Raw genomic sequence first — 40,699 nt, 5'->3', positions numbered from 1 at the left:
CATAAAGGCGGGCAAAACGTTACCACTACACACTTAAGCGATGTTTAACTGCTGAATTTTTTTCTCGCGACGGATTTTACGTTCTTCGAAGACGGCCACGATAGCCATCAGGCAGATACAAGCGATAGCGGCGGTGTCCAGCGCGGCGAAGGTGCCCGCCCAGCCGGTCAGGCCGAAGACTGGCGTCCCATCGGCAATCATCCCCAGACCCAGCTTAGCGAAGCTGTCACCGATCAGATACGCGAATGTGCCTTTAATCCCATCGGCCGCGCCGATCGCTTTTTTCGGCACAAAACCGACTGCCGCCACGCCGATCAACAGCTGCGGACCAAACACCAGGAAGCCGAGGGCAAACAGGGAAGCCAGGTAAACGTACTGGTTGCTGGCGTGCTGATAAACACCGAGCGTGGCGATAATTAATGCCAGCGCGACACAGGCTACCAGTGCGCGACGACCGTTCGCCAGATCCGACAGCCAGCCCCACAGCAGCGTGCCGACCAGCGCGCCCACTTCAAACAGGGTGAACCCCTGAATTGCCACCTCTTTAGAGAGTTTCAGCTCCTGGAAGGCATACACGGTAGACCACTGGTCGATACCGATACGCACCACGTACAGGAAGATGTTGGAGAAGCACAGCAGCCAGATCACTTTGTTTTTCAGCACGTACTCAACAAAGATCTGCCATTTGGTCATTTCGTTTTCTTCGGTCTCTTTGTCCTCTTCGCTGATCTCTTCGCCAAACAGTTCTTCTGCTTTACCGAGACCATAAGATTCCGGAGAGTCGCTACCAAAGCGCAGGCCGATAAAGCCCACGATCAGCGCGATAATCGACGGGAAGATAAACATCCCAATGACGTGGCCGTCGAACAGCACGTTAGCACCGAACAGCGCCACGCCTGCCGCACCCGCACCGCCGAGGTTATGGGAGATGTTCCACATACCGAGGTAGGAACCACGTTTACGGCGCGGCGTCCATTTGGTGATGGTCGAATAGCTGCACGAGCCGCCGGTACTCTGGAAGAAACCGCTCAGCGCGTAGAAGGCGATCATCAGGTACAAGCTGGTTGTGCCCGGCCCCATGCTGGCGCTAAAGCCGAGCATACAGATGGCCGAGAGGATCAACATCAGCGGCAGGAACTGCTTAGTGTTTTTGCCGTCAGCGTAGTAGGAGACCAGCGTTTTACCCACGCCATAGGTGATGGAGAAGCCCAGGCCAATCATCCCCAGCTGCGTCATGCTCAGCCCGTAGGTGGTGATCATGTCGTTCTGCGCGATGTTGAAGTTTTTGCGGATCAGGTACATGGTCAGGTAGCCGATGAAAACCACCAGGTAAGACTGCATGAACGGCTTGAACCACATTTTGCGCCGCACATCGAGCGGCAAATCCAGGGTCGGCTTGCGCACCTGGTTTAGAAAGGCCAGCATAGGACACTCCCGAGCTAATTTTTATACCTGCGAATAGCAGGCATTGTAAAAATCAGTCGGCAGAGACGCCTGAGACAGCGTCCAGGCGGAACCGGGAAAATTTCTTAGTTTTTCCCCACTCAGGGCAAAAAGGTGAGGTGCATCACGCTTCGCTGACGTTGCGCGGCGCCTGAGCGTTTAAAAACGGCAACAACAGCAGGGCGGAAATACCCGCAGCAATGGCGATCACCACGAAGAACCCGGTCCAGTGCCAGACTTCCATCACCTTTGCCAGCGGCCAGCCGGAGAGCGATGCGCCGAGATAAGCGAACAGCCCAACAAACCCGGTTGCCGCGCCCGCCGCCTCTTTGTGCGAGCACTCCGCCGCCGCCATGCCGATCAACATCTGCGGGCCAAAGACAAAGAATCCGGTGGTGAAGAAGCACGCCGCCTGCATCACATAGCTGGCAAACGGCATCAGCCATAGTGAGCCGACTGAGAGCAAAATCCCGGCGGCAAAAATCAGGTTCATCGGTCCACGGTTGCCGTTAAACAGTTTGTCCGATCCCCAACCCGCCACCAGTGCCCCAATGAACCCACCGAGTTCAAACATGGTGACCGCCGTATTAGCGGTGACCAAATCAACGCCCAGCGTCTCCGACATGTACAGATTGCCCCAGTCGTTGATCGCCGCACGCACCACGTACACCAGCACATAGCACAGCGACAGCAGCCAAATATACGGGTTCAGCAGCACGTATTTAGTGAGGTTCTCTTTGCGGGTCAGCCCCGCCCCTTCCTGCTGTTGGGCGATTTCCAGCTCGTCGTGCCGCCAGTCGCCAACCGGCGGTAAGCCGATAGCCTGTGGGCGGTCACGCAGTCGCCAGCAGAGGAAAATGCCAACCACAATCGCCATCGTCCCGGCAATCATCATCCCGGCACGCCAGCCGTAGTGCAGCGCAGCGGCGGCCATCACCATCGGAATTAACGCCCCACCAACATTATGCGCGGTGTTCCACAGCGCCCACCAGCCGCCGCGTTCAGTACGCGAGTACCAGGCCGTCAACAGACGGGCGCACACCGGCGACCCCCAGCCCTGGAAGAAGGCATTCAGCGCCCACAGTACGGCGAACGCCCACAGCGAAGTGGAAAAGCCAAACAGGATGTTTACCACCCCGGTGGCTATCAGCCCGATGCCCATAAAATAGCGGGCGTTGGAGCGGTCGCTGACGATACCGGAGACAAACTTCGACAAGCCATAGGTGATGTAAAACAGCGTTGCCAGCAGGCCAATATCGTTGCGGGTGAGTACGCCGCTGGCAAGGATATCGGGCACCGCGGCGTTGAAGCTTTTACGCGTGAAGTAAAACAGCGCATAGCCAAGCCAAATGGTCAGCAGGATATGACGCCGCCAATAGCGGTAACTGGCGTCGACCTCGTGTTTATCAGTGATAAGCGGCGCATTCGCCGGGGCTTTAAAAAACGTCAGCATCAATACTCCTTACACGTAGCGCTGAGGCAACGACACGCTGACGCGCGTGCCATGCGTGCAGGAAATCGAGAGCGATCCGCCAAGAGCCGTAATGCGCTCACGCATGCCGGTCAGGCCAAATCCTTGTTGATTCGAGCCCGGCGGCAGACCGCAGCCGTCATCTTCAATCACCAACATTAACCACTCGCCCTGTTGCCAGGCCTGAAGCGTCACCGCGCTGGCGTTGGCGTGTTTCACAATGTTGTTCAGCCCTTCCTGACAGACGCGAAACAGCGTCACCCGCTGGCTTTCACTGAGTGCCGACTCGTCGATGTGCCAGTCGAGATGGCTGACGATGCCGCGGCTTTCCAGTTCCATTTCGCGCAGCAGCGAGCGAATAGCCTGTTCCAGCGTCAGATCGTCGAGCTGGCGTGGGCGTAACCGCCCAAGCAGGCGACGCACCGAATCGTAGACGCCCAACGAAAGCTGCTCGATATGCGCCCCGCTTTGCTTCACGCCCGCATTCTCCGGGGCCAGCCGCTGGACAATGCCCGCCTGGGTGCGAATGGCGGTGATGGTTTGGCCGATATCGTCATGCAGTTCGCGCGCCACATCGCGGCGCACGCTCTCTTCGGTTTCCAGCAAGCGTTCTGCCAGCCGATGATTACGCGCCAGCTCGTTTTGCAGCGACTGGTTGAGTTCTCGCAGACGCTGAATCCCCGCACCGAGCAGCAGCCCGGTCAGGCTTTGCGCCAGCAGCGAGAGCAGTAAATCAACGGGATGATCGTGCCAGGTCTGGCTGGCAATCAGCGCGATGGCGTTCATCAGCGTGGCAATCAGCGCGCCCTGCCAGCCATAATGCCAGGCCAGTGCGATGATCGGCAGCGCCAGGCAAAACGGTGTAAAGCGCGAAAGCTCGTCCGGCAAACCTAACTGCAACCACAGGCTGACGCTGAACAGCAGCAGGTACCACACCAGGTGCCGCCCACGCCAGTTCACCGGCTGGGAGACCACCGCCGGGCCGAGCGGTAGCCAGGTAGTGCTGGTCAGGTAGTGCCAGAACACCAGACAGATAGGGGCCAGCGTCAGTCCACCGGTCAGGGTCAGCAGCAGTGCAGTCCACGCGACTTCGCCCTGCCCCAGCCACGGCAGCGACTGTAACAGCGCCGCGGCAATCAGCGCCGCCCCCTGCAACAACAAGGCACGCCAGTCGCGCTGATGGCGATAGCGCCAGATCAACGTCACAGGCAGCAGTGTCAGCAGGCTACCGGCCATCAACAGGGGGAAGTGCGCCAGCGCCACTTCCTGCGCCAGCCAGAAAATCAGCAGCCATTCCGCGCCCAGCAGCACCGGCCAGTAGCCACGTGGACATTGCAGCATCAACCCCAGCCGCAGGCCAAACGGGAACAGCAGTACCGCCAGCTCCGGGCGTTCCACCAGATGCAAGCTAATGCTCCACAGGCAGAACCAGGCGGCGGAGAAGATAAAGAAGCAGGCGACAACGGTGATTAAGCGAGAGAAAAAGGTGTTCATTGCCAGCCGTCAAACATCCGTCGAGCCAGCTCAACGTCGTTACTGACGTTCAGTTTTTCCATCAGATTAGCGCGGTGCACATGCACCGTTTTTGGCGACAGGCCCAACTCGGCGGCAATCTCTTTCACCGCCATGCCCTGCGCCAGTTTTTCCGCCACCTGACGCTCGCGCTTGGTTAACGGATCCTGACGCCCTGCCGCCAGTTTGACGGCGATATCCGGCGTGAGATAGCAGCCGCCGGTCGCTACAGTGTGTACTGCTGCAATCAGCTCATCGGGGCTACAGCGTTTGGAGAGGAAGCCGCGCGCCCCGGCGTTTAGCGCCTGTTCCACCAGCGCCGGGCTGTCGTGCACGGAGAGCATAATCGTCGCCATCCCTTTGGGGAGCTGGCTTAACAGCTCCAGCCCGGAGATATCCGGCATCGAAATATCGCAAATGCACACCTGCACGCCGCGGCCAGGCAATCCCGCCAACGCCTCAGCGCCTGAACCAAACTCAGCCACAACCTGCAAATCGGGTTCAAGCCCCAGCAGCTGCGCAAAGCCGGAGCGGACGATAAGGTGATCGTCTATCAGTGCAATGGTTGTCATGAATGTTGTCCTGGCGTGTGGGATGCCTGATGACGCTACGCTTATCAGGCCTACGGGCGGGAGCCGTGGTAGGCCGGATAAGGCGTTTACGCCGCCCTCCGGCAAAGGCGCTTACCTTAACGATATACACTTCATCGTTCAAGCCTTGAACGGATTACTCGAAGAACACGCTTATCTTGTTAAACATCGACGGGTCGGACTGGTTGCGCGCTACTTTCACCACATCTTCCAGTTTATCAATCTGGCTGATCATCTGTTCCAGACGTTGGTCATCGTTGACCAGTAACCAGATACGGCTCTGGTCGCTGTCCTGAATCGGTAGACAGAGAATGCCTTCCACGTTAAACGCGCGACGGGCGAACAGGCCACAAACGTGAGTCATTACGCCGGGGTGGTTACGCACGGTGAGTTCAAGTATTACGTTGTCATGAGTCTGCTGTTGCATAGCTTATTCCCCCACCATCTCTGTATTTGCCGCGCCCGGCGGCACCATCGGATACACTTTTTCTTCCGCATCGATACGCACGTGGATCAGCGCCGGTCCCGGACGATCGATAATCGCCTGCAATGCCGCCTGCGGGTCGGCTTCGTGGTTTAAATCGCAGGTTTCGAGACCGAAACCTGCGGCAATCTGCATAAAGTTAATCATCCCCGGATAGGTGGCAGCAAACACGCCCTGTTTGTAGAACAGGCTTTGTTGCTGATACACCAGCCCCAGCGCTTCGTTATTCATCAGGATGATTTTAATATCCAACTGATTCTCACTGGCGGTGGCCATTTCCTGAATATTCATCATCAGGCTGCCGTCGCCGGAGAAGCACAGCACTTTTTTATCCGGGTTCGCCAGCGCCGCGCCAATTGCCGCAGGCAGGCCAAACCCCATGGTGCCAAGGCCGCCGGAAGTCAGCCACTGGCGCGGACGGTTCAGCGGGTAAGCCTGCGCCGCCCACATCTGATGCTGACCGACGTCGGTGGTGATGATCGCGCTGTCGTCCACACAGGCAGCAACCGCGTTAATCAGCCCATAATGGCTGAGCGGATTTTTTTCCTGTGGGATGGTGCACGGAAATTCTTGCTGCAGGTCGGACACCTGCTGATGCCAGGCTTCACGCGGTTGCACTTCAATCAGCGGGATTAACTGTGCCAACACCTCATCTACATCCGCCTGAATCGCCACATGCGCCTGTTTGATTTTACCCAGCTCCGCGCGGTCGATATCCACGTGGATGATTTTTGCATTCGGGCAGAACTGCTCAGTTTTACCGATCGCCCGGTCATCAAAACGGGCTCCCAGAACGATCAATAAATCCGCTTCTTGCAGAATAAAGTTGGTGCTGCGCGCGCCGTGCATCCCCAGCATACCTAACGACAGCGGATGCGCTTTTGGCAGCATGCCGAGCGCCATTAAGGTCATGGTGGTGGGCAACGTCGCTTTTTCTGCCAGCTCACGCACCCGCTCAGGGGCGTTAATGACTCCGCCGCCAAGATACAGCACCGGGCGTTTGGCCGCGTTAATCATCGCAGCGGCATCGCGGATGCTCTCCGTGCTAAAGGCTGGCGCGGGTGCTTTTTCAGCCGGTGCGGGCAACGATTCAATCTCAAACACGGCGGTTTGGATATCTTTAGGAATGTCTATCCACACCGGGCCCGGACGGCCTGACTGCGCAATGCGGAAGGCATCGCTCATAACCTGGGGTAATTCATTGATATGGCGGACCAGATAGTTGTGCTTGGTGATGGGAATCGCAATGCCGTAGGTGTCGACTTCCTGGAATGCGTCGGTGCCAATCATCGAGGCCGGAACCTGGCCGGTGATACACACCAGCGGGATGGAATCCAGTCGCGCATCGGCAATGGCGGTCACCAGGTTGGTGGCCCCCGGCCCGCTACAGGCCATACACACGGCAGGTTTGCCATCGGTTCGCGCCATGCCCTGGGCGATAAACCCCGCGCCCTGTTCGTGACGCGCCAGGATATGACGGATTTGCGTACTTTGGCTTAAAGCGTCGTAGACGGGGAGAATCGAGCCGCCCGGAATACCGGTGACCACCGTAATGCCCTGGCGCTCCAGGAAATGAACGATGAATTCTGCGCCCGTAAAGCGCGTACGCTTGGATGTTATGCCCGAACTTGCCATGCTCCAGTCCTTTTATTCTGGGCCTGCGTATCCGGGTGGGTCTCTTAAACGAAAAACCCCGCCCGGTTTGCGCCGGCGGGGTTTTGGAATCGTGTGTTCCGGACCCTACGGCGCATTGCCGACGACCACCACCACACGCACGACGACCACTGCGCGAGATGGCGCAGTTTTTAGTAGAGTCGCTGTCAGCATGGAAGGGTTCATTAGGGGCCTTGTCTGTTTGTTGGTTAACAGGATTTATACAAACACAGGTTTTTCAGCGTGACAATGGAAAAATTTTCATCTGCGTAAAAATGCGTCAACGATCACGTTTCATTGTATGTTGTGCAAAAACAAAAAACCCCGCCGGAGCGAGGTTTTCATCAGCGTTGTGCGGTTGGTTTCCGCTGGGCACACTGTGTTATGTCAACGCAAAAAGTATACGCGTTCTGCGAAGAACACGCAATTTCGGCACGAATTTTGACGTTTTTTAGTATGATTCAGTCATAGCATTACGCCCATAAAATACTGTTCATTTATACAGTATTTATCTATAATGTCACCGTACGCAATGTGTTATGCGGGGGCCGCAGAGTAAACCGGCGCAAAAAAGTCCTGGCTGAAACGGGTGGTGCCGTCAGCGCCTTAACCCCCGTGTGAGCACACTGTGTTATGTCAACAAAGGTGCTGGCAACAGGCAGCGGCGAGGTACGTCAGCACCGTGCTCCTTGTACCAAAAGGAGAGCGTATGAGCCTCGTGGATATCACCATTCTTATCCTGAAACTCATTGTTGCTGCACTGCAACTGCTTGATGCTGTTCTGAAGTACATTAAATAACTCAGATTCAAGTCGCACTAAAGGGGAGTGGGTAACCACTCCCCTTTCACCGTTACCCAGGTGCGCGTAGCTCGACAATATGTTACGTTTTTATGACGCTATCAGGGACGAATACCGCTATGACGCTTTCTGTTTTCTGCATTTTGCTGTTCGCCGCACTGCTCCATGCCAGCTGGAATGCTATCGTAAAAGCAGGAAACGACAAGTTGTACTCCGCCATTAGCGTCAGCGGATCGGCTGCAGTCATGGCCTTGATTTTGCTGCCTTTTGCACCTCATCCCTCAGCAGCCAGCCTGCCGTACTTAGCGGTCTCAACCGCATTACAGGTGGTGTATACCGTGCTGGTCGCCAAGACCTATCAGGTCTCGGACATGAGCCAGACCTATCCCTTAATGCGCGGTACTGCCCCGCTGCTGGTCGCGATCATCAGCGTTCTGTTTCTCGGCGATAGTCTGTCAATGCTCGCCTGGGTGGGTATCGCCACCATCTGTATGGCGATCCTCGGCATGGCGTTTAACGGGGGCAGCAGCTCACAGCAGGGAATTGTTTTGGCGTTAATTAATGCCTGCTTTATTGCTGGCTATACGCTGGTGGATGGCACCGGGGTACGACTCTCAGAGACCGCGTTGGGCTATACGCTGTGGACCTTCTTTCTCAACGGATCTTGTCTGCTCACCTGGGCGATGATCGCCCGACGCCGGGAGGCATCACGCTATCTGGCGCAGCAATGGAAGAAAGGCATTTTGGGCGGTATCGGCACCATGGGATCTTACGGTCTGGCACTGTGGGCAATGACGCAGGCCCCGCTGGCAGTGGTCGCCGCGTTACGGGAAACGTCAATCCTGTTTGGTGCCCTGCTCGCCTGGCTGCTGCTTAAAGAAAAAGTCGCCGGTATACGCATTTTTGCTGCTGCCGGGATTGCCGCCGGGGCGATTTTGCTCCGTTTGTCGTGATCGCGCCTTCTCCATCCTCCAGAATGGTCGGATGCATTCCGGCAACATTTATTGCCGCTATTTGTTTACATTTCCTGCCGCTTCCCTTTCCGCCTTTGTAGTGATCAATATGGTCTTCTTTTTTTAATGTGGTAGATTCCACGCGCATTTAGCGGAATGTTCAGCACCTTATTCTTCTTTTTTCTCTTTTTTAAAAGTAATCAGCGAAATGAAAAGGCATAGAAGCGTCAATTTGTTGTTGATGTTGGTACTCCTGGTGGCGGTAGGCCAGATGGCTCAAACCATTTATATCCCCGCCATTGCCGATATGGCGCGTGAACTCAACGTTCGCGAAGGGGCGGTGCAAAGTGTAATGGCGGCTTACCTGCTGACCTACGGCTTGTCGCAGCTGGTTTACGGCCCCCTTTCCGACCGAGTAGGGCGCCGTCCGGTGATCCTCACCGGAATGTCTATTTTTATGCTGGCTACGCTGGTCGCCATTACTACCCATAGCCTGACGGTACTGATTATCGCCAGCGCCATTCAGGGAATGGGAACGGGCGTCGGCGGCGTAATGGCGCGAACCTTACCGCGCGATCTGTATGAAGGTACCCAGCTACGTCATGCTAACAGTTTGTTAAACATGGGTATTCTTGTCAGCCCGCTGTTAGCGCCGCTGATTGGCGGCGTGCTGGACACGATGTGGAACTGGCGTGCCTGCTATATTTTCCTGTTGATTCTGTGCGCAGGCGTAACGTTTAGCATGGCGCGTTGGATGCCGGAAACGCGTCCTGCAGGTGCGCCGCGCCCACGGCTTATCGCCAGCTACAAAACCCTGTTTGGCAACGGCGCATTCACCTGTTATGTACTGATGCTCATCGGCGGACTGGCGGGTGTTGCCGTCTTCGAAGCCTGCTCCGGGGTATTGCTGGGCGCAGGATTAGGCTTGAGCAGCATGGCGGTCAGTATTCTGTTTATTCTGCCGATCCCGGCGGCGTTTTTCGGTGCGTGGTTCGCTGGTCGCCCGAACAAGCGCTTCTCAACGTTGATGTGGCAGTCGGTTATCTGCTGCCTGGTGGCTGGTTTGATGATGTGGATCCCGGGCCTGCTTGACGTGATGAACGTCTGGACGTTACTGATCCCCGCCGCGCTGTTCTTCTTTGGTGCCGGGATGCTGTTCCCGCTCGCCACCAGCGGCGCGATGGAACCCTTCCCGTTCCTGGCTGGTACCGCCGGGGCGCTGGTAGGTGGTTTACAAAATATTGGTTCCGGCGTGCTGGCGTGGCTTTCCGCGATGATGCCTCAGACCGGACAGGCTAGCCTGGGTCTGCTGATGACCCTTATGGGTGTGCTGATTCTGGTGTGCTGGTTGCCGCTGGCGTCACGCGTGTCTCATCAGGAGCAGGCGGTTTAAGCGTGTGATGGCCCGGTTTCTCGCCGGGCTTTTCACATTCAGGCGCAATCATCGTATTCAGCAACGGTTCCAGCGCCGGACGCCAGGCCCCTTCCTCGCCATCATAAAACTGCGTATCTGCATTGATAGCATAGGGAATTTTTGCTTTTTTCAGCTCACAGGCCATAAAGCGGGCAAACGCCATCTGCGAGGCCGAAGGCACATTTTTGATCGTCTCTCCCGGCGCCCATCCCCCGACCCAACTGACATGACCGGTCTTCTGCTGCCAGTGAACGGCGCTGTTAATGCGGGCGCGAATCGCCGTCTTTTCTGCCGCTGTACCCGACGTCCACGGATACTTACCGTTGTTTTTTAGCGGCCCCCACGGGAAGACATGCCACTCGGCCAGCACGGTGCTCTGACTTTGCGGCGGTAGCTTCAGACTCGACAATTCTTCCGGCGCGGCGCGCAGACGGGGTGCGACAAAAATCATACGCTGGGGATCGATAGCGTGAATCATACGAATCGTTTTGTCATACACCCGATTGAGCGACGCCTGATTGTGATTGAGCTTATCAGCAGGTTCGTAGATCAGGTCAAAACCCAGTAACGGCGAGCCTTGACCAAAGTAATGCGCGACGGCCACCCACCAGTTAATCACCTCTTTTTCATTGCTGATGCTGGGGTCTTTTTTATACTCGTCCGCCTGATAAGCAATAATCGGGATCACGCCATAGTGTTCGCAGGCTTCCACCAGTTTTCGCAGATGAATAAGCCGGGCCTCAGTGGGTTCTCCGGCCACGCGAATACGCACATGGGCGAGCCCCTTCGCCTGGAAATCTCTTACCACCAGCGGGTCAAACTCGCGGATGCCCCGTTCGGTGCGCGCCCAATCCACGTCCATCCCCACACCCAGTTGTTGGGCGTAGTGTGCTGCCGTCAGCGGAGGTTGTGCCGCATAGACAGTGGCGCTGGCGAGCAGCAACAGAGAAGCAAGCGGCTTTAACACGGTGATCCTCAGGTAAATCATCAGGTGTGATTCACGTATTTAGCATGATTTCTGACGCCGGGTGTAGAGAGAAAGCGTAAAAATATTCGAGGCTCACCTCGATTATTTTACCTGCTCCTGCAGCCAGCCAATAAACGCCTCGATTTTCGGCCACTGCCGGCCAGGTAGCGTAGTGATGTAATAATGCTGATGGCATTTCAGCGCCATATCACCAAAGGGAGCGACCAGTTCTCCACTATCGAGGCGTTTTTGTACCAACCGCTTGCGCCCCATCGCCACGCCGATGTGGTTCATGGCGGCAATCACCGCTAAATCGGAACGATCGAAGCCAATGCCCGATGATGTCGGCAAATTCACTGCAAAATGCTGCGCCCAGCTGTGCCACTCATCGGTCCCTGAATCATTACTCCACGCCTGCCTGTCATGCAGCAACGTGCAGTGCGACAGGTTCACCCGCGCGTCGGTAAGATCATGGCGGCGGGCATAATCCGGGCTGCACACCGGCAAGATCGCTTCGTCCATCAGGAAATGATGCGTGAGCTGCGCAGAAGGCGCATCATCAAAATAGATGGCCAGGTCAATACCTGCACGCTGCATATTGACGTTGTCATTCCCGGTCAGCATGGTCAGTGAAATCGACGGATAGCGACGGGTAAAGTCGCCGAGCGCGGGAACCAGCCAGCACTGGGCGATGGAGGGCCGCGAGTAGACGGTAAGCGTCCCGGACAGCTCCTGGTTTTTGATATCGAGAATTTCCTGATTAAGCGTATCCAGAGAAGATTTCAGCGCCCAGAACACCCGCTTGCCTTCGTGCGTGAGTTCGACTTTGCGATGTGAACGGACAAACAGCTGGATGCCCAGTTCCTCTTCCAGTTGATTAATACGGTGACTGACGGCGCTGGGACTTAACGACAGTTCGTCTGCTGCCAGCGCAAACGACTGATGCCTGGCCGCCACTTCAAAGGTATAAAGCTTTGACAGTTGCCAGCCATTGAGCAGCCGATTTCTGACCTCGCGTACGGGATCCATACTCACCTCTTTCATCCTGAATCTTTCCCCGAAGTGTAAAAAAAACCGCTGTAAAAATCAGCGCAAAGATGAATCAGAGTGAACCATATCGCATTATTAGGCCATTATTAGAGGTAAATCACCCATTTGATTCAATCTGACTCATGTGAAAGAGGATTTTTATCGTTTGTCAGCGAGTGCCTTATTTTTGTCCAATAGACCCAGGCTATAAAGTCAGGTTAATCACAGGGCAAGGTGAGATATGCACTCTCAAATCTGGGTTGTGAGCACGTTGTTGATAAGCATCGTGTTGATCGTTTTGACCATCGTGAAGTTCAAATTCCACCCGTTTCTGGCGCTGCTGTTAGCCAGCTTCTTTGTGGGAACGATGATGGGTATGGGTCCACTGGATATGGTTAATGCCATTGAGAGTGGTATCGGCGGTACGCTGGGCTTCCTCGCCGCGGTTATCGGTCTGGGGACTATTCTCGGAAAAATGATGGAAGTGTCCGGCGCGGCAGAACGCATCGGCCTGACGCTACAGCGCTGCCGCTGGCTTTCCGCTGACGTCATTATGGTGCTGGTCGGTCTGATTTGCGGGATCACGCTGTTTGTTGAAGTCGGCGTGGTGCTGTTGATTCCGCTGGCGTTTTCTATCGCCAAAAAAACCAATACCTCGCTGCTGAAGCTGGCGATCCCGTTGTGTACAGCACTGATGGCAGTGCACTGCGTCGTCCCACCACATCCGGCGGCCCTGTTCGTGGCGAACAAGTTGGGTGCCGATATTGGTACAGTGATCGTTTACGGTTTACTGGTGGGTCTGATGGCGTCGCTGATCGGCGGGCCGCTGTACCTGAAATTCCTCGGCAATCGTCTGCCGTTTAAACCGGTACCGGCTGAGTTTTCCGACCTGAAGGTACGCGACGAAAACACGCTACCGTCGCTGGGTGCCACGCTGTTTACCGTGCTGCTGCCGATTGGCCTGATGCTGATGAAAACCGTCGCTGAACTGAATATGGAGAAAGGCAGCGCGGTGTATACGCTGCTGGAGTTTATCGGCAACCCGATCACCGCCATGTTTATCGCCGTGTTTGTGGCCTATTACATTCTCGGTCTGCGCCAGCATATCGGCATGGGCGCACTGTTGACCCATACTGAAAATGGCTTTGGATCCATTGCCAACATCCTGCTGATTATCGGTGCGGGTGGCGCGTTCAACGCCATTCTGAAGAGCAGCGGACTGGCGGATACGCTGGCGCTGATTCTTTCAAACATGCATATGCACCCGATTCTGCTGGCCTGGCTGGTGGCGCTGATCCTGCACGCTGCGGTGGGTTCTGCCACGGTGGCGATGATGGGCGCAACGGCAATTGTGGCACCCATGCTGCCGCTCTATCCCAACGTCAGCCCGGAGATCATTGCCATTGCCATCGGTTCCGGCGCGATTGGCTGCACAATCGTCACCGATTCCCTCTTCTGGCTGGTGAAGCAGTACTGCGGCGCTACCCTGAATGAGACATTTAAATACTATACGACCGCGACATTTATCGCGTCGGTGATTGCACTCGCGTGCACATTCCTGCTTTCCTTTATCATCTAAGCGCAAAGAGACGCCCTATGGAAAACATGCAAAAACTCATCGCCCAGTATCCGTTAGTGGAGGATCTGGTCGCACTGAAAGAAACGACCTGGTTTAACCCGGGCACCACCTCTCTTGCGGAAGGTTTACCCTATGTTGGCCTGACGGAAGACGACGTTCAGGATGCTCACGCCCGTCTGGCGCGCTTTGCGCCGTACCTGGCAAAAGCTTTCCCGGAAACCGCGGCCACCGGCGGTATTATCGAATCTGAGCTGGCCGCCATTCCCGCCATGAAGAAACGGCTGGAAAAAGAGTTTGGCCAGAATATCAGTGGCGAAATTCTGTTGAAGAAGGACAGCCACCTGCCGATTTCCGGCTCGATTAAAGCCCGTGGCGGTATTTATGAAGTACTGACTCACGCCGAAAAACTGGCGCTGGAAGCCGGTCTGCTGACCACCGATGATGATTACAGCGTGCTGCTTTCACCTGAGTTCAAGCAGTTCTTCAGCCAGTACAGCATCGCGGTAGGCTCGACCGGTAACCTCGGGATGTCGATCGGCATCATGAGCGCCCGCATTGGCTTTAAGGTGACGGTGCATATGTCTGCTGACGCCCGCGCCTGGAAAAAAGCCAAACTGCGCAGCCACGGCGTGACGGTAGTGGAGTATGAAGAAGATTACGGCGTGGCGGTTGAACAGGGCCGCAAGGCGGCGGAGTCTGACCCGAACTGCTTCTTTATCGACGACGAAAATTCCCGCACGCTGTTCTTAGGCTATGCGGTTGCCGGGCAGCGTTTGAAGGCGCAGTTCACGCAGCAGGGCCGCGTGGTAGATGCCGACCATCCGTTGTTTGTTTATCTGCCATGCGGCGTCGGCGGCGGCCCTGGCGGCGTGGCATTTGGCCTGAAGTTGGCGTTCGGCGATAACGTACACTGCTTCTTTGCGGAGCCGACCCATTCACCGTGCATGCTGCTCGGGGTTTACACCGGGCTGCACGATGACATCTCTGTACAGGAGATTGGCATTGATAATCTGACCGCAGCCGATGGCCTGGCGGTGGGTCGGGCTTCTGGTTTTGTGGGGCGTGCGATGGAGCGTCTACTCGACGGCTTGTACACCCTTGATGACCAGACCATGTACGACATGCTGGGCTGGCTGGCGCAGGAGGAAGGGATTCGCCTTGAGCCGTCGGCACTGGCGGGGATGGCCGGTCCGCAGCGCGTTTGCGCGTCAACTGACTATCAACAAATGCACGGTTTCAGTGCTGAGCAACTTAATAACGCCACGCACCTGGTGTGGGCCACCGGCGGTGGCATGGTGCCGGAAGCCGAAATGGCACAGTACCTGGCGAAAGGGCGCTAAACGCCGTTGACCTTAACGCAGCATCGCCATCAGTTCCATCGGTGAGCGATGCTGCTTCAGCAGGTCGCGCATAACGCGCATATGCGGAGCCGTGTGGTCAAAGAAAGCTTGATAGCCTGCACACAGTCCACCCTTGCCGCTATCATCACAAAATGCAGGGCAATCGCCACGATAGAATTGCAACAGGGAACATGACTGACAGCGCACGCTCATCTGTGAAATCGTCTGTCGATTAGTTTGTCCCGTTCGACCACACCACCGATTCAACGTTTCATCAAAAAGCGGAATAGATATTCGCGTAATATCCTCACGAACCCAGATATCAAATACCGTATTTAAAAAATGTCCCCAGTCTTCCGCTGTAACGGAACCCGCGGTCAGACACCCTTTTTCATCGCGTTCAACTAAGGGAACAAACTGCACCGAACGAACGCCTGATTTTTGTATATTGCGATATAAATCAATAGGTTGATTGCATTTCAGCCGATCTACCACCACCTTAATCATTCCCTCACTAACATCCATGTGCTCACACTCCGTCATACAAAATTCCCGAGATATACGATAAGTTGGCGAACGTGTGTTACAGCAAACAGTATTGCGAGAGATAACACCGCGAGGGAGATCATAAATTTGTCACGCACCGCGCGAGATTCAGAAAAATCACTATGCGTGACGTCCATCAGGTTACGGCTCCGGGTATAGCGCCAAAGAATTATCGCCACAATTGCCAGTACCCCAATTGACACCCAAAACAGAAAGCCGGCCTGATGCCAGTTATGTTTCAGCGCCAGCGCTATTAACGCGCCATAACCCAGCAGGGTGCGAAACCAGGCCAGCGAGGTACGTTCAGGTTGCAGCCCCGGATCGGCAATACGTCGCGATTTACGGCTATCCGGCATACAGCACCAGGCCCATCACAATGACCGCAACAATCATCAAAATCAGACTGATTATCAACAGGCTATGCGTGTATGGCAGGTCCTCTTTCAGGCGCATGGCCTTTTCATTCCGCAACCAGCGCAGGTAGCCATAAATCGCCAGACCGCCGGCAAACAGGCACAGCAGCAGCGCCAGCAGTTCGCGAATGACCGGCGTGGCGAAATCCGGTGCCAGTTGATCAAGACCCACACCGGCGGCCAGAAACCCCAGCGCGGTGCGGATCCACGCCAAAAACGTACGCTCATTTGCCAGCGAGAAGCGGTAATCCGGCGCTTCTCCGAGGCGGGAAATCTTCATTATGGCTCCTTTTAACTATCGCGGTTCAGCCGTTTTTCCTGCCCACTTTCAGAATTTCAAACGCCAGATTGCTGATATTCTTCACGCTATCCAGCACCGGGAGGTCAAATGGACATCATATCGCAAAACAAATGTAGCTCATTAGGAATGCTTTTCGGCGCCATTGCCTTGATTTTTGGTATTTTTCATTTCTCTTTCGGTCCATTTTACGCCCCACAGGCTCGACTTGAGAACGTGGTGGCAGAGAAGGTTTCAGCCGTCAAAAAAGGTATTATTGCTGGGCTGAAGGGTGAGAAGCCGCTTGTTACTGACAAAGAAGAAACCATCAATATTGATAAGGTGCTGAATAACAGTAGTATCGCTCTTGCCGTCATTGCTCTGGTTTGTGCTTTTATCGGTGGCATGCGCAGAGAAAATCGTTGGGGTATCTATGGCGCCATTATCTTCGGCGGAGGAACACTAGTCTTTCATGCCTTGCTCTTTGGCGTCGCGCTGATATTCACCATCATTCTGATTATAATGATATTTTCATTTCTCAGCGGCGGTTCGCCGATTTAATCGTTTTATCAAAATACAGTCACATTATTTGGCTAGAAATGATGCAATCAGAGTATCGCTGGAGGGTAATGGAGAATTGCGTCTTATCCGGCCTACAGACCAGGCAGGCCGGATAAGTCAGTGTTAACCCATCCCCCAGAAGATCACCGCCAGCAGTTGGGGGGTGATAATGCGCAGGAACATCACCAGTGGGTAGACAGTGGCATAGGAAAGCGCCGCCGCACCGCTGGTAGCGTGCAGGTTGTTGGCAAAAGCCAATGCCGGTGGGTCAGTCATCGAACCGGCCAGCATTCCGCACAGCGTGAGGTAGTTCATTTTGGTGAGCAGCCGCGCCAGCAAACCAACGGTGATCAGCGGAACGGCGGTAATGAAAATACCGTAACCCACCCAGCTTAAGCCATCGCCCTGGGTTAATGTATCGACAAAATCACCACCCGATTTCAGGCCAACCACCGCGAGAAAGAGCACAATCCCCAGTTCGCGCAACGCCAGGTTAGCGCTCGGCGGCATAAACCAGTACAGCTTGCCGATGCTGCCAATACGCCCAAGTATCAGCGCCATAATCAGCGGCCCACCGGCCAGGCCCAACTTTAACGCCACCGGGAAGCCAGGAATAAACAGCGGAATAGAACCCAGTAAAACCCCAAGTCCGATACCGATAAACACTGGCAGCATCTGTACCTGCTGCAGTTTTTGCTGCGCGTTGCCGACAACATTAGCGACGGCATCGATGGACGAGGGCCGCCCCACCAAATTGAGGATATCACCAAACTGCAGGCTGGCGTCGCTGCTAGCGACCAGCTCAACGCCTGCGCGGTTCAGGCGCGAGATAACAACGTCATAGCGTTCTTTGAAATGCAGATCGCGGATCCGTTTACCCAGCACCTGTTCGTTGGTCACCACCACACGCTCGACGCGCAAATCCGTGCCTCGCGTCGACAGCGAGGTATCAACTTCCTGACCGATCACTACCAGCGCGTTGTGCAGGTCATCGGGCTGCCCGACCAGGTGGAGCAGGTCGCCCATCTGGATAATGGTTCCCGGCGACGGCACCATCAGTGTCTCATCCCGCTTCAGACGCGAGCAGATAATTTTATCGCTGTTCAGAATGGGGACGTCCTGAATCGCCATATTATTCAGGTTCGGGTTTTCAACGCGGATGTTCATGGTCTGAATCAGCGCCTGACCGTTGGTCCGCGTTGATTCGTGCTGCTGTGCTTCTGCCTCGACGTTAACGCGGAAGATAAGGCGCATTAACCACATCGTGAGCAAGATACCGCAAATACCAAAAGGATAAGCCATGGCGTAGCTCATCCCCATCTGGTCCACGACATCCATGGGCGTACCCAGATCGCGCAGGATTTGCTGTCCAGCACCCAGCGCCGGAGTATTAGTGACGGCACCGGAGAATATGCCCAGCACCACGGGAAGAGGTATAGCAAAAATTTTATGCAGGAGAGCGGTAACCAGCCCCCCCATAATGACAATCAGCACGGCGAACAAATTCAGGCGCAGGCCCGAAACGCGCAGCGAAGCAAAGAAACCCGGCCCCACCTGGATACCGATGGTGTACACGAAGAGTATCAGGCCGAACTCCTGAATAAAATGCAGCATATCGCCGCTCAGGGTCATCCCTGCCTGATCGACAAAATGTCCGACGATAATACCGCCAAACAGCACGCCTCCGATGCCAAAACCCACACCCCGGACTTTAATGTTGCCGATCCATAACCCGACAACCGCCACCAATGCCAGAACGCTGACCGTCAATGCTATATCACTCATTCTTCTGTTCCCTGTGAATAACATCATTAAGTAGATGGATTCTGGCAGAGTACAGTCGCAATGTATGGGTGGTAAAGCACAAAAAAGCCCCGTCATTTCTGGCGGGGCAAAGGCAAGGAGCTCATTAGCTATTTAATGCGGGACGTTCGCTGATGGTGATCCGCTGCGGTGGGACCGTTTCAGGTTCGTTGCGAATTAAATCGATGTGCAGCAAACCATTGGTGAAGCTCGCGCCGGAGACTTCCATATTTTCAGCCAGGGTAAAGCTCAGGCTGAAGGATTGTGTCACCAGCCCCTGATGCAGCCACTTGGTCTCTTTTTCCGGCTGCTCAGGCGTACCTTTCACGGTCAGACGCGTACCTTCCAGCTGAATATCCAGATCTTCCTGACGGAAACCGGCTAACGCAAGCGTAATGCGATAGTGGTTATCGTCGCTCTTTTCGATGTTATAGGGTGGGAAGCTCTGGCTTTCACCGGTGTTTTGCAGTGCATTGGCCAGTTTGTCAAAACCGATCCATTGACGCAGCAGCGGGGATAAATCGTAGTTACGCATATTCATTTCTCCTTCTAAGAAGCGAGTAAATACCTTTCAGCTCCCTGACGGCAAGCTGATTGCTTAGCAGGGCCGCCTGACGCGGCCCACTGAATTAGTTGATTTCGATACGGCGCGGTTTGTTCGCTTCCGGAATCACGCGCTCAAGCTCGATATACAGCAGACCATTCACCAGGTTTGCGCCACGAACATGAATGTTCTCCGCCAACTGGAACTTGCGTTCAAAGTTGCGCTCGGCAATACCCTGATACAGGTAAGTACGTTCTTTTTGCTCGTCTGCATGAGCGCCTTTCACCACCAGCAAATTGTCCTGGGCGGTAATTTCCAGCTCGCTTTCAGCAAAGCCCGCAACGGCAATCGCAATACGGTAATGGTTTTCGTCTACCAGCTCGACGTTATACGGAGGGTAGCCGCCATTACTCTGGCTCTGATTGCTTTCCAGCAGGTTAAACAGACGATCAAAACCAATTGCAGAACGGTATAACGGGGATAAGTCAAAGTTACGCATAATCAATAGCTCCTGAAATCAGCGAGAATGTTAGACCTTCCATCATGGACAGGTCAGGTAGCCAGAACACCCATCAGGCGTGCCCTTCATTTGCCTACATCCTAAAAATGGGTCTTGATACAAACTTTTCAAGCGTATTCATCCGACTTTTTTTGCAGTTTGTTGTCTATTGCATACACTGGGGGAACAGTTGTTATCGTTAGAGTGCGATAGCCACCACAGTGCGACAGAATGGTGATGTTATTTTTCGCAACGGATCGCTATAACTCACCATGCAAACACCGATGTTTAACAGATGAAAAAATGATGATTAGAAAAATGTTGTTAACACTGATGATGTGCAGCGGAATGGTTGTTGTGAGCGGGTGCTCCAGCGTCATGTCGCACACCGGTGGCAAAGAGGGAACGTATCCTGGCACGCGTGCCAGCGCCACGATGATTAGCGAGAGCGATACAAACTGGGGAACCAAGTCACTGGCGATTCTTGATATGCCATTTACCGCCGTGCTGGATACGCTACTGCTCCCGTGGGATTTCTTCCGTACCGATAGCTCGGTAAGATCGCGCGTTGAAAGAAGCGAGGAGAGCACGCAAGCCATTAACGACGTGATCCCCCCGGCAACAATGCCAGCCCCTTAAGTTAACGCCCGGTTTCTGTCACCCATAGCTGGCGGAAACCCTCGACGTCCTCCATCCACGCAACTTGCTGCCCATCAGGCGAGAAAACGATCGCATCAGCAGACGGAGGGGCTTCGTGACTTTTCGTTAAAAAATCAATCTCTCCCGTCTGTGCATCACAGCAGGCAATTCTATTTTCCAGCACGAATCCCAACCATTGCCCCGACGGATGCCAGTTAAAGGCGGACTGAATATCACTCGAACAGTGAGTTAACTGGCGCGGTGCACCGCCCTGAGGTGAAATCAACCAGAGCTGCACCACGCCATGATCATCACGCATCAAAAACGCAATCTCTGATGCCAAGGGATGACTGCGCACCCAGTGACGCGGCTGATTCACCAGTCCAGGGAAAGCGCGGTCGTGAGTAAACGTCAGGCGGCGCTGAACCACGCCAGCCGGCGGGGCTGGCATTGTTGATTCGCTGCCTTCAAGCGGTGCATCGCCCGGTTGCTTCCAGCCACTTTCATCCTGCGGTAAATCGACAATAAACAGTTCAGGTACTTTCTCACCATTGACTGACAACGTATCACCGATAAACGCCAGCGCGTGGTTCCCCACCCAGCCCTCTTCATAGGCACGGTTAATCTGATCGCTACCCGGCTGTGGCGCAGGCGTAGTCTGGCTTACCAGTACGCACCAGTGACTTCCGCTGTACTCGCGCGGATGCTGAACGGAAACCGTCACCGGACCGTACGGCGAAGCCACGCCAACGTTACGTAAATCCAGCGCCGGGGAACGCTCACGCAACACATGGTCGTTATAGGTGAAGCTGACAAACTCGCCGTTCGGGCTAAAAACATGTACATGGCTGCCGCCGCGCAGTGCGCCAGGGGTAAACGGGACAGTAATATCCATCGCGTCCAGATTCGTCACATCACCCTGCCCGGCAATGACTCCGCGACGGTGATGAAAGTCGTAATGCCATATTTCATCAGGATTTTCAGGCCCGTGAATGAACACGTATTTTTCAGACTTCGGATGAACGGTCACCACGCCAACGTGTGCCTGCTGCGTCGCACGATAAATCACTTCCACCTCGCCAGTGTGAATATTGACGCGTTCAATGGTCTCGCCGGTAAACGATGCGCCGGAGGGTCGCACATCAAAAACCAGCCACTGGCTGTCCGGGGTCCAGGTATTGATATTGGTCAGTTGGTGATGACGCGGCGTAAAGGTGACTTGCTTCATGGGATGCCCTGATACGAGACAATTTCAGCAATCATACTTCACAAGGACTTCACTTTCAGGCTTTAGCGTATGCTCATCTCACTTACTATGGGCAGAAAGATGGAACATTTTGACGTGGCGATTATCGGTTTAGGCCCGGCAGGTGCGGCGCTGGCGCGGCAGTTGAGCGGAAAAATGCGCGTGATTGCTCTGGATAAAAAGCGCCAGTGCGGGACTGAAGGGTTCACCAAACCCTGCGGAGGCCTACTGGCTCCTGACGCCCAACGTTCATTTATCCGCGACGGGATCACGCTCCCCGTTGATGTTATTGCCAATCCGCAGATATTCAGCGTTAAAACGGTCGATGTGGCCGCCTCTCTGACCCGAAACTACCAGCGTAGTTATATCAATATCGATCGCCATGCTTTTGATTTATGGATGAAATCACTCATCCCTGACGATGTGCAGGTTTACCATGACAGCCTGTGTCGTAAAGTCTGGCGCGAGGGCGATAAATGGCATGTGATATTCCGTGCAGACGGCTGGGAACAGCAGATTACGGCTCGCTATCTGATCGGTGCCGACGGGGCGAATTCGCTGGTGCGCCGTCATCTCTATCCACAACACCAGATCCGTAAATATGTTGCTATCCAACAGTGGTTTACGGAACAACACCCTGTCCCGTTCTACTCGTGTATTTTTGATAACGATGCTACGGACTGTTATTCCTGGAGTATCAGCAAAGACGGCTTTTTTATCTTCGGGGGGGCTTACCCAATGAAGGACGGTCAGGCACGTTTTGACATGCTGAAAACCAGGATGGAAGCGTTCCATTTCCAGTTTGGCAAACCGGTGAAAAGCGAAAAATGTACAGTCCTGTTCCCGTCACGCTGGAAGGATTTCGTCTGCGGCGAGGAGAACGCCTTTCTGATTGGCGAAGCCGCCGGATTTATTAGCGCCAGTTCACTGGAAGGTATTAGCTATGCGCTGGACAGCGCGGAAATCCTTAAATCCGTACTGTTGCAGGACGTGGTAGACAAAAATAAAGCCTATCGCAAAGCAACCCGCAAGCTGCGTATCAAGCTGTATGGAAAAATCCTCAAGAGCCGGGCGCTAACGTCCGCATTTTCCCGTAAATGGATAATGCGCAGCGGCGTGGCGCATATTCCGCAGGCCGAATACCCTGAATCAAAAACGACAACGGATGAAAAAGACGTTGGGCAAATGCGGCAAGGCATTTGCCCATAGCGGACTTAATTCAGCGCAAATTTCTCAATGGCATACGCAACGCCGTCTTCAAGATTAGATTTGGTGACGAAGTTGGCGATTTCTTTTACCGAGGGAATTGCGTTATCCATGGCTACGCCCATACCGGCATATTCGATCATCGCGATGTCGTTTTCCTGATCGCCAATCGCCATAACCTCTTCGGCTTTAATGCCCAGCGCATCGGCCAGCGATTTCACACCGGTGCCTTTATTGACGCGTTTATCCAGGATTTCGAGGAAGTACGGCGCACTTTTCAGCACTGTATATTTCTCTTTCACCTCTGCCGGAATGCGTGAGATGGCTTTATCGAGGATTTCTGGTTCATCAATCATCATCACTTTCAGGAACTGAGTCGCCGGGTCCATCTTCTCGGCTTCACAGAACACCAGCGGAATGGTCGCGATAAACGATTCATGCACCGTGTAGTAGCTGATATCTCGGTTAGCGGTATACAGCGTGTTGCGATCGAGGGCGTGGAAGTGTGAACCGACTTCCCGGGAGAGTTGTTCCAGGTAACGATAATCGTCATAGCTCAACGCCGTTTGGGCAACGGTGCTGCCATCCCCTGCTTTCTGCACCAGCGCCCCGTTGTAGGTAATGCAGTAGTCGCCAGGTTGTTCCATATGAAGTTCTTTCAAGTAGCTGTGGACGCCGGCATACGGACGGCCAGTGGTCAGCACCACGTTTATCCCGCGCGCGCGCGCCGCAGCAATTGCATTTTTGACCGCAGGTGAAATGGTGTGATCGGGCAGCAGAAGTGTGCCATCCATGTCGATAGCAATAAGTTTGATAGCCATGAGTTCCCCGGATTAAATGAGTCCGTCCTCATGCTAACGCGATTCCGCTCAAAAAACAGCTACGAAAAGGGGGATAGGAAGGGGAACCGGGATCCCCCTTTTGACAATCGATGGTAGGCCGGATAAGGCCTAAGCCGCCATCCGGCAAAAACTGACGAACTGCCTGATGGCGTTGCGCTTATCAGGCCTACAGGAGCAGGCCTGAGTTACACATTAGATATCGATATTTGCCGCTTTCAGGGCGTTCTCTTCGATAAACGCACGACGCGGTTCAACGGCGTCGCCCATCAGCGTAGTGAACAACTGGTCGGCAGCAATCGCGTCTTTCACCGTCACACGCAGCATACGACGGCTTTCCGGATCCATGGTGGTTTCCCACAGCTGATCCGGGTTCATTTCGCCCAGACCTTTATAACGCTGAATAGACAGACCACGGCGGGACTCTTTCACCAGCCAGTCCAGCGCCTGCTCGAAGCTGGTAACCGGCTGACGACGCTCACCACGTTCAATAAACGCATCGTCTTCGATCAGGCCACGCAGTTTCTCACCCAGCGTGCAGAGACGACGGTATTCACCTCCGGTCACAAACTCATGCTCCAGAGGATAGTCGGTATCGACCCCGTGGGTACGCACGCGGATAACCGGTTCAAACAGGTTCAGCTCGGCGTCTTTACGTACAAAGCTATTCCAGGTGCTACCGTGCATTTCGTTTTCATTCAGCACGTTCACCAGCTGGGAAACCCAGGCCGTGACTTTCTCTTCATCAGCCAAATCGGCTTCGGCCAGCGTCGGTTGATAAACCAGTTCTTTCAGCAACGAGCGCGGGAAGCGGCGCTCCATACGACCAATCATTTTCTGCGTGGCATTGTATTCAGATACCAGTTTTTCCAGCGCTTCACCCGCCAGCGCCGGAGCGTGGGCATTGGTGTGCAGCGTGGCGCCATCAAGAGCAATAGAGATCTGGTACTGATCCATCGCTTCATCGTCTTTGATGTACTGTTCCTGCTTGCCTTTCTTCACTTTGTACAGCGGTGGCTGTGCAATGTAGACGTGACCGCGTTCAACGATTTCCGGCATCTGACGATAGAAGAAGGTCAACAGCAACGTACGAATGTGCGAGCCGTCGACGTCCGCATCGGTCATGATGATGATGCTGTGATAACGCAGTTTATCCGGGTTGTATTCGTCGCGACCGATACCGCAGCCGAGCGCGGTAATCAGCGTTGCCACTTCCTGAGAAGAGAGCATCTTGTCGAAGCGCGCCTTCTCAACGTTAAGGATTTTACCCTTCAGCGGCAGAATCGCCTGGTTCTTACGGTTACGTCCCTGCTTCGCAGAGCCGCCCGCTGAGTCCCCTTCCACCAGGTACAGTTCAGAGTGGGCCGGGTCGCGTTCCTGACAGTCCGCCAGTTTGCCCGGCAGGCCAGCTAAGTCCAGCGCACCCTTACGACGGGTCATTTCACGTGCACGACGTGCTGCTTCACGGGCACGTGCCGCATCAATAATTTTACCGACGACGATTTTCGCGTCAGACGGGTTTTCCAGCAGGTATTCGCTCAGCAGTTCGTTCATCTGCTGTTCTACTGCGGTTTTCACCTCGGAGGAGACCAGCTTGTCTTTGGTCTGGGAGGAGAATTTCGGATCCGGTACTTTCACGGAAACGACAGCAATCAGGCCTTCACGGGCATCGTCACCGGTGGCGCTGACTTTCGCTTTTTTGCTGTAGCCTTCTTTGTCCATGTAGGCGTTCAGGGTACGGGTCATCGCCGCACGGAAGCCTGCAAGGTGAGTACCGCCATCACGCTGTGGAATGTTGTTGGTGAAGCAGTAGATGTTTTCCTGGAAACCATCGTTCCACTGCAGCGCAACTTCGACGCCAATACCGTCTTTTTCGGTGGAGAAGTAGAAGATATTCGGGTGGATCGGCGTTTTGTTTTTGTTGAGGTATTCAACAAACGCCTTGATGCCACCTTCGTAGTGGAAATGATCTTCTTTGCCGTCGCGCTTATCGCGCAGGCGGATGGATACGCCGGAGTTCAGGAATGACAGCTCGCGCAGGCGTTTCGCCAGAATCTCATATTCAAACTCAACGACATTGGTAAAGGTTTCATGGCTTGGCCAGAAACGCACCTGGGTACCGGTCGCTTCAGTCTCGCCAGTCACGGCCAGTGGTGCCTGCGGTACGCCGTGCACGTAAGTTTGCTGATGCACTTTACCTTCGCGGCGAATCACCAGCTCCAGTTTCTGCGACAGGGCGTTAACCACGGAAACACCTACGCCGTGCAGACCGCCGGAGACTTTATAGGAGTTATCATCGAATTTACCGCCTGCGTGCAGGACGGTCATGATCACTTCGGCCGCCGAAACGCCCTCTTCCGGGTGGATACCGGTTGGGATACCACGACCATCATCGGTAACGGACACGGAGTTGTCAGCGTGGATTGTCACCACGATATCTTTACAGTGACCCGCGAGCGCTTCGTCGATAGCGTTATCTACCACCTCGAATACCATGTGGTGTAGACCGGTGCCGTCATCCGTGTCGCCGATATACATACCCGGGCGCTTACGCACCGCATCCAGTCCTTTCAGGACTTTGATACTGGAGGAGTCATAAGAATTCGACATCAACGTTTCTCGCTCATTTTATCTTGGGTTAATCCGTTATTTTACCCTTTTCCACGGTGAACATCTTCGAATTTTTGTCCGACATGTCCATAACGTGTTCAGCGCTAATTGCGCTGACAAAGACTTGAGATTGCGTGGCTTTTAAGCGGCTGGCTAGCAGTCCGCGACGCGCATCATCCAGTTCAGAGGCAAAATCATCTATCAGGTACAGGCAGCGCCGTCCGCTTTCACGAGTCAGGAACTCCCCTTGCGCCAGACGTAAGGCGCACATCAGCAGTTTTAACTGCCCACGCGACAACGTATCTTCCACCGGTGCGCCGTCGGCACGTATGCGGAAATCCGCTTTGTGCGGGCCGTACGCGGTGTAGGTCAACATGCGATCGCGTTCAAAACTGCGTTCCAGCACCTCAGCGTAATCGGTCTCTTTCTCCCAGCCACGCTGGAAAGAGAAAGAGAGTGAAAACTCGGGAAGAAACAGCTGGCAGGTATCCGCCATATCCTGCGCGATACCGGCGCTGTACTCCGCGCGCCAGGTGCTGATTTGTTCCGCCAGCGGGATCAACTCTCGATCCCACGGGCGCAGTTGCTCATAACGACTCACCTGGCGCAGCGCCGCATTGCGCTGCTTTAGCAATCGCTTAAGGTTGCTCCAGGCGGTAAAGAATCCGGCTTCATTGTGAAAGCATCCCCAGTCAAGGAATGCTCTTCTGTATTTGGGGCCGCCATTGAGTAAAGTAAACCCCTCAGGCGTTATCAGCTGCATCGGCATCAGGTGCGCCAGTTCGGCAACCTTATGACCGTCAGTGCCGTCAATGCGCACTTTGCTGTCACCCAGCTTGTCTTTGGTCAGGCCAATCGAGGTTTCACGCTCAGCGCCCTGCAAACGCCCGTGGAGTACAAACGACTCCTGCTCGTGGCGAATGACGCGGCCAATCTGCACACTGCGAAACGCCCGACCGTGACCGAGCGTATAAATAGCTTCCAGCACACTGGTTTTACCGCTGCCGTTAGCGCCGACCAGGAAGTTAAAGCCGGGAGATAAAGTGAGATCCGCATTTTCAATATTGCGGAAGTCTTTGATGAGCAAGCGCGTCAGTGACATATCAGCGTTCTTTGGGCCAGGGCGTTATCGGCGCAGCCAGTTTCAACGCGGACTGCGCGCAGACCCTGGAGCGTACACGCAGTACGTGACAGGGGCGAGCACAGCCCAGGTTGAAAATGGCAAGTAAGATAGCCCGATATTTTCCACTACAGTCTCATTGGCATAACAACGTAGGCTGCGGATTGTGACGCTGCATCTTCAATCTGTACGCTCGATACGGAATCGGTCAGCATAATACGGACGTTTTCGCACTTCAGCGCGTTCAGTACGTCCAGCACGTAGCTAACATTGAAGCCGATTTCCATTTCAGTCCCAGGATAGGTGACATCGAGGATCTCTTCCGCTTCTTCCTGCTCTGGGTTGTTGGCCGTAATTTTGAGCTGGTTTTCGCTGACGTACAGACGCACACCGCGGAATTTCTCATTGGAGAGTATGGCCGCACGGGCAAACGCCTGCTTAAGGATATCGCAGCCCGCCTCCAGATGTTTGTCTGGATTCTTCGGCAGTACGCGACGGTAATCCGGGAAACGTCCATCTACCAGCTTGGAGGTAAAGATGAAATCGCCAACATGCGCACGGATGTTGTTGCTGCCAATCTGCACGCGCAGCGGGTTGTCGCCGCCGTCGAGCATACGCATCAGTTCAATCACGCCTTTACGCGGCACGATCACCGAATGACTGGGCAGCGATTGACCCACCGGCATAGAGCACACCGCCAGGCGGTGACCGTCGGTCGCCACGGTACGCAGTTCTTCACCTTCGGTTTCAAACAGCATGCCGTTTAAGTAATAGCGCACATCCTGATGAGCCATCGAAAACTGCGTGGCTTCAATCAGACGCTTCATCGTCGCCTGCGGCAGCGTGAATTCAACTTCACTCTGCCAGTCATCCAGATTCGGGAAGTCGGCGGCAGGCAGCGTGGACAGCGAGAAACGGCTGCGGCCAGAACGCACCAGCATGCGGTCACCTTCCAACTGGACAGCAATTTCCGCACCTTCCGGCAAACCACGACAAATGTCGAAGAATTTACGCGCCGGGACGGTGGTCGCACCGGGTTCATGCGGCTGGATCAGCGCAACGCGTGCCACCATCTCCATCTCGAGATCGGTACCGGTCAGAGAAAGCGTTCCATCCGCAACCTGTAGTAACAGGTTTCCGAGGATCGGCAGCGTAGGACGACCACCCAGCGGGCCGCTGACCTGCTGAAGCGGTTTTAATAAATGTTCACGTTCAACGGTAAATTTCATAGCGTCACGAAGATAATGTTCTGATTAAATTGGAGAAATCTTCTTTAATATCATGGCTTTCTTCACGCAACTGTTCAATCTTGCGACAGGCATGAAGCACGGTAGTATGGTCACGCCCACCAAAGGCGTCGCCAATTTCCGGCAAACTGTGGTTGGTAAGCTCTTTTGCCAGCGCCATCGCCATCTGACGCGGACGCGCTACCGAGCGAGATCGACGCTTAGAAAGCAGATCCGCAATTTTGATTTTGTAATACTCTGCCACCGTCTTTTGAATATTGTCGATGGTGACCAGTTTTTCCTGTAATGCCAGCAGGTCGCGCAGCGCCTCACGCACAAAATCGATAGTAATCGCCCGGCCAGTAAAGTTGGCGTTAGCAATCACGCGGTTCAGTGCGCCTTCCAGTTCACGCACGTTAGAGCGTAAACGCTTGGCAATAAAGAACGCCACCTCGCCTGGCAGACGAATATCGTTTTCGTCAGCTTTTTTCATCAGGATCGCAACGCGCGTTTCCAGTTCAGGTGGTTCGATCGCGACGGTCAGTCCCCAGCCAAAGCGGGATTTCAGACGATCTTCAACGCCATTGATCTCCTTCGGATAGCGATCCGATGTCAGGATGATCTGCTGATTACCTTCCAGCAGGGCATTGAAGGTGTGGAAAAACTCTTCCTGGGATCGTTCTTTATTAGCAAAGAATTGAATATCGTCAATCAGCAACGCATCAACCGAACGGTAGTAGCGTTTAAACTCTTCGATCGCATTGTTTTGTAGGGCTTTAACCATGTCCTGTACAAAACGCTCGGAGTGCATATACACCACTTTTGCATTCGGCTTGCGCGCCATAATCCCGTTACCCACAGCATGCAACAGGTGGGTTTTACCCAGACCGGTGCCGCCATAAAGGAATAGAGGATTGTAGGCGCCGCCAGGATTGTCCGCCACCTGACGAGCCGCCGCGCGCGCCAGTTGGTTAGATTTACCTTCAACGAAGTTATCAAACGTGTGTTTGACGTTGACGTTAGAGCGATAGGTTGGTTCTGCCGGGGCCGGGACGTTATCCCAACCCGAACGTGCTGCAGGTGCAGCTCGTTGCGGCTGAACTTGTTGCGCTACATACGCAGGTGCGACAACGTGATTAACCGGCGTCTTCAGCGTTTGCGTGACGGGTTTGGTACCGACTTCAAAGCGTAGCTGTGGGGCATCTGCTCCGCAGAAGTTATTCAGCAATCCATTAATATTATTAAGGTATTTGTCCCTTACCCAATCGAGCACAAAACGGTTTGGCGCATACAAAGCCAGCGTGTTATCGCTCAGTTCCGCCTGCAACGGGCGTATCCACATACTGAATTCTGTGGCTGGTAACTCATCCTGCAATCGGGCAAGACACTGCTGCCAAAGCGAAAGTGACACGGCGGACTCCACTCGAACAAAAGTCGATAAATGACAAAGGCTGAAACATTCATGATTGTTGGCGCACGTCGAAAAGACCCTGCATGAGGGTGACGTGCGAACCGCTGTCTGCGGTTATATGCCTGATCAGGATCCATTGAAACGATCAGGACCGCGGATCATAGCCTAAACTGAGCGAGAGATCTTCTGTTTCTCACAGATTCTTCCCGATTTATCCACAGGATGATCCAGAATCGGCTAAGTGTAAACGATCCTGGAGAAGTGCTGCAGGTTTTCGCGCGCATATTGAAAAAATTAATGAGTAAAGATGCTTTACTGCGAAAACGATCTAATAAAGATCCCGTGCGATCCTTGCGCTTTATCCACCAGCCCGTATAATTCTTACCCCCAGCGAGTAAAGGTCGCCTCACGGCGTCAACGCTGCCTGTTTTTTACGCGAAACCATGCGGAAAAAAGCGGGAATTAAGGAAAGAGAATTGACTCCGGAGTGTACAATTATTACAATCCGGCCTCTTTAATCACCCACACTGTGGCGTAAGTCGTTCGAAGTTCGTTCGGGTATACGCAAAAGTCAGTGAATTTATTCAAGTTTAGGTAGAAATCGCCATGAAACGCACTTTTCAACCGTCTGTACTGAAGCGCAACCGTTCTCACGGCTTCCGTGCTCGTATGGCTAATAAAAATGGTCGTCAGGTTTTGGCACGTCGTCGTGCTAAAGGCCGTTCTCGTCTGACCGTTTCTAAGTAATAAAAGCTAGCCCCTGAGTGGTTAAGCTCGCATTTCCCAGGGAGTTACGTTTGTTAACTCCCACTCATTTCACATTCGTCTTCCAGCAGCCACAACGGGCTGGCACGCCGCAAATCACCATTCTCGGCCGCCAAAATTCGCTGGGGCATCCCCGCATCGGTCTAACGGTCGCCAAGAAAAATGTTAAACGTGCGCATGAACGCAACAGGATTAAACGCCTGACGCGTGAAAGCTTCCGTTTACGTCAGCACGAACTTCCAGCAATGGATTTCGTAGTGGTGGCTAAAAAAGGGGTTGCCGACCTCGATAACCGTGCTCTCTCGGAAGCGTTGGAAAAATTATGGCGTCGCCATTGTCGCCTGGCTCGCGGGTCCTGATAGCCCTCATTCGGGTCTATCAACGCCTGATCAGTCCGCTGCTTGGGCCGCATTGCCGCTTCACTCCAACCTGTTCGAGCTACGGAATTGAGGCATTGCGCAGGTTTGGAGTGATAAAAGGCAGTTGGTTGACGGTGAAACGCGTATTAAAATGCCACCCTTTACACCCTGGTGGTGACGATCCCGTCCCACCCGGACCATTTGATACCAGAGAACACTAACGATGGATTCGCAACGCAATCTTTTAGTCATCGCTTTGCTGTTCGTGTCTTTCATGATCTGGCAAGCCTGGGAGCAGGATAAAAATCCGCAACCTCAGGCTCAACAGACCACGCAGACAACGACCACCGCAGCGGGTAGCGCCGCCGACCAGGGCGTACCGGCCAGTGGCCAGGGGAAACTGATTACGGTTAAGACTGACGTGCTTGATCTGACCATCAACACCCGTGGTGGTGATGTGGAACAGGCTTCACTGCCAGCTTACCCGAAAGAACTCGGTTCTACCGAACCGTTCCAGTTACTGGATACCACGCCACAGTTCATCTATCAGGCACAGAGTGGCCTGACAGGTCGTGACGGCCCGGATAACCCGGCTAACGGCCCGCGTCCGCTGTACAACGTCGACAAAGACGCTTTTGTACTGGCTGACGGTCAAAATGAACTGCAGATCCCGATGACCTATACAGACGCCGCTGGCAACACGTTTACCAAAACGTTTGTTCTCAAGCGCGGTGAGTATGCGGTAAGCGTTAACTACAGCGTGCAGAACGCCAGCGAGAAGCCGCTGGAAATCTCCACCTTTGGTCAGCTGAAGCAATCCATCAATCTGCCCTCTCATCTCGACACTGGTAGCAGCAACTTTGCGCTGCATACCTTCCGTGGCGCGGCTTACTCCACGCCTGATGAGAAGTATGAGAAATACAAGTTCGACACCATTGCTGAAAACGAAAACCTGAACGTCAACGCTAAAGACGGCTGGGTCGCAATGCTGCAGCAGTATTTCGCCACGGCATGGGTTCCGCGTAACGACGGCACCAATAACTTCTATACCGCAAATCTGGGTAACGGCATTGCCGCTATCGGCTATAAATCTCAGCCGGTACTGGTTCAACCGGGCCAGACAAGCGCGATGACCAGCACCCTGTGGGTTGGCCCGGAAATTCAGGATAAAATGGCGGCCGTTGCACCGCACCTGGATCTGACCGTCGACTACGGTTGGTTGTGGTTCATCTCTCAGCCGCTGTTCAAACTGCTGAAGTGGATCCATAGCTTCCTGGGTAACTGGGGCTTCTCTATCATCGTTATCACCTTTATCGTTCGTGGCATCATGTACCCGCTGACTAAAGCGCAGTACACCTCCATGGCGAAGATGCGTATGCTGCAGCCGAAGATTCAGGCAATGCGTGAGCGTCTGGGCGATGACAAACAGCGTCAGAGCCAGGAAATGATGGCCCTGTACAAAGCTGAGAAGGTTAACCCTCTGGGCGGCTGCTTCCCGCTGATCATCCAGATGCCAATCTTCCTGGCACTGTACTACATGCTGATGGGCTCCATTGAACTGCGCCATGCGCCGTTCGCACTGTGGATCCATGACCTGTCTGCACAGGACCCGTACTACATCCTGCCGATCCTGATGGGCGTAACGATGTTCTTCATTCAGAAGATGTCGCCGACCACCGTGACCGACCCGATGCAGCAGAAGATCATGACCTTTATGCCGGTCATCTTCACCGTGTTCTTCCTGTGGTTCCCGTCAGGTCTGGTGCTGTACTATATCGTCAGCAACCTGGTAACTATTATTCAGCAGCAGCTGATTTACCGTGGTCTGGAGAAGCGTGGCCTGCATAGCCGCGAGAAAAAGAATTCCTGATTCGGTTGTAGGCCGGATAAGGCGAAGCCGCCATCCGGCAAACGGAACATAAATTAAAGGGCGGTCGATTGACCGCCTTTTTTATTATTGGTATTTAAGAGACATATCATGAGCCATAACGACACCATCGTCGCTCAGGCCACCCCACCGGGACGTGGTGGTGTGGGTATTCTGCGCATCTCCGGCCTGAAAGCCCGCGAGGTTGCAGAATCCGTACTGGGCAAACTGCCAAAACCACGTTATGCCGACTACCTGCCGTTTAAAGATGCCGATGGTAGCACGCTGGATCAGGGGATTGCCCTGTGGTTCCCCGGTCCAAACTCCTTTACCGGTGAAGACGTTTTAGAATTGCAGGGCCACGGCGGCCCGGTCATTCTCGACCTGCTGTTAAAACGTATTCTGACTATTCCCGGCCTGCGTATTGCCAGACCCGGTGAGTTCTCGGAGCGCGCGTTCCTGAACGATAAACTCGATTTAGCCCAGGCAGAAGCCATTGCCGACCTGATCGATGCCAGTTCAGAACAAGCCGCACGTTCCGCGCTGAACTCCTTGCAGGGTGCGTTCTCCGCCCGCGTAAATCACCTTGTGGAAGCACTCACTCACCTGCGCATCTACGTGGAAGCGGCGATTGATTTTCCAGATGAGGAAATAGACTTCCTCTCTGACGGTAAAATTGAAGGCCTGCTTAATAACGTCATCGCCGATCTCGATGCCGTACGGGCCGAAGCGCGTCAGGGTAGCCTGCTGCGTGAAGGGATGAAGGTGGTGATCGCCGGACGTCCTAACGCCGGGAAATCAAGCCTACTGAACGCCTTAGCGGGCCGTGAGGCGGCGATTGTCACCGACATTGCCGGCACCACCCGCGACGTGCTGCGCGAACATATTCATATCGACGGTATGCCGCTGCATATCATCGACACCGCCGGTCTGCGTGACGCCAGTGACGAAGTCGAACGCATTGGTATCGAACGCGCCTGGCAGGAAATCGAACAGGCCGACCGCGTGCTGTTTATGGTGGATGGCACCACCACCGATGCCGTCGACCCGGCCGATATCTGGCCTGATTTTATCGCACGTTTGCCGACGAAGTTACCCATCACCGTAGTACGCAACAAAGCGGATATCACTGGAGAAACGCTGGGCCTTAGCGAAGTAAATGGCCACTCACTGGTTCACCTCTCCGCGCGTACAGGTGAAGGCGTGGACGTGCTACGCAACCACCTCAAGCAGAGCATGGGTTTCGAAACCAATATGGAAGGCGGTTTCCTGGCGCGCCGTCGTCACCTGCAGGCACTGGCAGAAGCGGCAGAGCATCTCCAGCAGGGTAAAGCTCAGTTGTTGGGTGCGTGGGCCGGAGAATTGCTGGCAGAAGAGCTACGCCTCGCGCAGCAGAATCTCAGTGAGATCACTGGGGAGTTTACCTCCGACGATCTGCTGGGACGGATTTTCTCCAGCTTCTGTATCGGTAAGTAACGTTGTGTTGCCCGGTGGCGCGATGCTTGCCGGGCCTACAGGACCCGTAGGCCCGATAAGGCAAAGTCGCCATCCGGCAACAAGTGATTTCCTCACAGGAAATCACTGTTGTCCGAATGGCAACTCGTGCTACTGACGCTGTCCCCGTATTCTTAGCGCCACATTCCTCATGAGGTCGCTATGACACGCTTTTTAATCTGCAGTTTTGCTCTGGTTCTGCTTTATCCTGCCGGTATTGATATGTATCTGGTGGGGTTACCGCGTATTGCCGCCGACCTTAACGCCAGCGAAGCACAGCTGCATATCGCATTTTCGGTGTATCTGGCCGGAATGGCCGCGGCGATGCTGTTCGCCGGTAAGATTGCCGACCAGTCGGGTCGTAAACCGGTCGCGATTGTCGGCGCCCTGATCTTTATTTTTGCTTCCGCCCTGTGTTCATTCGCCGAGAGCGGTACGCCGTTCCTGGTGGGCCGTTTTATTCAGGGAATTGGCGCAGGCTGCTGTTATGTAGTGGCCTTTGCGATTTTGCGCGATACGCTCGACGATCGCCGCCGGGCGAAGGTGCTGTCTCTGTTGAACGGTATCACCTGTATCGTGCCAGTTCTGGCCCCGGTAATGGGGCATCTGATTATGCTCAAATACCCGTGGCAGAGCCTGTTCTACACGATGATTGGTATGGGCGTGGCAGTTTGCCTGCTGTCGGTGTTTATCCTGCGAGAATCGCGCCCAGCGACGCTCTCAAGGTCTGCGGGTGTTGAGCAGCGCACCGAATCGCTGGTAAACCGCTTTTTCCTCAGCCGACTGGCGATTACCACGCTCAGCGTGTCGGTGATCCTTACCTTCGTCAACACCTCGCCGGTGCTACTGATGGAGGTAATGGGTTTTGACCGCGGTGAATACGCCACGACCATGGCGATGACCGCAGGGGTCAGTATGGCGGTCTCTTTCTCCACGCCGTTCGCCCTGAGCCTGTTTAAGCCCCGTACCCTGATGCTGGCCTCACAGGTGCTGTTCTTGAGCGCAGGCGTGGTGTTAACCCTTGCCAGCTCGCATGCAGTTACACTGTTTGGCCTGACGTTAATCTGTGCCGGATTCTCGGTCGGTTTCGGCGTAGCCATGAGCCAGGCGCTGGGACCATTCTCACTGCGGGCGGGCGTCGCCAGTTCAACGTTAGGCATCGCCCAGGTTTGCGGCTCATCGCTGTGGATTTGGCTGGCGGCTATCCTCGGACTCGACGCGCTGAATATGCTGATCGGGATTCTGATTGGCTGTAGCATAGTGAGCATCATGCTGATTATCACTGTTGCTCCTAACCGGTCCGCGCCCACTCATGAAGAAATCCCTCAGCAGTCTCGATCTTAATTTACTGCTTTGCCTGCAGCTCCTGATGCAGGAGCGCAGCGTTACCAAAACCGCCAAACGGATGAACGTCACGCCGTCGGCGGTCAGTAAATCATTGGCAAAGCTCAGATCCTGGTTTGACGATCCGCTGTTTGTAAACACCCCGCTGGGGCTGACGCCGACGCCGTTGATGGTCAGTATGGAACAGAGTCTGGCGGAGTGGATGCAGATGGGCAATCAACTGCTCGATAAGCCGCATCACGAAGCACCACGCGGGTTGAAGTTTGATCTGGTGGCCGAGACGCCGCTGGTGATGATCATGTTCAACGCGCTCTCCCAGCAGATCTATCAGCGTTATCCACAGGCCTCCATCAAAGTGCGCAACTGGGATTACGATTCGCTGGACGCCATTATTCGCGGTGAGGTGGATATCGGGTTTACCGGGCGCGAAAGCCACCCGCGCTCACGCGAGTTGCTGAGCCTGCTGCCGTTATCTATCGACCATGAGGTGCTGTTTTCCGATCTCCCCTGCGTCTGGCTGCGCGAAGATCATCCGGCGTTACGAGAAGAGTGGAACCTGGAGACCTTCCTGCGCTATCCGCATATCAGCATCAGTTGGGAACAAAGCGATACCTGGGCGCTGGACGATGTGCTGCAGGAGATGGGACGCAAACGCACTATCGCCCTGAGCCTACCGGGGTTTGAGCAGTCTCTGTTTATGGCCGCCCAACCGGATCACGCGTTGATAGCCACTGCCCCAGTCTACTGTCAGCGTTATAATCAACTCCACCAGCTTCCACTGGTGGCACGCCCGCTGCCCTTTGATACCGCACAGCTGGAAAAAATGCGCGTACCGTTCACCCTGCTCTGGCATAAACGTAACAGCCACAATCCAAAGATCGTCTGGCTGAAAGACACGATCAAGACGCTCTATCGTGATATGTCCTGACGCTGCACGCCCAAATTGTTGCTAAATTAACCATGATAGTGTCAGAAATGTAAATGTCGCGTAATGTATCCCGTTTTCGCCTGATTTTTAGGCAGCAAAGCCTGCCTGGACGCCGTGTAAATGTTACTCTGGTAATAATCACGGACCATTAATCACGGAGCGAAAAATGGCGACACATTTTGCCAGAGGGATTCTTACGGAGGGACACCTGATTTCAGTTCGCCTCCCTTCTCCATGTCATATCGAAGCAAACAGCCTCCCAACTCACCGCCGAACACGCTTTCTGGCCTCCAGAAGCCTCCTCGCTGAACTGATGTTTATGCTTTACGGCACCAGCTCGCTGCCCGAAATCGTGCAACATGCCAAAGGCAAACCGGTCTTTCGCGATAAAAATCTGCCCGGATTTTCCATTTCCTACGCCGGAAATATCGTCGGCGTTGCGCTGACGACAGAAGGCAGCTGCGGCCTGGATATGGAACTTCAGCGAGCAATCCGTGGGTTTAACTATCCACATTCGACGGACACCAGGCGCTTTTCCAGCAACGAAAACCTGTGGATCAACAACCAAAGCGATCCGAATGAAGCACGCGCACAGCTCATTACCCTGCGCCAGAGCGTACTCAAACTTACCGGTGATATGAGCAATGACGATCCGCGCGAACTCCAGTTGTTACCCGGCGCCGGACGCCTGAAATGCGCCCATACGGCGCAGATCGAAGCCATTTGCGATGCGGAAGATGTGCTGGTGTGGTCGGTCGCGGTGACGCCAGCCATTGAAAAACTCAAGGTTTGGGAGTTTGATGGTAAGCAGGATTGGAAAAGTTTGCCCGATATCCAGACTCGCGCCAATGCGCCAACGGGCCGCCTGATCCGCTTCTCTCAATTATCCGCAGCGAAGAGCTACACGCTTAACTGATTTAACCTTCATGATGAAACAGGAGTAACCATGTCCGAAACATTGAATGTTGTTACGTTACTGGGGAGCCTGCGCAAAGGCTCATTTAATGGAATGGTTGCCCGTACGCTGCCAAAAATTGCCCCGGCAGGGATGGACGTCAACGCATTACCGTCGATTGGCGATATTCCACTGTACGATGCCGATCTCCAGCAGGAAGAAGGTTTTCCGGCAAGCGTAGAAGCGCTGGCGGAGCAGATCAGAAAAGCGGATGGCGTGGTGATTGTCACACCAGAATATAACTATTCGGTACCAGGTGGACTGAAGAACGCCATCGACTGGCTGTCCCGTCTGCCCGATCAGCCTCTGGCAGGCAAACCGGTGCTGATCCAGACCAGCTCAATGGGCGCGATTGGCGGTGCCCGCTGTCAGTACCATCTGCGCCAGATTCTGGTGTTCCTTGACGCCATGGTCATGAATAAACCGGAGTTTATGGGCGGTGTCATTCAGAATAAAGTGGATACACAAACCGGCGAAGTGATTGATCAAAGCACGCTGGATCACCTGACGGGCCAGTTAGCCGCCTTCGGGGATTATATTCAGCGCGTAAAAGCATAAAAGAAAAAGCCCGCCAGCAGTAATGCCGGGCGGGCTGTAGAGAATACCGATATTTTAGTGTGCGTCGATAAACACAATCTTCAGCACAAACAGCAGCGCCACAACGATCACGCATGGGCTGAGGTCGCGGAAGCGTCCGGTACCGATTTTCATTACACAGTAGGAAATAAAGCCCAGCGCGATACCCTCGGTAATCGAGAAGCTAAACGGCATCATCACGGCGGTAATAAACGCCGGGACCGCTTCGGTCAGGTCATCCCACTTCACGCGTGACAGGCTGGAGGTCATCAGCACACCGACATAAATCAGCGCACCTGCTGCCGCATAGGGCGGCACCATTCCCGCCAGCGGCGACAGGAAAATCACCAGCAGGAACAGGATCCCCACCACGACAGCCGTCAGACCAGTACGCCCGCCAACTGAAACCCCGGAAGACGACTCGATATACGCAGTCACCGAAGAAGTACCGATAAAGGACCCGGCAACCGAGGAGACGCTATCCACAAACAGCGCCTGCTTCATGCGCGGAAACTTGCCTTTTTCATCGGCCAGACCCGCTTTGTCCGTCACACCAATAAGCGTACCGGAGGAGTCGAACAGGTTAACCAGCATGAAGGAGAAGATCACCCCCGCCAGCCCCAGGTTGAACGACCCGGCAAGGTCAACATGGCCCACAACGGTGGTGATGCTCGGTGGTGCAGAAACGATACCGTTATAGTGCACATCGCCCAGCATCCAGCCCAGCAGGGTGGTGACGATAATCGAAACCAGCACCGCCGCATGAATGTTGCGGGACGCCAGAATAGCGATAATGAAGAAGCCCAAGACCCCCAGCAGCACGCTGTGAGAAGTCAGGTTACCGATGGAAACCAGCGTATCCTTGTTCGCCACGATAACGCCGGCATTTTTCAGCCCCATCATGCCGATAAACAGACCGATACCGCTGGTGATCCCCACGCGCAGACTGACCGGAATGTTGGCAATCATCCAGTAACGCACGCGGAAGATAGTCAGCAGCAGCAGACCCACCGCACCCCAGAAGATAGCGCCCATACCTACCTGCCACGGCAGGCCCATTGCCTGTACCACGACGAACGCGAAGAAGGCGTTCAGCCCCATCGCTGGCGCCAGCGCCACCGGCAGGTTAGCGAATACGCCCATCAGGATACTGCCCAACGCCGCAATCAGACAGGTGGTCACGAAGACGGCACTGGTGTCCATTCCGGCTACGCCCAGAATTTGCGGGTTGACGAAAACGATGTAGACCATCGTCAGGAAAGTAGTGAAACCAGCGATCACTTCGGTCCGTGCCGTCGTGCCATGTTCGCGCAGTTTAAACACGCGTTCCAGTATGCCCCGGCCAGAAGCCTGGGTTGTGTGTTGTTGACTCATTATCAATTTCCGAACAAGGAGGGAAAATTCGTCGCTATCCTATACCAAAATGCGACAATAGGGTGGGTTATGAGCGATTTTTTTCCATTGATTTTGCTTATACGGCAACGATTGCGTCGCCCAATAATGCTGTACGTAAACGTTAAACTTGTTAAAACGGAAATGACATGTCCCAGATAGAAGCTGTATTTTTTGACTGTGACGGAACCCTCGTCGACAGTGAAGTCATTTGTTCTCGCGCGTATGTCAGCATGTTCCAGGCGTTTGGCATTACGCTCGATCTTAAAGAGACGTTTAAACGCTTCAAGGGGGTAAAGCTCTACGAGATCATCGACATTATCAACGACGAGCACGGTGTCGAACTGGCAAAAGCCGAACTAGAATCGATTTACCGCGCCGAGGTCGCACGCCTGTTCGATACGGAACTGGAGGTGATTGCGGGTGCCAACGCGCTGCTGGATAGCATGGCAGTGCCGATGTGCGTGGTGTCGAACGGTCCGGTCAGCAAAATGCAGCACTCGTTGGGCAAGCTAGGCATGCTGCATCATTTCCCGGATTTACTGTTCAGCGGCTATGATATCCAACGCTGGAAGCCCGATCCGGCGCTGATGTTCCATGCGGCAAAAGCCATGAACGTCAATCCGCAAAACTGCATTCTGGTGGATGATTCTGCAGCGGGTGCGCAGTCAGGGATTGATGCCGGGATGGAGGTGTTCTACTTCTGCGCCGATTCGCACAACAAACCGATCGATCATCCTAAAGTGACGACCTTTACCGATCTGGCACAGTTGCCGGCATTGTGGAAGGCGCGGGGTTGGAATATCGTCGATTAAACAGTAGGCCTGATAAGCAAAGCGCCATCA

The 40,699-nt window shown here is 54.4% G+C and carries 40 protein-coding genes and 1 other annotated feature; of the genes, 18 read left to right on the top strand and 22 right to left on the bottom strand.

All coding sequences use genetic code 11. The features are described 5' to 3' along the window. Positions 1-33: 33 nt before the first annotated feature. The 7 genes from uhpT to ivbL form a co-directional block, all read right to left on the bottom strand. The gene (gene uhpT, locus FDW95_RS00225; protein WP_096759020.1) at positions 34-1,425 is read right to left on the bottom strand and encodes a hexose-6-phosphate:phosphate antiporter; all 1,392 of its coding nucleotides are present in this window, start codon (positions 1,423-1,425) and stop codon (positions 34-36) included. 142 nt (positions 1,426-1,567) lie between these two features. Next, positions 1,568-2,896 carry an MFS transporter gene (locus tag FDW95_RS00220; protein ID WP_115257128.1) on the bottom strand — a complete coding sequence of 443 codons (1,329 nt, stop codon included), beginning with the start codon at positions 2,894-2,896 and terminating at the stop codon, positions 1,568-1,570. 9 nt (positions 2,897-2,905) lie between these two features. Beyond that, positions 2,906-4,408 (bottom strand): signal transduction histidine-protein kinase/phosphatase UhpB, encoded by a 1,503-nt coding sequence (gene uhpB, locus FDW95_RS00215; protein ID WP_115257127.1) that lies wholly within the window; start codon positions 4,406-4,408, stop codon positions 2,906-2,908. After that, positions 4,405-4,998 carry a transcriptional regulator UhpA gene (gene uhpA / locus FDW95_RS00210; RefSeq protein ID WP_096759017.1) on the bottom strand — a complete coding sequence of 198 codons (594 nt, stop codon included), beginning with the start codon at positions 4,996-4,998 and terminating at the stop codon, positions 4,405-4,407. The genes uhpB and uhpA overlap by 4 nt, the downstream gene beginning before the upstream one ends. Before the next feature lie 154 nt (positions 4,999-5,152). Next, a complete protein-coding gene (ilvN, locus tag FDW95_RS00205; protein ID WP_115257126.1) occupies positions 5,153-5,443 on the bottom strand; it encodes an acetolactate synthase small subunit in 291 nt (96 codons plus the stop codon). A gap of 3 nt (positions 5,444-5,446) precedes the next feature. Then, positions 5,447-7,135 (bottom strand): acetolactate synthase large subunit, encoded by a 1,689-nt coding sequence (gene ilvB, locus FDW95_RS00200; RefSeq protein WP_137363380.1) that lies wholly within the window; start codon positions 7,133-7,135, stop codon positions 5,447-5,449. A gap of 105 nt (positions 7,136-7,240) precedes the next feature. Then, positions 7,241-7,339 carry an ilvB operon leader peptide IvbL gene (ivbL, locus tag FDW95_RS00195; RefSeq protein ID WP_096759014.1) on the bottom strand — a complete coding sequence of 33 codons (99 nt, stop codon included), beginning with the start codon at positions 7,337-7,339 and terminating at the stop codon, positions 7,241-7,243. Between the two features lie 523 nt (positions 7,340-7,862). Between ivbL and tisB the strand changes: the two genes are divergently transcribed. From tisB to emrD, 3 genes are all read left to right on the top strand, one after another. Next, a complete protein-coding gene (gene tisB, locus FDW95_RS00190; RefSeq protein ID WP_115257124.1) occupies positions 7,863-7,952 on the top strand; it encodes a type I toxin-antitoxin system toxin TisB in 90 nt (29 codons plus the stop codon). 92 nt (positions 7,953-8,044) lie between these two features. Next, positions 8,045-8,905: a DMT family transporter gene (locus FDW95_RS00185; protein WP_115257123.1), complete on the top strand. Its 861-nt coding sequence runs from the start codon at positions 8,045-8,047 to the stop codon at positions 8,903-8,905. 208 nt (positions 8,906-9,113) lie between these two features. After that, positions 9,114-10,298: a multidrug efflux MFS transporter EmrD gene (gene emrD / locus FDW95_RS00180; protein WP_096759012.1), complete on the top strand. Its 1,185-nt coding sequence runs from the start codon at positions 9,114-9,116 to the stop codon at positions 10,296-10,298. Here the strand turns inward: emrD and FDW95_RS00175 are convergent. Then, entirely contained in the window at positions 10,225-11,307 is a 1,083-nt protein-coding gene (locus FDW95_RS00175; protein ID WP_115257122.1) for a cellulase family glycosylhydrolase, read from the bottom strand. The two genes, emrD and FDW95_RS00175, sit on opposite strands and share 74 nt — an antisense overlap. A gap of 81 nt (positions 11,308-11,388) precedes the next feature. Beyond that, a complete protein-coding gene (gene dsdC / locus FDW95_RS00170) occupies positions 11,389-12,315 on the bottom strand; it encodes a DNA-binding transcriptional regulator DsdC (protein ID WP_096759010.1) in 927 nt (308 codons plus the stop codon). A gap of 241 nt (positions 12,316-12,556) precedes the next feature. Here dsdC and dsdX point away from each other — a divergent pair, with 241 nt between their 5' ends. Together dsdX and dsdA are read left to right on the top strand one after the other, a co-directional pair. Further along, positions 12,557-13,894 (top strand): D-serine transporter DsdX, encoded by a 1,338-nt coding sequence (gene dsdX, locus FDW95_RS00165; protein WP_115257121.1) that lies wholly within the window; start codon positions 12,557-12,559, stop codon positions 13,892-13,894. A 17-nt stretch (positions 13,895-13,911) separates the two neighbouring features. Beyond that, positions 13,912-15,234: a D-serine ammonia-lyase gene (dsdA, locus tag FDW95_RS00160; RefSeq protein WP_115257120.1), complete on the top strand. Its 1,323-nt coding sequence runs from the start codon at positions 13,912-13,914 to the stop codon at positions 15,232-15,234. A gap of 12 nt (positions 15,235-15,246) precedes the next feature. Here dsdA and FDW95_RS00155 read toward each other — a convergent pair whose 3' ends face one another. Genes FDW95_RS00155 through FDW95_RS00145 form a run of 3 tightly spaced genes read right to left on the bottom strand, consistent with a single transcriptional unit; the run spans position 15,247 to position 16,473 of the window. Then, a complete protein-coding gene (locus tag FDW95_RS00155; protein ID WP_115257119.1) occupies positions 15,247-15,777 on the bottom strand; it encodes a radical SAM protein in 531 nt (176 codons plus the stop codon). Further along, entirely contained in the window at positions 15,774-16,136 is a 363-nt protein-coding gene (locus FDW95_RS00150) for a DUF202 domain-containing protein (RefSeq protein ID WP_115257118.1), read from the bottom strand. The genes FDW95_RS00155 and FDW95_RS00150 overlap by 4 nt, the downstream gene beginning before the upstream one ends. Next, a complete protein-coding gene (locus FDW95_RS00145; RefSeq protein WP_096759005.1) occupies positions 16,126-16,473 on the bottom strand; it encodes a DUF202 domain-containing protein in 348 nt (115 codons plus the stop codon). The genes FDW95_RS00150 and FDW95_RS00145 overlap by 11 nt, the downstream gene beginning before the upstream one ends. A gap of 108 nt (positions 16,474-16,581) precedes the next feature. Here FDW95_RS00145 and FDW95_RS00140 point away from each other — a divergent pair, with 108 nt between their 5' ends. Then, complete coding sequence (locus FDW95_RS00140) at positions 16,582-17,031, top strand: hypothetical protein (RefSeq protein WP_115257117.1); 450 nt, start codon at positions 16,582-16,584, stop codon at positions 17,029-17,031. Positions 17,032-17,154: 123 nt separating this feature from the next. Here FDW95_RS00140 and FDW95_RS00135 read toward each other — a convergent pair whose 3' ends face one another. The 3 genes from FDW95_RS00135 to ibpA form a co-directional block, all read right to left on the bottom strand. Further along, positions 17,155-18,816, bottom strand: coding sequence for a putative transporter (locus FDW95_RS00135; RefSeq protein ID WP_135911180.1), 1,662 nt, complete (start codon positions 18,814-18,816; stop codon positions 17,155-17,157). 124 nt (positions 18,817-18,940) lie between these two features. After that, positions 18,941-19,369, bottom strand: a complete 429-nt coding sequence (gene ibpB, locus FDW95_RS00130) for a small heat shock chaperone IbpB (RefSeq protein WP_096759003.1) — start codon at positions 19,367-19,369, stop codon at positions 18,941-18,943. Positions 19,370-19,463: 94 nt separating this feature from the next. Next, positions 19,464-19,877, bottom strand: a complete 414-nt coding sequence (gene ibpA / locus FDW95_RS00125; RefSeq protein WP_045448945.1) for a small heat shock chaperone IbpA — start codon at positions 19,875-19,877, stop codon at positions 19,464-19,466. After that, positions 19,871-19,943, bottom strand: a sequence feature (ROSE (Repression Of Heat Shock gene Expression) occurs in the 5'-region of heat shock genes and acts as an RNA thermometer to modulate expression.). It overlaps the preceding gene by 7 nt. A gap of 240 nt (positions 19,944-20,183) precedes the next feature. Between ibpA and FDW95_RS00120 the strand changes: the two genes are divergently transcribed. Next, entirely contained in the window at positions 20,184-20,516 is a 333-nt protein-coding gene (locus FDW95_RS00120; protein ID WP_096759493.1) for a YceK/YidQ family lipoprotein, read from the top strand. 1 nt (position 20,517) lies between these two features. Here FDW95_RS00120 and FDW95_RS00115 read toward each other — a convergent pair whose 3' ends face one another. Next, positions 20,518-21,744, bottom strand: coding sequence for a DUF3748 domain-containing protein (locus FDW95_RS00115; RefSeq protein WP_115257115.1), 1,227 nt, complete (start codon positions 21,742-21,744; stop codon positions 20,518-20,520). A gap of 99 nt (positions 21,745-21,843) precedes the next feature. Between FDW95_RS00115 and cbrA the strand changes: the two genes are divergently transcribed. Beyond that, the gene (gene cbrA / locus FDW95_RS00110) at positions 21,844-22,971 is read left to right on the top strand and encodes a colicin M resistance lipid reductase CbrA (RefSeq protein ID WP_115257114.1); all 1,128 of its coding nucleotides are present in this window, start codon (positions 21,844-21,846) and stop codon (positions 22,969-22,971) included. Between the two features lie 5 nt (positions 22,972-22,976). Here the strand turns inward: cbrA and yidA are convergent, their stop codons facing one another. From yidA to dnaA, 5 genes are all read right to left on the bottom strand, one after another. Continuing rightward, positions 22,977-23,789 (bottom strand): sugar-phosphatase, encoded by an 813-nt coding sequence (yidA, locus tag FDW95_RS00105; protein ID WP_115257113.1) that lies wholly within the window; start codon positions 23,787-23,789, stop codon positions 22,977-22,979. A gap of 213 nt (positions 23,790-24,002) precedes the next feature. Next, on the bottom strand, positions 24,003-26,417 hold the full coding sequence (gene gyrB, locus FDW95_RS00100) for a DNA topoisomerase (ATP-hydrolyzing) subunit B (RefSeq protein WP_115257112.1): 2,415 nt from the start codon (positions 26,415-26,417) through the stop codon (positions 24,003-24,005). Between the two features lie 28 nt (positions 26,418-26,445). After that, positions 26,446-27,519, bottom strand: a complete 1,074-nt coding sequence (gene recF, locus FDW95_RS00095; protein ID WP_115257111.1) for a DNA replication/repair protein RecF — start codon at positions 27,517-27,519, stop codon at positions 26,446-26,448. A 146-nt stretch (positions 27,520-27,665) separates the two neighbouring features. Beyond that, the gene (gene dnaN / locus FDW95_RS00090; protein ID WP_096758997.1) at positions 27,666-28,766 is read right to left on the bottom strand and encodes a DNA polymerase III subunit beta; all 1,101 of its coding nucleotides are present in this window, start codon (positions 28,764-28,766) and stop codon (positions 27,666-27,668) included. Between the two features lie 4 nt (positions 28,767-28,770). Further along, on the bottom strand, positions 28,771-30,174 hold the full coding sequence (gene dnaA, locus FDW95_RS00085) for a chromosomal replication initiator protein DnaA (protein ID WP_096758996.1): 1,404 nt from the start codon (positions 30,172-30,174) through the stop codon (positions 28,771-28,773). 606 nt (positions 30,175-30,780) lie between these two features. On the opposite strand from dnaA, the gene rpmH reads away from it, so the two are divergent. The 9 genes from rpmH to FDW95_RS00040 all read left to right on the top strand — a co-directional run bounded on the left by rpmH (position 30,781) and on the right by FDW95_RS00040 (position 38,444). Further along, positions 30,781-30,921 carry a 50S ribosomal protein L34 gene (rpmH, locus tag FDW95_RS00080; protein ID WP_003023858.1) on the top strand — a complete coding sequence of 47 codons (141 nt, stop codon included), beginning with the start codon at positions 30,781-30,783 and terminating at the stop codon, positions 30,919-30,921. Positions 30,922-30,938: 17 nt separating this feature from the next. Next, positions 30,939-31,298 carry a ribonuclease P protein component gene (gene rnpA / locus FDW95_RS00075; protein WP_096758995.1) on the top strand — a complete coding sequence of 120 codons (360 nt, stop codon included), beginning with the start codon at positions 30,939-30,941 and terminating at the stop codon, positions 31,296-31,298. After that, positions 31,262-31,519, top strand: coding sequence for a membrane protein insertion efficiency factor YidD (gene yidD, locus FDW95_RS00070; RefSeq protein ID WP_003023846.1), 258 nt, complete (start codon positions 31,262-31,264; stop codon positions 31,517-31,519). Before rnpA ends, yidD begins: the two co-directional genes overlap by 37 nt. A gap of 2 nt (positions 31,520-31,521) precedes the next feature. Next, complete coding sequence (yidC, locus tag FDW95_RS00065) at positions 31,522-33,168, top strand: membrane protein insertase YidC (protein WP_115259883.1); 1,647 nt, start codon at positions 31,522-31,524, stop codon at positions 33,166-33,168. 108 nt (positions 33,169-33,276) lie between these two features. After that, on the top strand, positions 33,277-34,641 hold the full coding sequence (gene mnmE / locus FDW95_RS00060; protein ID WP_115259882.1) for a tRNA uridine-5-carboxymethylaminomethyl(34) synthesis GTPase MnmE: 1,365 nt from the start codon (positions 33,277-33,279) through the stop codon (positions 34,639-34,641). A gap of 180 nt (positions 34,642-34,821) precedes the next feature. Then, positions 34,822-36,003: an MFS transporter gene (locus FDW95_RS00055; RefSeq protein ID WP_115259881.1), complete on the top strand. Its 1,182-nt coding sequence runs from the start codon at positions 34,822-34,824 to the stop codon at positions 36,001-36,003. After that, positions 35,972-36,931 (top strand): HTH-type transcriptional regulator YidZ, encoded by a 960-nt coding sequence (yidZ, locus tag FDW95_RS00050; RefSeq protein ID WP_096758991.1) that lies wholly within the window; start codon positions 35,972-35,974, stop codon positions 36,929-36,931. The genes FDW95_RS00055 and yidZ overlap by 32 nt, the downstream gene beginning before the upstream one ends. Before the next feature lie 166 nt (positions 36,932-37,097). Next, positions 37,098-37,847 (top strand): 4'-phosphopantetheinyl transferase superfamily protein, encoded by a 750-nt coding sequence (locus FDW95_RS00045; protein ID WP_115259880.1) that lies wholly within the window; start codon positions 37,098-37,100, stop codon positions 37,845-37,847. Positions 37,848-37,877: 30 nt separating this feature from the next. Beyond that, positions 37,878-38,444, top strand: a complete 567-nt coding sequence (locus FDW95_RS00040; RefSeq protein WP_096758989.1) for an NADPH-dependent FMN reductase — start codon at positions 37,878-37,880, stop codon at positions 38,442-38,444. Between the two features lie 54 nt (positions 38,445-38,498). Here FDW95_RS00040 and adeP read toward each other — a convergent pair whose 3' ends face one another. Continuing rightward, complete coding sequence (gene adeP, locus FDW95_RS00035) at positions 38,499-39,836, bottom strand: adenine permease AdeP (protein ID WP_138140552.1); 1,338 nt, start codon at positions 39,834-39,836, stop codon at positions 38,499-38,501. Positions 39,837-40,003: 167 nt separating this feature from the next. On the opposite strand from adeP, the gene yieH reads away from it, so the two are divergent. Further along, on the top strand, positions 40,004-40,669 hold the full coding sequence (yieH, locus tag FDW95_RS00030) for a 6-phosphogluconate phosphatase (RefSeq protein ID WP_115259879.1): 666 nt from the start codon (positions 40,004-40,006) through the stop codon (positions 40,667-40,669). Positions 40,670-40,699: the final 30 nt, after the last annotated feature.

Origin of the sequence: Citrobacter sp. wls718 (assembly GCF_005280945.1) — a bacterium.
Taxonomy (GTDB): domain Bacteria; phylum Pseudomonadota; class Gammaproteobacteria; order Enterobacterales; family Enterobacteriaceae; genus Citrobacter; species Citrobacter gillenii.
Note: the sequence above shows the minus strand (reverse complement) of the source record. Positions and strands in the feature narration are given on the sequence as shown.

Excerpts from the sequence above, each read along its gene's own strand:
- tisB (WP_115257124.1), top strand. The coding sequence starts at position 7,863 with ATGAGCCTCGTGGATATCACCATTCTTATCCTGAAACTCATTGTTGCT.
- rpmH (WP_003023858.1), top strand. The coding sequence starts at position 30,781 with ATGAAACGCACTTTTCAACCGTCTGTACTGAAGCGCAACCGTTCTCAC.
- uhpB (WP_115257127.1), bottom strand. The coding sequence starts at position 4,408 with ATGAACACCTTTTTCTCTCGCTTAATCACCGTTGTCGCCTGCTTCTTT.
- FDW95_RS00145 (WP_096759005.1), bottom strand. The coding sequence starts at position 16,473 with ATGAAGATTTCCCGCCTCGGAGAAGCGCCGGATTACCGCTTCTCGCTG.
- dsdC (WP_096759010.1), bottom strand. The coding sequence starts at position 12,315 with ATGGATCCCGTACGCGAGGTCAGAAATCGGCTGCTCAATGGCTGGCAA.
- FDW95_RS00045 (WP_115259880.1), top strand. The coding sequence starts at position 37,098 with ATGGCGACACATTTTGCCAGAGGGATTCTTACGGAGGGACACCTGATT.
- FDW95_RS00055 (WP_115259881.1), top strand. The coding sequence starts at position 34,822 with ATGACACGCTTTTTAATCTGCAGTTTTGCTCTGGTTCTGCTTTATCCT.
- FDW95_RS00115 (WP_115257115.1), bottom strand. The coding sequence starts at position 21,744 with ATGAAGCAAGTCACCTTTACGCCGCGTCATCACCAACTGACCAATATC.
- dsdA (WP_115257120.1), top strand. The coding sequence starts at position 13,912 with ATGGAAAACATGCAAAAACTCATCGCCCAGTATCCGTTAGTGGAGGAT.
- FDW95_RS00220 (WP_115257128.1), bottom strand. The coding sequence starts at position 2,896 with ATGCTGACGTTTTTTAAAGCCCCGGCGAATGCGCCGCTTATCACTGAT.
- yidA (WP_115257113.1), bottom strand. The coding sequence starts at position 23,789 with ATGGCTATCAAACTTATTGCTATCGACATGGATGGCACACTTCTGCTG.
- ivbL (WP_096759014.1), bottom strand. The coding sequence starts at position 7,339 with ATGAACCCTTCCATGCTGACAGCGACTCTACTAAAAACTGCGCCATCT.
- dsdX (WP_115257121.1), top strand. The coding sequence starts at position 12,557 with ATGCACTCTCAAATCTGGGTTGTGAGCACGTTGTTGATAAGCATCGTG.
- yidZ (WP_096758991.1), top strand. The coding sequence starts at position 35,972 with ATGAAGAAATCCCTCAGCAGTCTCGATCTTAATTTACTGCTTTGCCTG.
- uhpT (WP_096759020.1), bottom strand. The coding sequence starts at position 1,425 with ATGCTGGCCTTTCTAAACCAGGTGCGCAAGCCGACCCTGGATTTGCCG.
- ibpA (WP_045448945.1), bottom strand. The coding sequence starts at position 19,877 with ATGCGTAACTTTGACTTATCCCCGTTATACCGTTCTGCAATTGGTTTT.
- ibpB (WP_096759003.1), bottom strand. The coding sequence starts at position 19,369 with ATGCGTAACTACGATTTATCCCCGCTGCTGCGTCAATGGATCGGTTTT.
- ilvN (WP_115257126.1), bottom strand. The coding sequence starts at position 5,443 with ATGCAACAGCAGACTCATGACAACGTAATACTTGAACTCACCGTGCGT.
- uhpA (WP_096759017.1), bottom strand. The coding sequence starts at position 4,998 with ATGACAACCATTGCACTGATAGACGATCACCTTATCGTCCGCTCCGGC.
- cbrA (WP_115257114.1), top strand. The coding sequence starts at position 21,844 with ATGGAACATTTTGACGTGGCGATTATCGGTTTAGGCCCGGCAGGTGCG.
- FDW95_RS00135 (WP_135911180.1), bottom strand. The coding sequence starts at position 18,816 with ATGAGTGATATAGCATTGACGGTCAGCGTTCTGGCATTGGTGGCGGTT.
- yidD (WP_003023846.1), top strand. The coding sequence starts at position 31,262 with ATGGCGTCGCCATTGTCGCCTGGCTCGCGGGTCCTGATAGCCCTCATT.
- dnaN (WP_096758997.1), bottom strand. The coding sequence starts at position 28,766 with ATGAAATTTACCGTTGAACGTGAACATTTATTAAAACCGCTTCAGCAG.
- gyrB (WP_115257112.1), bottom strand. The coding sequence starts at position 26,417 with ATGTCGAATTCTTATGACTCCTCCAGTATCAAAGTCCTGAAAGGACTG.
- recF (WP_115257111.1), bottom strand. The coding sequence starts at position 27,519 with ATGTCACTGACGCGCTTGCTCATCAAAGACTTCCGCAATATTGAAAAT.
- FDW95_RS00155 (WP_115257119.1), bottom strand. The coding sequence starts at position 15,777 with ATGACGGAGTGTGAGCACATGGATGTTAGTGAGGGAATGATTAAGGTG.
- FDW95_RS00150 (WP_115257118.1), bottom strand. The coding sequence starts at position 16,136 with ATGCCGGATAGCCGTAAATCGCGACGTATTGCCGATCCGGGGCTGCAA.
- FDW95_RS00140 (WP_115257117.1), top strand. The coding sequence starts at position 16,582 with ATGGACATCATATCGCAAAACAAATGTAGCTCATTAGGAATGCTTTTC.
- ilvB (WP_137363380.1), bottom strand. The coding sequence starts at position 7,135 with ATGGCAAGTTCGGGCATAACATCCAAGCGTACGCGCTTTACGGGCGCA.
- FDW95_RS00185 (WP_115257123.1), top strand. The coding sequence starts at position 8,045 with ATGACGCTATCAGGGACGAATACCGCTATGACGCTTTCTGTTTTCTGC.
- mnmE (WP_115259882.1), top strand. The coding sequence starts at position 33,277 with ATGAGCCATAACGACACCATCGTCGCTCAGGCCACCCCACCGGGACGT.
- yieH (WP_115259879.1), top strand. The coding sequence starts at position 40,004 with ATGTCCCAGATAGAAGCTGTATTTTTTGACTGTGACGGAACCCTCGTC.
- adeP (WP_138140552.1), bottom strand. The coding sequence starts at position 39,836 with ATGAGTCAACAACACACAACCCAGGCTTCTGGCCGGGGCATACTGGAA.
- yidC (WP_115259883.1), top strand. The coding sequence starts at position 31,522 with ATGGATTCGCAACGCAATCTTTTAGTCATCGCTTTGCTGTTCGTGTCT.
- FDW95_RS00040 (WP_096758989.1), top strand. The coding sequence starts at position 37,878 with ATGTCCGAAACATTGAATGTTGTTACGTTACTGGGGAGCCTGCGCAAA.
- emrD (WP_096759012.1), top strand. The coding sequence starts at position 9,114 with ATGAAAAGGCATAGAAGCGTCAATTTGTTGTTGATGTTGGTACTCCTG.
- FDW95_RS00120 (WP_096759493.1), top strand. The coding sequence starts at position 20,184 with ATGATTAGAAAAATGTTGTTAACACTGATGATGTGCAGCGGAATGGTT.
- FDW95_RS00175 (WP_115257122.1), bottom strand. The coding sequence starts at position 11,307 with ATGATTTACCTGAGGATCACCGTGTTAAAGCCGCTTGCTTCTCTGTTG.